Below are 56,229 nucleotides of genomic sequence, written 5' to 3' on the forward strand. Positions count from 1 at the left end.
GGGGGGCCTGGGCGTGACAGTCCGCACGGTCGCCGGGTTGCCTTCGCGCCGCAACGGCCGAGATCGATCCCGACCCGCCCGCCTGGGCACGGACCCGCCCGAGGTCACTTGACGGATCGCGGCACCCACCCTAGCCTGTGCCGATGACGACAGCCTTCGCAGCTCGCCCCGGCCCATGACCGCCCCCGACACCCTGGCACCGCGCGCCGCGCCGGTGCGGCTGGTGCTGCGCTGGAGCCTGTTCGGCGCGCTGCTGCTGGCCTTCATCCTGGTGCCCTTCCTGGTGCTGGAAGACCAGATGAATGCGCTGGTGCAGGACACCTTGAAGTCCGAGCACTCGCTGGCCCTGGTCACGCTGGCGGTCATCGCGTTCCTGCTCGCCGACATCGTGCTGCCGATCCCGTCGAGCTTCGTGCTGGCGACCACCGGCTTCCTGCTGGGCGCGGGCGCGGGCACGCTGGTGTGCTTCATCGGGCTCACCTGTGCCTCCGCCGCGGGCTACGCGATCGGCCGCTTTGCCGGCGAACCCGTGGCCGAGCGCATCGTCGGCCGCGCCGAACTCGATCGCTTCCGCGGGCTGTCCACGCGCTTCGGCGACGCGCTGCTGGTGGCCTTCCGGGCCATGCCGGTGCTGGCCGAGGCCACCACGCTGCTGGCCGGCATGGCGCGCATGCCCTTGCTGCGCTTCGGGGTGCTGGTGTCGATCGGCAATCTGGTGGTGGCGGCCTTGTACGCCGGCATCGGGGCCGCCTCGGCCGACCGCTCGTCGTTCCTGATGGTGTCGGTGGCGGGCATGGTGCTGCCGGTGCTCATCGTGCTGGTGATGCGCTGGGTGATGCGGCCCCGCGCCGCCGGGCCCACCGCCCCCTGAAGTCCATCGCCCGGCGTGGCGCGTCAGCGCGCCAGGCCGGTCAGCCGACGGCGCCAGCGGTGCCAGCCGGCGCGCAGGGCGGCGAGGTCGGGGCGCCAGCGATCGACCAGCACGCCGGCCAGCGAGAGCGCCAGCGCCAGTGCGACCAGCGTGCGATCGATCGGGCCGGTGCCGGGCCGTGCCCCATGCCGGACGGCCAGCGACGCCGGGTCCCAGGCCGCCACCAGACCGGCCGCGCGCCAGGCGTCCAGTGCCGGGCTGGTGCCCCAGGTCCGGTCTTCGGCGGCGTGGCGCCGCAGGTGCAGTTGCCGCTGCGTGCCGCCGGGCGTCGCCGACTGGAAGGTGTAGAGGCCCGGGCCGGCGTCGGGCAGCCGGGCCTGCCACCGGCCCGGAGCCGCCGGGTCCATGGGCAGCGTGCGGCCCTGGGCCGTCGGCGTGTCCACCGTGACGGACGGGGCGGCCTCGCCGGGCCCGTCGGCCTCGATGTGCAAAGCACCCGGCCCGTCCGACACCGCCAGGCGCAGCGCGCCGCCTGGCGGCGTGCCGCTGGCCCAGTGGGCCAGGCCGCCGGCCAGGCGCGGCCATTCGCGCCAGGCCGGCCAGGCCGGGGTCCAGGCGCCCATGCCGCTGGTCACGGCCACCACGCGGCCGAGCCCCGCCTGGTGGAAGGCCAGCAGCGGATCGCCTTGCGCGCTCTGCACGGCCACCACCGCGCCGGCCTGGGCGCGGGTGGCGGCATGGGCGGCCACCGGCGGCCAGTCGGCCAGGGTGCCGGGGGCGAAGGGCAGCGGCTGGCGCTGGGTGGCGGCGATGCGGCCGCGCTCGATGCGCGCGCGCCGCCGCTCCAGCCCCGAGCGCATCACTGCCGGCAGCTCGGCGGCCTCGGCCACGCGCAGCACCACGCCGGCCTCGGCGCCGACCAGGCGCTGCAGCGCGCCGACGTCGGCCTCCGGCCCGACGGCCAGCGCGATCAGTTCGACGCGCGTGCGTTCGAGCCGCGCGCGCAGCCCGTCCAGCGGCGCGCTGTCGACGAAGCCGTCGGTGACGACGACCAGCAACCGCCGCGCGGCGCCCGAGCGCTCGAGATCGCCGATCGCCAGGTCGAGCGCCGGCGCGAGCGTCGTGCCGCCGTTCGGGGTGACAGGCCAGTCGCGGTCGAGGGCCACGCGCCCGGCGGCGGCGGGGCCAAGCGGGATCAGCACCCGCGGCGCCACGTCGAAGACGACGAGGCCCAGCGCATCGCGGTCGCTCAGGCCTCGGGCCGTCTCCTGCACCGCGCGCTGGGCCAGCGCGAAGCGGTCGACGCCGCCGCTGCCCTGGCCCATGCTGCCCGACTTGTCCACCGCGAAGACGATGGCCGCCGGCGCGTCCAGCGCCGCCGGCTCCGACAGCACCGGCAGCACCGATTCGAGCGCCGAGCCGCGGTAGCCGCCGCGCGCGAACGAGCGTTCGCCGCCCAGCACCACCAACCCCAGCCCGCGCTGCCGCACGGCGGCCACCAGCGCGGCCCAGAACCGCGGCCCGGCATCGGCGATGGCCACGTCGTCCAGCACCACCGCCTGGTAGCCGTCCAGCCCGTCGGCGTGGGCGTCCAGCCGCGAGGCCGGCACCACCTGCAGCGACCAGCCACCGTCGCGCAGGCTGCGTGCCAGCGGCCCGGGCGATCCCTGGGCGTAGAGGATGGCGGCGCCCGGCGCCACGTCGACGACGGCGGCGTCGGGCAGGGCGTCGAGCGGCGTCGTCGCGTCGGGCGCGTGCAGCGCCACGTCGATGACCGCTGCGCCGCTGCGCAGGCCGTCGAACACGACCGTCGCGCGGCCCGCGCCATCGGCCTCGGCGCGGGCCGACTGCAGCTCGCCGCCGGCCAGTCGGGCGGTGGCGTCGACGCGCAGCGGGCCGTCCAGCCGACCGGCCAGTTGCACCGTCAGCCGCACCGGCTGGCCGACCTGCGCGCGGTCGGGCGCCAGCACCTCGGCGATGCGCGTGGCCGGCGGCGGGCGGCCGACCGCGATCCACTGCAACGGCATCCGCGCCTCGCGGGCCGCGCGCAAGGCCCGCGCCGCGTCGCCGGCGTTCTCGAGGCCGTCCGAGACCACGACGACGCGGTCGAACGGCGCCTCGGCATGGGCCGCCAGGGCGGCGTCCAGCGCCGCCTCGATGTGGGTGGCCAACGGGTCGAGCCCGGCGGCGTGCGAGCCGGGGGCGCTCGGTCGGCCGGCGAAGTCGATCTGCTGCAGCGTCGCGCCGCCTGCGGCCTGCGTGGCGCGCAGCACCTCGGCCACCGCCTGGTCGGCGGCGGCGCGCGGCACGCTCTGCGAGCGGTCCACCAGCACCAGCACGCGCGGCCGGTGGCGCGTGTCGAGCCAGGCCGTGCCCAGCAGCGCCAGCGCCAGCACGGCCAGCGCGGCCGCCTGCAGCGCCAGTGCCAACAGCGTTCTGGAGCGGCCATCGGTCATGGCCGCGGCGCCTCGGCGACGGGACGCAGGCGCCGCCACTGGCGGCCCAGCGCGGCGATCTCCCACAGCAGCACCAGCAGCGCCAGCCCCAGCAGGGGCCGCACGCCATCGGCCAGTGCGCGGGCGCGGTGCGCGTCGGACACCGCCGCGCCCTTCGGGTCGCCCGGTGGCGTCACCACTGCCGCCGCCGAGGCCGCCGGCGCCACGCGCGACGCCGCGGCCCCGCGGTCGGTGACGGCGATCTCGTCGAGCAGCCGCGCGTCGAGCACCTGCTCGGCCATCAGGTTCACCAGCAGCGGTGTGTCGGCCCCCGGCGCCAGGGCCATCGTCGCGAAGTCCAGCGACGTGTCCACCTGCGTGGGCGCGCCTGCACGGCCGACGATCACCGGCTCGCCGCCGATGGCCAGCAGCACCGTGTCGGCCGGACGCGGCTGCAGGCGTGCCGCGAGGGCCAGCCGGTCGGTGTCGAGGCGCACGCGCCGCGCGTCGGCCACTGCGGTCGACCACTGCACCGCGCCGGTGGCGCGCGCCGGGGCACGATCGGCCCGCGCGTGGATCGTCGGCACGCGGCGGGCAGCGTCCGCGGTGCCGCAGTGCAGGGCGGCGTCCGCGTCGGCGGCGCCGGCGGCCGCCACGGTGAGCGCCGGGTGCGCGGCCACGGCCGCGGCCAGGGCCGGCGGGCAGGCCGGGTCCACCGCCACCTTGCGACGGCGCAGCGGGGCCAGGTCGAGCGCGATCTCGTCGTCCTCGGCCAGGGCATCGCCCGGCTGCAGCGTGGCGCGTACGCGGGCCGAGGCCGGCACGGTGGCGGCCACCTGCACGCTGCGGCCCGGCTCGATCTGCCGGGTCGACCGCAGCGCCTCGCCCGCGTCGGTGCTGACGACGATCTCGCGGGTTTCGGCGCTGGCGCCGCCGTTGGCCACCGTCAGCAGCAGGTCGATGCGGTCGGCATCGTCCGGATGCCGCCGCGCCGACAGTCGCGCCAATCCGATGTTGCTGGCCACCCGACCCACCTGCACCACGCGGTCGGGCCGCCGGCCGCCGGGCCAGTCGAGCAGCGCCGCGTCGGCGCCATCGGTGAGCAGCCAGTGCAGGCGGTCGGAGCGCAGCAGCGGCGCCGGTGGCGCGCCAGGCTCCTGCCGGCCGGCGGCGGCGGCCGACACGGTGGCCACGGTCGACGGCGACAAGGCGCCGAGGTTGTGCCACGGGTCACCCAGCGCGCGCACCTCGACTTCTGCTCCGGCCACCTCGTCCAGCGCCGTGCGCGCACTGGCCAGGCCCTCGGCCAGCCGCGTGGCCGGGCCTTCGCGCGTGCGCATGCTCAGCGAATCGTCCACCCACAGCGTGATGCGGGTGGCCTGCAGCGGCCACTGCGGCTCGGCCAGGGCCAGCAGGCACAGCGTGGCCAGCAGCGCGCGGCGCCGCCAGGCGGGGTCGGGCGGCCGGCGCGTGCCCGCGGCCGGCGGGCTGACGGCCGAGCCGCGCCACAGGCCCAGGCGCGCGACCTGCACCACGCGGCGGTGCGCGCCGCCGCGGTGCAGCCAGCGGATCACCGGCAGCAGCCCCAGGCCGAGCAACCACCACGGAGCGGCCAGCGTCAGCAATTGGATCGCGCCTGGACCAGGTGCCGGATCAGCGTGTGCTGCCAGGGCTGGGCGATGTCCCAGTCGGTGAAGGCCGCGCCGCTGCGCAGGCAGAAGCCGCGCAGCCGCGCCGTCATCGCCCGGCGCTCGGCGGCGGCCAGTGCCTCGGCGGCGCCGCCGGCCTGCGCGGGCAGGTGCACGCCGGTTTCCACGTCGAGCAGTTCCACCTCGCCGTCCGTGCCCAGGTGCATGTCGGCGGGGTCGTTCACCTGCACCAGGTGCAGCGCGGTGCAGCGCTGCAGCAGCGCGGCCAGGTCGCGGCGCAACTCGTCGTCGGCCAGGCCGTCGGAGAGCACGAACACCGACGCCGCGCCGCGCAGGTGTCGTGCGCAGGCGCCGAGTTCGGAGCGCTCGCCGGTCGTCGACGGCTTCAGCGTGCCCAGCAGCCGCGCGAGGGCCGCGTAGTGGTGCTGCCCACGGCCCCCCGGGCACTCGGCCAGCACGCGCTCGCCGAAGGCCAGCAGGCCCACGCGGTGGCCCAACTGCAGCAGTGCATAGGCCATCGCAGCGGCCATCTGCAGCGCGCCGCGCCACTTGGCTGCGCCATGCGTGGCCATCGACGAGCTGGTGTCGAGCAGCAGGGTCCAGTCGGTGGCCGATTCGGCCTCGAAGCGGCGCAGGATCGGCCGCCGCTGCCGCGCCGTCTGCCGCCAGTCGATGTGGCGCACCTCGTCGCCGGGCGCGTAGTCGCGGTGGTCGAGGTGCTGCAGCCCGACGCCGGCCTGGCGCGACACCGCACGCGACCCGGCGGTGCGCGGCAGGCGCTCGACCAGCAACTGCGCGGCCGCGGACGCGAAGGCCTGCAGCTCCGGCTCGCTGGGCAGCGCGGCGCGGGTCAGAGTCGGCGTCGCCATCCGTCGATGATCGAGGCCAGCGTCGAATCGGTGTCGAGGCCGTCGAGCTCGCTCTCCAGCCGCAGCAGGATGCGGTGGCGCAGCACCGGCAGCGCCACCGCCGCCAGGTCGTCGACGTCCACGTGCGGGCGGCCGGCCATCAGCGCCCGCACCCGCGCGGCGCGCACCACCGCCTGCAGCGCGCGCGGGCTGGCGCCGTAGCGGATGTGGCGGCGCGCGCCGGTGTCGGCCGGGCCTTTGCCGTCGGCGCTGGCGGGCTCGGGCTGCGTGGCCATGATCAGCTCCACCGCCGCGTCCTTGCAGCGCTCGCCCAGCAGCACCGTGCGGCACAGCGCGGTGATGCGCAGCACGTCGGCCGGGCCGGCGATGGCCTTCAGCGTGTCGGAGGGCTCGGCGTCGAGCGACACGTCGAGCAGCGCCCGCAGTGATTCGCGCGCCGGGAACGGCACCGTCAGCTTGAACATGAAGCGGTCGAGCTGCGCCTCGGGCAGCGGGTAGGTGCCTTCGAGCTCGATCGGGTTCTGCGTGGCCAGCACGCAGAACGGGCTGGGCAGGCGGTGGGTGGTGCCGGCCTGCGTGACCTGGCGTTCCTGCATGGCCTCGAGCAGGGCCGCCTGCGTGCGCGGCGTGGCGCGGTTGATCTCGTCGACCAGCACCAGCTGCGCGAACACCGGCCCGGGCCGGAACTCGAAGCTCGACGCGCCGCCCGCCGCGGTGGCGTAGACCTCGGCGCCGGTGACGTCGGCGGGCATCAGGTCGGGCGTGCACTGCACGCGTGCCCAGTGCAGCCCCAGCGCGGCGGCCAGGGCCTTGGCGAGGTGGGTCTTGCCGAGGCCGGGCAGGCCCTCGACCAGCACGTGCCCGCCGGCGAACACCGCGGTGACGAGGTGGGTGACGAGTTCGCCCTGGCCGACGATGACGCGGCCCAGCAGCGCCTGCAGGTCCAGCAGGCAGCGGTGCGCGTCGGCGTAGTCCCGGTCGGTGGCCGGCGCGCCGGTCAGCGGGTTCGCGCGCTGGACTTCATCCATGCTTGTACATAGCTCGTTTCGGTTGCGGTCAGCCACGCGGCCTCGGTGGCTGTCGGGGGCGGGGACGCGGCCGCGGCGACCCCGGCCGGCGCCGCCGCGCCACCTGGCGTCGACGGCCCGTCGTCCATGGCCGCTCCACGCGCCATGTCGGCCTGTCGGTCGGCCGACGATCGACGGGCACCGGCCTCGGATCTTTGCACGGGAATCGCGCCGCGCAGCGCCCGCGAAACGCCAACATCGGCACGCTCGTCGCGGCTGTCGCCGGCCTCGCGCCCCGACCCGGCACCGGCCACCTGCGTGGCCCCGGTGGGGGGCGCAGCGTCCACCGGCGCACCGGCCGCGGCCATGTCGCGGGCGGCGGCGGCATCGCCCCTGGGCGTGGCCCCGGGCGGCGCGGTGGCGGCGGGCGGACGGTCGTCGGGCGTGCCGCCGCCAGCGGTCGGGGCGCCGCCGCCCGATCCCGGCGGTTCGGGCGTCTCGCGGGACGCCGCGGGCCGCAGGGCACGGGTGATCTCGGTGGCCAGGGCGGTCGGCGCCTCGGCGGCCGCCAGCGGGCGATCGCCCAGCCCGGCCGGTGCCGACGCGGTCACCGCGGCGGCCGGCGCCGCGGCCGGCGCGGGGTCCGGCAGCACCTGCACCAGGGCCGCCAGCGCCGTGCAGACCAGCATCGACAGCAGCGGCCGGGCCAGCCGCAGCGGCTCGTGGTGTTGTGCCAGGCGCTGGTGCGCGTCGGGCACCCGGGCCTGCGCCCACTGCACGAGCCATCGCACCGCGGCAGCGTCGCGGCCGGCCGTGCCGGGCCGGCCCGCCTCGATCAGCGTGCCGAAGGCCGAGGCGCCGCCCAGGTGGCGGTCGGCCCAGAGGGCGCAGGCCGACTCGGCGGGCCGGCGTCGGCCGGCCCAGGCCAGCGCCACCCCCCACGGCAGGGCCAGGGCGGCGAGCACCGCACCCGCGGCCACCGGCCGTGCGACGACGTGCACCGCTGCGGCCAGCAACATCAGCCCCGCCGAGGCCCACGCCGCCCGACGCCCCGCCACGATGAACTCGTCGCGCCACAGGCGACGCCGCACCGCGGCCAGCAGAGCCTGCACCGTTGGCGGTGTCCTGTCGGCACCGCCGCCCGGGCCGCCCGAAGGGACAGGCGCGCCCCTTGGGGGGCTGCGAACGGCGAGGCCCTCGGGGTCTGGCGTCATGGCGGCGGCGCGGCCCACCAGCCCCTTGCCAGCCACACCGCGGCCAGCAAGGCGACACTGGTCAAGGTGGCCACGGACTCGGCCAGCCCCGCGCGGCGCACCGTGCGCCGCAGCCCCTGGCCGACGAGCGGCAGCGCCGCGCCAGCGGCCAGCAGCAGGCCTTCGGCCAGCGCCAGCCGCGCCCAGGGCAGGCTGCTGGCCGATCCCGCCAGCAGCACCAGCGGCCACGCGGGGGCCACCCACGCGGCCGCGGCTGCGGCGCCCGGACCCCAGCCGTGCAGGCTGCCGGTGCGCAGGCCGACCAGCCCCAGTCCCATCGCGCGCACCAGCCACAGCGCCTGCAAGGCGTCGGCCGCGGCGCGGCTGGCGTCGGCACCGGTGCCCAGCGCGAGGCGGGTGCTGCCCAGCCACCACACGGCGATGGCGGCGGTCAGCGCCAGGCCGGAGAGCGCGGCCCCGCGCGGCAGGTGGGCGTCGCGTGGCGAGGTCATGGCGACGGCAGGGACACGAGCAGCCAGCCCGTCGACCCGCCCGGCAGGTCGGTGACGCCGGCGAGTTCCAGGGCCCACAGCGCGGCCACGCCGTCGGCCGGCATGCGCGACAAGGCCATGCGGCCGACGGCGTCGCGCAGCGGCTGGCCAGGGCGTTCGCCGATCACTGCCGTGGCCCCGGCCGCGAGCATCGGCAGGTCGTGCGACAGGCCGCCGGCCAGCAGCCGGCCGGCTGGCCAACCGGTGGTGCCGGCGTTGCGCAGCACGCGCAGGCCGTCGGCGCGGGCCTGCAACGACGGCGCCCGGGCCATCGGAAAGCTGCCCGAATAGCACAGTGCCACCTGCCGGAACAGCCGCGTGTCGAACTCGGCGAACGTGGGCCGGCCCTGGCGGGCATCGTGGTCCAGGCGCATCGGCTGGGTTGGGTGGCAGGGCTGGGCGCCGCTGGCGAGCTGGGGTGGCAAGGGCACGCGGACGCGCTCGCGCACCCGTCCCGGCACATGCTGCCAGGCCTGGTAGCGCGCCACCTGCGCCCCCGATTCGCCCTCGCTCCAGACGATCAAGGTCGACGGCGCGGGCATCGCATGCAGCCAGGCCAGCGAGGCCGCGGCGGCGACGGCGGGCGTCAGCAGCAGCGCCGGCAACGAGGCCGAGAAGATCAGCACCAGGGCCATCGCGGCGCCGTACACCGCCAGCGCCACGGCCACGCGGCCCCACACGCCATGGTCTGGCCGGGCCAGCGCCCCCACGGCACCCGGCGACACCGGCTGCGGCAGGCTGCTGGCCAGCGAGGCGTCCAGCATCGCCACGCCCTCCGCCAGCGAGGCGGCGCCCATCAGCGCGCGGCCACCGCACCCGCCGGCGCCATCCAGCACGCGGCGCATGCGGGCGTCGGCGTTCACCACCACGATGCGGGCGCAGCCCGCGGCGTGGGTCAGCAGCGCGCCGAGCTGCCGCGGGTCGAGCGCACCCAGCGTGGCGGCGTCGAGCAGCAACGCGTCCACGCTGGCGTAGGCCGACGCCTGGCGCGGCAGGTCGTCCGCGGTGAGCGCCACGGGGTGGAAGCCGTCGAGCCGCAGGGGCTCGTCGGCCGCCAGGGCCACGCCGAGCAACGGCGCCTCGGACCTCGACAGGGCCACCTCGCGCCGCTGGGGTGGCCCGTCGGGCGTGGCAATGCTCACCGACACCGCCTCGGCCGGTGGCAAGGGCAGGTGCAGGCGTTGCGCGCGGCCGGGCTGCAGGTCGATCTCGGTGCGCACCGATTGGCGGCCCGTGGCCACCTCCACCGACACGCGGGTGGCGCTGTCGGTGCTCAGGCGGATGTCGAGCTCACTGGCCCGGCCGGGCCGGGTCCAGCCCTTCCAGGCCGGCGACACCGTGAACTCGACGCTCGGCGGCGTGGCCGCATGCGCCGTGCCGCACAGCGCGAGTGCTAGCAGCAGGCGGCGCAGCACCGGGTCACTTGAGCACGTGCTCGAGGGCGATCACCGACCACGAGGTCACGAGCTGCGGCCGGTCTTCCCACCAGGCGTTCGATTCGGCGTTGGCCCAGCTGCCGTCCGCCGATTGCAGGCTGAGCAGCTTCTGTGCGAGCTCGTTGCGCCAGTTGCGCTTCTGGCCCTTGCCGTCGGTGAAGGTGTCTTCGCCGTAGGCCGCCATCACCTTCGAGAAGGCGTTGTAGAAGTAGAAGATGCCGTGCTTCTTGCTCGTGCCCGGGTTGGTGTCGAGCGTGTAGTTGGCCGTCATCCACTTGTAGGCGGCCTGCACGCGGGGGTCGGACTTGTCGACGCCCGCGAACAGCAGGCTCAGCAGACCGGCGGCCGTCATGCCGCCGTAGGACGCGGTGCCGTTTTCGTACTCGGGCGGGTTGGTGCCGGGCCGGTAGGCGAAGCCGCCGTCGTTGGCTGCCCACTTCTGGTCGTTGCTCTCGCTGCGGTTCTGCGAGCGGTTGACGAACATCAGCGCCTTCTGCCACACGGCGTCCTTCGGGTCGGTGGCTGCGGCCTTCAGGCCTTCCAGCGACACGTAGACGTTGGACAGGTCGGGCCGCTCGCCGCCACCGTACCCGATGCCGCCGTAGTAGACGTGGTCGGGCTTGTAGCCTTCCTCTTCGTCGATCTGGTGCTTGGACAGGAACTTGCGCCCGGCCTCGATGACGGCCGTGTGCTTCGGGTTCTTGGTGGCGGCCAGCGCGTTCAGGGCCACGGCCGTGTTGTAGGCGGTGGACTGCAGCGACGCGCTGATCGAGCCGTCGGGCTTGGCATGCGACAGCAGGAAATCGACCTGGCGCGTGACGAAGGCACCGTCGGCCTCGTTGTACTTCTCGGGGCTTTCGAGGAAGGCGCGCAGCGCCAGCGCGGTGATGCCGACCGACTTGAGCAGCGATCCATCGGGCGCCTGCTGCCCGCGCAGGTAGTGCAGGCCGCCGGCGATGGCGCGCACGACACGGCGGCGCAACTGCGGGTCCATCGCGTCCGCGGCGGCGTGGGCCGCCGGTGCCGCGAGCATGGCAAGGGCCGGGACGGCCAGCACGTGTCTTCTCTTCATGATGGGGTGTTCTCCGAGGTGGATGAGTGAGGGGCCGGGTCGATGGCCGTGTCGCGGGCCGTGCGGCGCCGCCGACCCAGCGCCAGCGAGGCCAGCACCAGCGCCAGGCCGATCGAGGCATAGGCCCAGGCCAGGTCGGCCGGGGCGGGGTCGTTGGCCTGCAGGCTGGCGAGGTTGGCGTGCTGGTACAGCCATTCGTTGCGCAGCAGGTCGTTCTCGCTGGCCACCGCCAGGTGGGTGAGCGGGCTCGCGCCGAGCACGGCATCGACGAGCCCGGGGTGGCGCTGCGACAGCAGTTCGGCCACGGGCCCCAGCCACAGCGGCAGGGCCCCCAGCAGCGCCAGCGTGAGGACCACCGCGCGGCCGGCCGCTTCTCGGGCCTCTTGTGGGGCGGTTCGTGGGGCTGCTTCGTGGGCAGCGTCGCCCTGCCGTCCGCCGGCCTGGCCGGCATCCGCCGAGCGGCCGCGCCACCAGCCTTCGAGCGCTGCGGCCGCGGCATGCGCCAGCAACAGCACGGCCATCAGCATGGCGCTGCTCGACAGCAGCCGCGGCAGCGTCTGCGCCGGGCCGCCGAGCAGGCGCGTCACGAGCGCCGCCAGGCCCGCCGCCGCGGCCGACCAGGCGACGATGCGCAGCGCCGTGCGTGCCGGCGTGGCGGCCAGCCCAGGCCAGAACAGCGGGGCCAGCAGGCCGACGATGGCCGCGACGGTGAGCCGCAGCGACGACGGCGACGTGTCCGGCGCCGTGGCGCCGAAGGCCGCGAGGACCAGCAGGGTCGACACGAGCAGCATCCCCCAGCGTGCGACGATCACTTGGCGCTGTTCACCGCTTCGACGATCAACTCGATGGCCGTGCCCACCGGGGGCAGCAGCGCATGGCCGCGCACCGACCCGTAGGCCCCGAGGCCGATGCCGGACGACGCCTCGATGATGCTGTTGGCGTCCTGCACGAAGCCGATCAGCGTGCCGGTTTCGTCGGCGACGAATCGGCCATGGTGGTCCGATGCGGGGGCTCCCGTGTAGACCCATTCCACTGTTTCGGGCTTCACGCCGGCTTCCGGATTGAGCAAGGCCTCTGCCGCAGGCACCTGGCGGCGCTTGCCGTTGTCCGTCCAGGCCACCGAGAGCCCCACCCGCGGGCCGATCAGCCGAGGGGCCGTCCGGAAGTGGGTCAGGGGCACCTGCTTCGGGTCGCGCTCGAGCCCGATCAGGATGCACGCCAGGTTGAACTCCGACCCGCTGGCGTCGAGTTCGAGCATCGACTCGTACTCCTTCATGCCGCGCGGACTGGTGGCCAGGTACTCGAGCGGCTTGCCGACCACATGCACGCGTCCGGGGACGATGAAGCTGCCTGCCCGCTTGTCGACGACGATGCGCCCGATCTGGAAGCGGTCCTGGCCCAGCGGCTTCATGTCGCCCAGGTTCGGCGCCTGTGCCGCGGCCAGCGGGCTGTGCATCACCGCCGACCAGCCGAGTGCGGCCAGCAGGCCGTCGCGCCGCCTCATGGCCTGACCCCCAGCACCACGCGGTGCGGCATCGGCGGCGGCAGCGGCACCATGCGCATGTCGCGGAAGCCGCAGTCGCCCATCCAGCGCATCACGTCGGCATCGGCGTGCACGCCGCCGTCGGGCGCGGTGAGCATCATGTTCAGGCCGAACATCGCGGCGAAGGTGGGCAGGGCGCCGCCCTGGTCGGTGAACACATCGCTGATCACCAGCAGGCCACCGGGCTCGAGGCAGGCCGAGGCGCGCTCGATCAGGCCGCGGCAGGTGGCCTCGCTCTCGCGGTGGAACATGCCGGACATCAGCACCACGTCCTTGCCGGTGCCGAAATCGCTGCTGTGGTAGTCGCCGTCGCGCAGCGTCACGCGGTCGCTGGCGCCGGCCGCGGCCACCAGCTCGCGCGCCACCGCGGCCACGCCGGGCAGCTCGAGCACCTCGGAGCGCAGGCCGGGGAAGCGTTCGGTGAGCAGCACCGAGTAGGTGCCCGGCCCGCCGCCGACGTCGAGCATGCTGCGGCGGCCCTGCAGGTCGAGCACATGGACCAGCACGCGGGCGATGCCCAGCGCGCGCTCGTGCATCGCCATCACGAAGCCGCGCGTGCGCGCGGGGTCGTCGCCCAGGTAGGTCTCGGCGGGCAGGGCCGGCTTGCCGGCGCGCAGCGACCCTTCGAGCTGACCCCAGGCGCCGTAGAGCTGGTCGCTGTACTTGATGACGTTGCCCATGAAGGCCGGGCTGCGCGACACCAGGAAGGTGGCCGCGACGGGCGTGTTCTGGAAGCGCCCCGCCACCTCTTCGAGGAAGCCCAGGCCGGCGCAGGCGCGCAGGAACAGCGCCGTGCCGCGCGGGTCGAGCTGCAGCACGGCGGCCACCTCGTCGGCCGTGCGGCCGCCGTCGGCCAGCGTGTCGAAGACGCGCAGGCGGTTGGCGGTGAGCAGCGTCTGGCTTTCCCAGTACGAGGTGCTCAGGCGGACGATCGACGACGGATCGGGCGGCCGGGTGCCGGCGGGGGCCATGGGCGCGGTCATGCCACCACCGCCTCGGTGCGGTCCATGTCGCATTCGAGCTGCATGTAGGCGCAGCGGTGGCACATGAAGCCTTCGGACACCGACAGGCCGTGGCGCTTGCGGATCTCGTGGTAGCCCGCGCTCAGCGTCTCGAAGTAGCTGCGGATGCGCGCGTGGAAGTCGGACCGCGTGCGCCCGCCCACCGGCCACACCAGCGAGTAGATCGGGATGATGCCGCGGCTGCACAGGTCTTCGGCGCCCTGCAGCGCGATGCGCGCGGCCTCTTCCCATTCGAGGCCGTGCTCGGGCTCGAGCTCGATGCCGGCCACCATGGCCGAGTAGACGTTGCCGCGGCCCCAGTAGCGCACCGCCGTCTCGAGCGATTCGATCCAGCGGGCATAGCCGACGAAGCGGTTCTTGCCGGGGCACACCTTGGCGAACAGCGGCTCCGACCACATCTCGAGGTTGAAGCAGACGTGCTGCACCAGGTCTTCGGCGTGGAACTGCGCGATCAGGTCGTCGGGGATCGAGCCGCAGCCCAGCGCCACCGGGATGCGGCGGGTGTTGATGGTCTTGACGTAACGCGCCAGTTGCAGGAAGCGCTCGCCTTCCTTGCGCGCGTCGGTGAGCGAGCCGCCCACGAGGTAGATGTGCCGGATCTCGGTCTGGTCGATCACGGCGTTCAGCGCCTCGCACATGCGGTCGAGCGTGGGCGGCGGGATCTCCACCTGGCCGGTCTTCTGGCCCAGGTGCATGGTGCGCTCGTCGGGCGCGCCATAGGCGCAGAAGCTGCAGCGCATCGACACGCCATCTTGCTTGTGCAGGAAGTACTCGCAGCCCGGGGCCACGTTGATCACCAGCATGTCGCCGTGCGTGGTGATGCCGGCCTGCGAGAACGGCATGCCGTCCGAGGTCTTCTGCGTCAGCCAGGGCCGCAGGGGCTCGAACTCGATCGGCACCGTCTGGCCGCTGCGGTCGTCGATCAGCACGTAGCCCTTGGCCAGGTCGCCCTCCACGTGCCACGGCGAATCGCCGTTGCCCAGGATGCGGATCTCGGTGCCGTCGGCCGTGTTGATCAGGTAGGGGATGGTCGTGATGCCCCGGCCGGTGGGGTCGTGCTCCCCTTCCTTGAAGCGGTAGGGGTAGTAGTTGGGCATCGAATGCTGGGTGGCCTGGCCGAGGGCCGCCGTGTAGCGGATGCCCTCGCACATCACCTGAACCTTCAGCGCCGGCGAGCCGGTGAGCATGACCATGTCGACTGTTCCTTTTGATGCGTGAACCGGAGGGCGCCACAACAGGGCGCCGCATGAGGCCGGCGCCTGTTCCTGGCCGCCCCGCAAAGCCTCGGCGATGATGCCACGCACGGCCCGGCGAGGCGCCGATTTCCGCCGTGGCGACGTGTGTTCCTTCACTACCTTTGACCCGCGTCCAAGAGCGGCGGCAAGGCCTGCCGCAGCAGCGTCGATCGGTGCCTGATCTGGTGCAAGATGGGCGCCCCAGACCGCCGAGGAGAACCCCGCCATGCTGTTCCTGCTGACCAACCGCACCCGAGCCGGCCTCACCGGCGCGCAATGGGGCGAACTCGCCGCGCTGGCCAAGGCCTTCTACGCCTCGATCCCGCCCGACGTGAAGATCCGCGGCGAGTGGGTGGCGGCCGACCAGTCGCACAACTACTCGCTGATCGAGGCCCCCGATCTCGACACCGTGCAGCGCATCCAGGCGCCGTTCGAGCCGTTCACTGAGTCGGTGATCGTGCCGGTGAACGAGATCACCGGCTGGACCGCCAGCTGACCCGCCGCGCGGCGGCGTCGCCATGAAAAAGGGCCGGCATTGCCGGCCCTTCGCATGGTGCAGGGCGACGCTGGATCAGGCGGCCGTGCGGGCGTTGCGGCGGCGCGTGCGACCGGCAAAGCCGGCAGCCAGCAGGGCCACGGCGGCCAGGCCGTAGCTGGCGGGTTCCGGCACGTCGCAGGAGCCGGTGCCCACGGAGATGCAGGCCGAGCCGACGTTGACATTGAGCGTGGCGAATTGCAGGCCGACGTGGTTGCGGTCGAAATCGGGATCGGCACCCAGCGTGAAGGTCGTGGCGCCGTTGGCCTTGCCATCCAGATGGAACCTGAACAACAGGAACGAGTTGGCCTGATTGGCTGCCAACGTAGCGTCGTCGTCGATCGAGATATCGTCCACGGCGAGGTTGCCATTGACCGACATGTCGTTCAAACCAAACGAGTTGCCCAGATTGGCGCCGAAGTACTCGGTCAGCGTCCAGTCCAGCACGGTCGAGTTGTACAAGAAGTTCAGGTCGAAGCCGGACAGCACCTCGGCGTCAAGGCCGGTGATCGACACTTCGATCGCCACCGAATCGCCCACATTGATGTGCGTGGAGGCTGGCGTGAAGATCAACGCGATGGCGGCGCTGGCCGGCGCCGATGCGCACAACGCCGCCGCGGCCAAGGCTGCTGCTGAGAGAAAAGATTTCATGGTGGTTACCTCTTGGATGCGGGGGGTACTGGCAGGGGCCGCCCGGAGGGGCTGCCCCTGCCGCCGATGCCTCAGTTCGTGGCGCAAAGGGCGCGGGTGCACTTCAGGGTGCAGGCCCGCACGTCGTTGACGGTGATCTTGCCGTCGCCGGTGGCGTCGCGCTTGTCGCCAGCCACAGGCACCTGGCCGATGCCGGCACGCACCGCGTTCACGTCGATCGAGTCGACATCGCGGTCGCCGTCGATGTCGCACGAGACGATCGGACGCGGCTCGCAGGCATCACCGCGGGCGTCGCCGTAGGTGTTCTCCTGGCCCGGGTTGGGCACGGCCGGGCAGTTGTCTTCGGTGTCGCAGACGCCGTCACCGTCGGTGTCGACACAGCCACCACCCGTAGAGCGCTGCAGCACGAGCAGGGCGTACGAGTTGTGCGAGGTGTTGAAGCTGTCGCCCCACGAGCCCGGGAAGCCGGTGCAGGTGAACGAGCCGTTGGCGCACTGCATGGAGATCAGCTGGTGTGCATAGTCGAAGTACTGGCCCTTGGGCTCGCCGGCGTAGAAGCCGACCGCGCCCGCGCCGAACACGGCGGGCCGTGCGAAGGTGGCAGGTTCCTTGTTCACCTGGCGCACGTCGCACGCAGGGGCGTTCGCGGCCGGCAGGGTGCCGAAGTCGTTCGGGCCGATGTTGCCGGCGGACGGCGGCACGCCGGCCTGACGCAGCAGTTCCATCGCCTTGAACGAACTCCACATGTAGTAGCCCATGGACTGGCCGGGCCAGAAGTTGCCGAGGTTGGACAGATCCTGCCAGCGGTAGCGGTTCTTCACCCACTGCATGTAGTTCTGGACCATCGGCGTGTTGATGTTGGCGCCGCCGAACAGCTGGATGTAGATGCCCGAGGCCGTCTGCTGCAGCGACGGAAGGTAGCCCGTCGAGGCGAACGAGTTGTAGCCGTGGCCGCGCTCGGCGCCGGTCAGGTTGAAGCAACCGGCGCGGTCCGAACCCACCGCCGCGTTCAGCTCATAGGCCGTGCGGGAGCGAGCCAGTGCCGCGTCGATGGCGGTCACGCGGGCGGCATCGGCGAACGGGTTGTCCGCGCTCTTGTTCGAGGCGTAGAACGCCTTGGCCGCGGCCAGGCCGGCCACCGCGAACTGCGTCGTGGACGAGTCTTCGCAGAACTGGTTGGTGTAGCACCAGTAGCCCTGGTTGATGGGGTTCGGGAAGCCGTTGGTGGCCTTGCGCTGGTTGGTGATCGTGCGGTCGACCAGCGCGTCCATCGCCTCCTTGATGGTCTGGTAGTTCACGTTGCCCGGGGCCAGCACGCTCTTGTCGGGGCCGCCGGTGAGCGCATAGGTCGACAGCGCGAACATCCACTGGCCGTCGCGGTAGGCGTAGAACGAGGTGTTGTTGACCCGGTCGAGGATGAAGGCGGCGGCGGTGCGCAGACGGCCCTGATCGGTGGCGTTGGCGCCGGTGTAGCCCTGCGGCGGATCGGTGGCGACACCGCTGGCGCGCTTCTCGAGCAGCGCTTCCATCGCCAGACCGTTGGCTCCGTCGGTACCCAAGGAACTGGGGTTGTTGTAGACGCCTTGCGTCGCCAGGAACTCGATGCCGCGGTTGATGGCCGTGGACACGTCCACTTCGAACGGCGTGGCGGCTTGCGCCAGCCCTGCCGTCAAGGTCAGCGCTGCACCGACAGCCGCACCGAGCAGCGATTTCTTCATGTGATTCCGGATATTCAACATAACGGTCCCTCCGTTGACTGGACTGAACTGGACTCTGCGGCCCCGCCCGGGTACCGCCCGACAACATTTCTGCAATGTGTGTCGGCCTGTAGGCACTGTGCCCCCGACCCCCTGCGATGACAAGTGACCGCCGGGCTGAACCGGGCACTTTCACCCCCTTGTCCGTGGGGGAGATGCCGCGGTACACCGATCCACCCCCTTGGATCGGGGGTCAGGAGGTCTGGACAGAACTTCGGGACAGGTCGATTTGGGCGGGGCCGTGCTGGCATGTCCCGGCCCCGGTCGACGTCCCGGGTCGACCGGGCCGCCGCGGTGTCATGGAGGCCTTGTGTTTCTTGACCAGAATCAAGCCCCGGGGCCCGGTCGGAGCGCAGACTTCGCCCCACCACCTGCCAATGCCCCAATATGGGGCGGCTTTCAGTCCATGGACACCCGCCAATTCGACCTGCCGCGCTACCTGTCGGTGCTGCCGCTGTTCAACGAGCTGAGCCCGACCGAGCTCGAGCGGCTGGCCCATGGCTGCCAGCTGCGCCGGCTGGCGCGCGGCGACATGGTGTTCCACGTCGGACAGCCCTGCGAGGAGTTCCACGTCGTGGTCATCGGCCAGGTCAAGCTGTTTGCCATCTCACCGGCCGGGCAGGAAAAGGTGATCGAGCTGGTCGGCCCGGGCAACAGCTTCGCCGAAGCGCTGATGTTCACCGGCCGGCCCTACATCGTGAACGCCCAGGCGCTGACCGATTCGCTGCTGCTGTCGGTGCGCAAGCAGGCGGTGCTCGACGAGATCGAGCGCGAGCCCAAGTTCGCGCTGCGCATGCTGGCGGGCATCTCGCGCCGCCTGCACGGGCTGGTGCACGACGTGGAGGCCTATGCGCTGCACAGCGGCATGCAGCGGGTCATCGGCTACCTGCTGCGCGAGCAGGAGATGGAGGACGGCAGCGCCGTCGAATCGGTGACCGTGTCGCTGCCGGTCAGCAAGGCCACCGTCGCCTCGCGCCTGTCGCTCACGCCCGAGTACTTCTCGCGCGTGCTGCACGAACTGGAAGCGGCCGGCCTGATCGAGATCGACAAGCGCGACATCCGCATCCTCGACGTGCGCCGGCTGGCGAAGTACCAGCCCCAGTGAGCAACCATCGACGGCGCCGCCGGGCGCCGTGGCCGGGTCACCGCGAGGCGGCGGCCTGGGCTGCCACGGCGCTGGATGCGGCCGGCGCGGCGGTGTGCGGCGCCGTGGCCAAGGGCTCGGGCGCGGCGCCTGCCGCCGGATTCGGCTCCGCGGCGCCGACCTTCGGCGCGCCGATGTGCTGCTCGATCGGCGGCAGGGTGTGGGCGATGCCCTTGTGGCAGTCGATGCAGGTCTGCCCTTCGTTGAAGGCCACCTGGTGCCGCGTGGCGGCGCGCCGGTTCTGCTCGGCGTAGTCCATGTAGGTGTAGTTGTGGCAGTTGCGGCATTCCTGGCTGTCGTTGGCCTTCATGCGGTCCCACTCGTGCTGGGCCAGCACCGCGCGCTTGGCATTGAACTTCTCCGGCGTGTCGATCGAGCCCAGCAGCTTGTGCCAGACCTCGTTGCTCGCCTGGATCTTGCGGACCATCTTGGGGCCCCACTCGCGCGGCACGTGGCAGTCGGGGCAGGTGGCGCGCACGCCGGTGCGGTTCTGGTAGTGGATGGTGTTGCGGTACTCGACGAAGACGTTCTCCTGCATCTCGTGGCACGAGATGCAGAAGGCCTCGCGGTTGGTCCATTCCATCGCGGTGTGGAAGCCGCCCCAGAACAGGATGCCCAGCACGAAGAACAGGCCCGCGGTGCCCGAGGCCAGGCCCCAGGCCCAGGCCACCAGGCTGCGCTTGCGGCCCGCGGCGGCGCGGGGGGTGTCGATCTTGTCGTCGGCCATGTCGCGGTCCCTCACTGCAGCCCGCGGGCGCGCTGGAAGGTGTTCTCCACCAGCGGCTTGGCATCGGTCTGCGCCACGTGGCACTGGGTGCAGAAGTAGCGTCGTGGGCTGATGTTGTCGAGTTCCTGGCCCTCGCGGGTGCGGAAGTGCGTGACGCTCACCTTGGTGGCCCCGCTGGCGCGGGTCTTCTGCCAGGCGTGGCAGTCCATGCACTTGTTGAAGTTGAGGGTGATCTGGTAGTTGGCCACGGCGTGCGGCACCAGCGGCGGCTGCTGCACGAAATCTCGGTCGGACACCGCGTGGTCGCGCTCCTGGTGCGAGGCCGAGGGCAGGTTGTCCTGCGTCAGCGGCGTGCCGCCGCGCAGGCCCTGCAGCTTGACCGGCGCGTCGGCCGCCTGTGCCATCTGGGCGCCGAGCAGCACGAGGCCGCCGGCGAGCACGAGCTTGAGAAGGGTCTGGAATCTCATGGTCAATCCCTCAGCGTCTCGAAACGGTGGGTGGTGGTGAAGACATCGGTGGCGCAGACGTCGATGCAGCGGCCACAGTTGGTGCAGTTGCGGTCGGTGATCACCGGCCCGGCGCCGCCCTTGCCCTTGAGCGGCCCCACGATGACCTGGGGCTCGGGGCACACGGCGTAGCAATCGGCGCAGTCGTTGCAGCGGCTGCTGTGCCGGGCCGATACGCGCAGCAGGCTCTTGTGGCCGACCAGCGCGTAGGCCGCGCCCACCGGGCAGACATGGCCGCACCAGCCGCGCGGGGCGATCAGCAGGTCGAACAGGAACACCGCCGCCGCGGCGCCCCAGGCCACGGTGCCGCCGAAGATCAGCGCGCGCTGGGTCATCGACACCGGGTTGACGAGTTCCCAGGCGGCCTGGCCGCTGAGCGCCGAGGCCAGCAGCACCGCGCCGAGCAGCCAGTAGCGCAAAGCGCCGTGCGGCGCGCGGCCGCCGCCCAGGCGCAGCCGACGGCGCAGCCAGGCCGCGCCGTCGGTGACCACGTTGACCGGGCACACCCAGCTGCAGAACACCCGCCCGCCCACCACGGCATAGAAGGCCACCACGATCGCCGCGCCGAGCAGCGCGCTGGTTTCGGGCCAGTGGCGCGTGGCCAGCACCTGGGCCAGCGCGAAGGGGTCGGTCAGCGGCAGCACACCCAGCGTCAGGCTCGACGACAGGTTGCCCTTCACCACCCACACGCCGGCCAGCGGCCCGAGCAGGAACAGGCCCATGATGGCCAGTTGCGACAGCCGCCGCAGCACCAGCCAGCGGTGGGCGCCCCACCAGCCCTTGGCCAGCCGGGCCGCCTGGCCCGGGGCCGGCGCGGCGTTTGCGCGGGCCACGGCCGGCGATGGGCTGGCGGTGCCGAGGCCGGCGGTCGTCGGGCCGGGCGTCATTTCGCGGCCCTCGCGGCATTGGCCGACGCGGCGCCCGCCGGGTCATAGGCCGGGCGGCCCGAGCGCAGCGGTGCCAGGTCCCCCGGCACCGGTTGCGCCGGCAGGTTCTGCACCGGCAGGTCGAAGCTGGGCCGCCCGGCGCGGCTGGCCTTGTCCCAGCCCTTGCGGTAGTGGTGGCCGAGTTCGCCGCGGGCCAGGGCCATCGGCAGCACCTTGATCGCGGCCTTCTCGAGCACGCAGCTCTTCTCGCACTTGCCGCAGCCGGTGCAGGCGTCGGCGTGCACCACGGGCAGGAACATCGCGTGGCGGTCGCTGCGCGGGTTGTTGATCTTGTCGAGCGAGATGGCTTTGTCGATCAGCGGGCAGACGCGGTAGCACACGTCGCAGCGCAGGCCGAGGAAGTTCAGGCAGTTGTCCTGGTCGGCCAGCACGGCCACGCCCATGCGCGCGTCATTGATGTCGGTGAGCGCGTGGTCCAGCGCGCCGGTGGGGCAGGCCTTCACGCACGGGATGTCCTCGCACATCTCGCACGGGATGTCGCGGGCCTCGAACCACGGCGTGCCGATGGCCACGTCGCGGGCGATGCCCTCGCCCCAGGTGCTGAGCTTCAGGTTCTTCGGCGGGCAGTCGCGCACGCACAGGCCGCAGCGGATGCAGGCGCCCAGGAAGCGCTCCTCGGCGATCGCGCCCGGCGGCCGAAGTGCCTGCGCCGGCCGCGCCGTGGCCGCGCGCCCCAGCAGCACCGCCCCGCCGGCGATGAGCCCGGCGGTGGTGGCACTGGCGGCACCTTGCAGCACCGTGCGGCGGGAGAGGTCCACGTGGCGCTCCGGCGGGATCAGGTGCGCGTGACCTTGACCGCGCACTTCTTGAAGTCGGTTTCCTTCGAGATCGGGCAGGTGGCGTCGAGCGTCAGCCGGTTGATCAGCCGGCCTTCGTCGAAGAAGGGCACGAAGATCAGCCCGCGCGGCACCTTGTTGCGGCCCTTGGTCTCGACCTGCGCGAGGATCTCGCCTCGGCGCGAGGCCACCTTGATCTGCATGCCGCGCTGGATGCCGCGCGCCTTGGCGTCGTCGGGGTGCATGAAGACCACGGCCTCGGGCACGGCACGGTGCAGTTCGGGCACGCGGCGCGTCATCGAGCCGGTGTGCCAGTGCTCGAGCACGCGCCCGGTGCACAGCCACAGGTCGTAGTCCTTGTCCGGCGCCTCTGCAGCGGGCTGGTAGGGCAGCGCGAAGATGTTGGCCTTGCCGTCCTTGTGGCCGTAGAAGCGCACGCCCTCGCCCTTCTTCACGTAGGGGTCGTAGCCTTCGCGGAAGCGCCACAGCGTCTCCTTGCCGTCCACCACGGGCCAGCGCAGGCCGCGCACCTCGTGGTAGACGTCGAAGGCGGCCAGGTCGTGGCCATGGCCGCGGCCGAACTCGGCATATTCCTCGAACAGGCCCTTGTGCACGTAGAAGCCGAAGGCCTTCGATTCGTCGTTGCTGTAGCCCGGGATGTACTTGGCGTTCACCTTGGTCAGGTCGGCCAACGGGTACTTGTCGACCTTGCCGTTCTTGTAGAGCACGTCGAACAGCGTCTTGCCCTTGAGCTCGGGCTTCTTGGCCACCAGCTCGGCGGGCCACACCTCGTCCACCTTGAAGCGCCGGGCGAACTCCATGAACTGCCACAGGTCGGACCGGGACTGGCCCGGCGCGCTGACCTGCTGGCGCCAGAACTGCGTGCGGCGCTCGGCGTTGCCGAAGGCACCTTCCTTCTCGACCCACATCGCCGACGGCAGGATCAGGTCGGCCGCCATCGCACTGACGGTGGGGTAGGCGTCGCTGACCACGATGAAGGTGGCCGGGTTGCGCCAGCCGGGCCAGATCTCGCCATTGACGTTGGGCCCGGCCTGCATGTTGTTGGTGGTGCTGGTCCAGTAGCACTTGAGCTTGCCGTCCTTCAGCGCGCGGCTCTGGGCCACCGCGTGCAGGCCGATCTTGTCGGGGATGGTGCCGTCGGGCAGGCCCCAGATGGCTTCGGTGAGCTTGCGGTGCTCGGGGTTGGTCACCACCATGTCGGCCGGCAGGCGGTGGGCGAAGGTGCCCACCTCGCGCGCGGTGCCGCAGGCGCTGGGCTGCCCGGTCAGCGAGAACGGGCTGTTGCCCGGCTGGCTGATCTTGCCGGTGAGCAGGTGGATGTTGTAGACCATGTTGTTGGCCCAGGTGCCGCGCGTGTGCTGGTTGAAGCCCATCGTCCACAGCGACATCACCTTGACCTTCGGGTCGGCGTACAGCTTGGCCAGTTCTTCCAGTTGCTTGACCGGCACGCCGGAGAGCTTGCTCACCTTCTCGGCGGTGTAGTCGGCGACGAACTTGGCGTACTCGTCGAAAGTGATCGGCGTGGAGTCGTTCGGGTTGCCCTTCGGTCTACCGTCGGGCCCCGCGTAGCCATTGCTCTTGGCGTCCTTCTCGAGCGCATGCGCAGGGCGCAGGCCGTAGCCGATGTCGTCGGCGCCCTTCTTGAAGTTGATGTTCTTCTTGACGAACTCGGTGTCGACCTTCTTGTTCGCAATGATGTAGTGCGCGATGTAGTTCAGGATCGCCAGGTCGGTCTGCGGCGAGAAGATCATGCCGCTGTCGGCGAGGTCGAAGCTGCGGTGCTCGAAGGTCGACAGCACCATCACCTTGACGTGCGGGTTCGACAGCTTGCGATCGGTGATGCGGCTCCACAGCACCGGGTGCATCTCGGCCATGTTGCTGCCCCACAGCACGAAGCAGTCGGCCTGCTCGATGTCGTCGTAGCAGCCCATCGGCTCGTCGATGCCGAAGGTGCGCATGAAGCCGGTCACCGCGCTGGCCATGCAGTGGCGCGCGTTGGGGTCGAGGTTGTTCGAGCGGAAGCCCGCCTTCCACAGCTTGGCGGCGGCATAGCCCTCGAACACCGTCCACTGGCCCGAGCCGAACATGCCCACGCCGGCCGGGCCGTCGGTCTTCAGCGCCTCTTTCCACTTGCTGGCCATCAGGTCGAAGGCCTCGTCCCAGCCCACCGGCACGAACTCGCCGTTCTTGTCGTACTTGCCGTCCTTCTGGCGCATCAGCGGCGTCGTCAGGCGGTCCTTGCCGTACATGATCTTGGACAGGAAGTAGCCCTTGATGCAGTTCAGCCCGCGGTTCACCGGCGCGTCGGGGTCGCCCTGCGTGGCGACGACCTTGCCGTCCTGCACGCCGACCATCACGGCGCAGCCCGTGCCGCAGAAGCGGCAGGGTGCCTTGTCCCAGCGCACGCCCACATCGGCGGCGGTCTTGGCCGCGCTGCCGGCTGGTGCAGCAGGGGCGGCCTGCACGACGATCGGGATGCCGGCGGCGGCCGCGGTGGCGGCCAGGGCTTGGGACTTGATGAAATCGCGGCGGTTGGCGGTCATGGTGGGTTCCGTGTCCGTGGGAGGCGTTCAGGGCTGTTGCGACGATGGTGCCGGCCCGGCCCAGCGATGTCCTTGAACTGCTTCAATTCGCCGAGCGATGGGGCACCCGGGGGGCGGGCATCTCGACGGGGTCGCGTCGGTGGGCGGTCGATGCCGACCAGGTGTCGGGCCCGTGGCGGGCGCGGGCCCGGCCCGCCTTCAGCGCTTGGGGGCGGTGTCGTGCCGCCGGGCCAGGTCGGCCAGGCTGGAGCGCCAGTCGGTGTACTGCTCCACCGGCGTGGTCTGCGACGGCGCGTCGGGGCCGGAGTACTCGTAGACCAGCGAGGTGTTGAGCACCTGCGGCCACAGCGCCATCTCGGCCATCGAGGCGGCCGCCGCGCGGTCGGGCGTGTCCTCGATGACGATGACGAAGCGGCCATCGGCCTGCCCCGTCGGGCGTTCGGCGATGTCCACACCGGGCAGGCGGCGCAGGGCTTGTTCAACCGTGGCCAGGTCGGCCATCCGGCAGCGCACGATCACGCCGAGGATGCTCATGTCTGCCTCGTGCGCGAACGGCCTGTGCTGTCGCGCAGGGCGGCCGTCATTGGCGCGCCTGCGAGCCGGCGTGGGTGACGTAGATGTCGGTGTCGGGCATCAGGCGGCGCAGCGTCTGGAAGGCTGCGTCGGCGAGCGTGGCGCCGCTGCAACTGGGCCCGACGGCGAGGTTCAGCACCACCTCGCCCGGCATCAGCTTCAGCGAGCTCACCAGGGTGCCGTCGAGTTGCCCGTCGGCCATGCCCAGGCTGTCGGCCAGGGCCACCACCAGGCGCTGCAGGTCGTCGGGCGGGCCCATCAGCTGAGGCGCCGCGCATGAATGGCCGCCAGCGGAGCGGCACACCGGCCCAGACGGGGTGTTCAGACAGGCGCCACAGCCAAGGGCGCGACCGTCGTCCGCAACGGCCTTGATTCGAATCGGCATGGTGGCGTGGTTCATGACGCAATGGTCGGCGGGGCACCGGCGCGACCCCTTGATGGGTGTCAATTCAAAATTCATTGTCGTGTGAAATGACCCAAAAACAACGGGGCATGTCCCCCATTGATTTGGGCGACCTTTTTTCACCCGTTCGCGCAATGTAACGAAAAATCCAATGCTGGCAATGCCTTGAACGGGGTGTGGTGAATCTGGCCCGCTATGTGCTTTGGTGCACTTGCGCTGGGGGATCTGCCCCGCGCCGTGGTGCGGCGCAAGGCCAGTCGTCCCGCGCGGCTCAGCCCTTGGCGGCGCTGCGTGCTGCCAGCGCCTGGGCCTGGGTCGACAGCGTGGCGTGCAGCGACACCACCCCGCCGATGATGATCAACGCGGGCGGCTTCACGCCGTGCAGCCGCGCCAGCGAGGGCAGGGTGGCCAGCGTGCCGACGACGGTGCGCTGGTCGGGCCGCGTCGCCCGTTCGATGGTCGCCGCCGGCGTGTCGGCCGGCAGGCCGTGCTCGACGAGCCTGGCGCACACCGTCGGCAGGGTGCCCACGCCCATGTAGACCACCACCGTCTGGCGCGGCCGCGCCAGCAGCTCCCAGTCGAGGTCGGCGCCGCGGGCATCGCCCTCGCCTCGCAGGTGGCCGGTGGTCAGCACCAGCGAGCAGGCGTGGTCGCGGTGCGTCAGCGGCATGCCGGCCATCGCGGCGGCGCCCTGTGCGGCGCTGATGCCCGGCACCACCTCGAAGGGGATGCCGGCCTCGGCCAGGGCCTGCGCCTCTTCGCCGCCGCGGCCGAAGATGTAGGGGTCGCCGCCCTTCAGGCGCAGCACCGGCCGGCCCGACTTCGCGAGCCGCAGCATCAGGTCGATGATCGCGTCCTGCGGCATCGAATGGTGGCCCGCCTCCTTGCCGACGTAGACGCGGTCTGCGCTGGCCGGCACCAGTGCCAGCACCTCCGGCCCCACCAGCTGGTCGTACAGCACCAGCGAGGCCGACTGTAGCGCGCGCGCGGCCTTCACCGTCAGCAGGTCGGGGTCACCAGGCCCTGCGCCCACCAGCGTCACCTTGGCCGGGCGGTGCACCGCCTGCAGCGTCGTGGCGTCGAAGCGCAGCGGTTCGTTGAGCAGGCTCATGGTGCAGACCTCGTCGTTGTGAGGTGCCCATTCTTTCGAGGCCCCTCGTCGCGGTCCTTGAACCAGTTCAAGGACGCACCCGCCGGCCCGGGCGGACCATGCCGACGCTCGCACACAGACCATCCTCAACGACGAAGGAGCTACACACCATGAGCCAACCTCACCTGTCCCTGCTCGCCGGCCTGCTGCTGGCCGGGCTGGCCCTCACGGCCACCGCGCAGGACAAGAAAGCCGTCACTCCGGCCGAGATGAACTACCAGGCCGGCGGCTCGCCGCTGGGCAACGAGGCGATGTACCAGAGCACGAACCCCAAGGCCCCGCCGATGACGCAGGCCGAGTTCGACCTGGCCCGCAAGACCTATTTCGAACGTTGCGCGGGCTGCCACGGCGTGCTGCGCAAGGGCGCCACCGGCAAGCCGCTGACGCCCGACATCACGCTGGGCAAGGGCACCGACTACCTCAAGGTCTTCATCGCCTACGGCTCGCCGGCCGGCATGCCCAACTGGCTGACCTCGGGCGAGATGGACGAGAAGACCGTCGACGTCATGGCCCGCTACATCCAGCACGACGCCCCGGTGCCGCCCGAGTTCGGCATGGCGCAGATCAAGCAGACCTGGAAGGTCATCGTCCCGCCGGCGCAGCGGCCGACGAAGAAGATGAACAACTACAACATCGAGAACATCTTCTCGACCACGCTGCGCGACACCGGCGAGGTGGCACTGATCGACGGCGACACCAAGAAGATCATCAACATCGTCAAGACCGGCTACGCGGTGCACATCTCGCGCACCTCGGCCTCGGGTCGCTATCTTTTCGTGATAGGCCGTGACGCCAAGATCAACATGATCGACCTGTGGATGCCCACGCCAGACAACGTGGCCGAGGTGCGCATCGGCCTCGAGGCGCGCTCGGTGGACACCAGCAAGTACAAGGGCAAGGAAGGTGATTTCACCGACAAGCTGGCCATCGCCGGCGCCTACTGGCCGCCCCAGTACGTGATCATGGACGGCGACACGCTGGAGCCGAAGAAGATCGTCAGCACGCGCGGCATGGTCGTCGGCACGCAGGAATACCACCCCGAGCCGCGCGTGGCGTCCATCGTGGCCAGCCACTTCAAGCCCGAGTTCGTGGTCAACGTCAAGGAGACCGGCAAGACGCTGATGGTGGACTACTCCAACCTCGACGCGCTGAAGGTCACCGAGATCGGCTCGGCCCCCTTCCTGCACGACGGCGGCTGGGACTCGACCAAGCGCTACTTCATGGTCGCCGCCAACAACAGCAACAAGATCTCGGTCATCGACGCCAAGGAAGGCAAGCTGGCGGCGCTGGTGGACGTGGGCAAGATCCCGCACCCGGGCCGCGGCGCCAACTTCATCCACCCGACCTTCGGCCCCGTCTGGGCCACCGGGCACCTGGGCGACGAGACCATCTCGCTGATCGGCACCGACCCGAAGGGCCACAAGGCGCAAGCCTTCAAGCAGGTCGCCGTGCTCAAGGGCCCCGGCGGCGGCGCGCTGTTCATCAAGAGCCACCCGAAGAGCACGCACCTGTACTCCGATTCGCCGCTGAACCCCGACCCGAAGGTGTCGCAGAGCGTGGTCGTGTTCGACATCAAGAACCTCGACAAGGGCTACGTCACGCTGCCGATCGCCGAATGGGCCGACCTGAAGGACGACGGCGCCAAGCGTGTCGTGCAGCCCGAGTACAACAAGGCCGGCGACGAGGTGTGGTTCTCGGTGTGGAGCGCCAAGAACAAGCAGAGCGCGCTGGTCGTCGTCGACGACAAGACGCTGAAGCTCAAGGCCGTGATCAAGGACCCGAAGCTGATCACGCCCACCGGGCACTTCAACGTCTACAACACCCAGCACGACGTCTACTGACCGGGGTGACACGGCCATGACGACGATGGGTGCAGCACGGGCCGTGCTGGCACGCACGTGGCGCGTCCTCGCGCTGGTGCTGCCGACAGCGGCAGGTGCCGCGGGCCAGGGCGAACCGGACGCCGAGCGGCAGCGCGCCCTGGTGCGGGTCGTCCGGCAGGACTGCGGTGCCTGCCACGGCATGCGCCTGACCGGCGGCCTGGGGCCGGCGCTCACGCCGCAGGCCCTGGCCGACAAGCCCTTCGAGGGCCTGGTGGCCACCATCGTCCACGGCCGGCCCGGCACACCGATGCCGGGCTGGCGTTCCATGCTCAGCGAGGCCGATGCGGTGTGGATCACGCAGCTGCTGCAGCAGGGCTTCCCTGAAGAATCGCCAAAGGACCGTCCATGAACCGCCGCGACCTGCTGTCGCTGCTGGCCGCCGCGCCCGCGGCGGCGTGGCTGCCGGGCTGTGCCACCGCGCCGGCCCCGGTGGGCACCGGCGACCTGGGTGTCGTCATCGAGCGGGCCCGCGGCACGCTGGCGCTGGTCAACACCAGTGCGCGCACGCTGCTGGGCGAGATCGGTGGCCTCGGCGACCTGTCGCACGCCTCGGTGGTGTTCTCGCGCGACGGTGCCTTCGCCTATGTCTTCGGCCGCGACGGGGGCCTGAGCAAGGTGAACCTGCTCACGCGACGCATCGACGCCCGGGTGATGCAGGCCGGCAACTCGATCGGCGGCGCCATCTCGGCCGACGGCACCCTGGTGGCGGCGCAGAACTACACGCCCGGCGGCGTCAAGGTGTTCGACGCGCGCACGCTGGCGCTGGTGGCCGACATCCCGGCGGAATACGCGCCGGGCCAACTCTCACGCGTCGTCGGCCTGGTCGACCTGACGGGCCGGCGCTTCGCCTTCAGCCTGTTCGACGGCCACGCGATCTGGATCGCCGACCTGTCCGAGCCGGCGTCTCCCAAGCTCACCAAGCTGCCCGACATCGGCCGGCACCCTTACGACGCGTTGGTCACGCCCGATGGCCGGCACTACATCGCCGGCCTGTTCGGCGAGGATGGCCTGGCGATGGTCGACCTGTGGGCCGAGCGGCCGCAGGCGCGCCGCATCCTCGGCGGCTACGGCCGCGGCGAGCAGCCGCTGCCGGTCTTCAAGATGCCGCACCTGCGCGGCTGGGCGGTGGCCGGGCGCCACGCCTATCTGCCGGCCATCGGCCGGCACGAGGTGTTGGTGGTCGACACGGCCACCTGGGCCGAGGTGGCGCGCATCCCCGTCGCCGGCCAGCCGGTGTTCGTGATCGCGCGGCCCGACGGCCGCCAGGTGTGGGTCAACTTCGCGGTGCCCGACTACCACCGCGTGCAGGTCATCGACACGCCCACGCGCCAGATCGTGCGCACGCTGGAGCCCGGCAAGGCCGTGCTGCACATGGAGTTCACGCCACGCGGCGAGGCCGTGTGGATCAGCTCGCGCGATGCCAACCGGGTGTCGGTGATCGACACGCAGAACTTCGCCACGCTGGCCGCGCTGGACATCGACGCGCCCAGCGGCATCTTCTTCACCTCGCGAGCCGCTCGCATCGGCTTTTAGGATGTCCATGGCCGACGATCTCTCGCTCGCGCTGCTGAACGACTGGCAGCACCACTTTCCGCTGCAGCGCGATCCATTCGCGCGCATCGGCGCGGCGCTGGCGGTGTCGCCCGCGCGGGTCATCGACGCCTACTGCGGCTTGCGGGCCTCGGGCGCGCTCAGCCGCATCGGCGGCGTGTTCGCTGCCGGTGCTGGTGGCGCCGCGCTGCTGTCGGCGATGGCCGTGCCGGCCGATCGGCTGGAGGCGGTGGCCGCCATCGTCTCGGCGCACCCCGGCGTCAACCACAACTACGAGCGCGAGCACGATCTCAACCTGTGGTTCGTGATGACCGGCCGCGACGCCGCGGCGGTGGAGCACGCGATGCAGGGCCTGGAGGCCGCCACCGGCCTGCCCGCCCTGCGGCTGCGCATGCGGCGCGCCTACCGCATCGACCTGGGCTTCGACCTGCGCGGCGCGGTGGCGCCGGCGCCGCGCGCCTCGGCGGCGCCGCGGCTGCACGCCCCCGAGGTGGCCGAGGCCGACCGCGCGCTGGCCGCGCTGGTCGAGGCCGGCCTGCCGCTGGTCGAGCGCCCCTTCGACGCCTGGGCCGACGCGCTGGCCACGCCGCCCGACGCCGTCATCGCCACCCTGGGCCGCTGGCTCGAGGTGGGCACGCTGCGCCGCTTCGGTGCGGTGGTGCGGCACCACGAACTCGGCTTCGCGGCCAACGCGATGACGGTGTTCGACGTGCCCGACGATCAGGTCGACGCCTGCGGCGCCGCGCTGGCCGGCGAGCCCGGCGTCACCCTGGCCTATCGCCGGGAGAGAGCGTCCGGCTGGCCGTTCAACCTGTACTGCATGGTGCACGGCCGCGACCGCGGCAGCGTGGTCCAGGCGCTGGACGCGGCCATCCCGCGCTGCGGCCTGGCCGAGCGCCCGCGCACCGTGCTCTTCTCCCGCCGCCGCTTCAAGCAGGTCGGCGCGCGGCGTTTCCGCGAGTTGCCGGTGGCCTGGTCACCGGCCCAGGAGGTGTGCGATGCCCTCGTCTGACGACACGGTGGCGATGGACCCGGGGGCGTGCTGCGCGGCGCGCCCGCCGATCAGCGACGCCCAGTTGATCGACCGCCTGCACGGCGGCCTGCCGCTGGTCGACCACCCGTTCGCCGCGCTGGCGCCCACGCTCGGCATCAGCGAAGACGAGCTGATCGAGCGCCTGCACGGCCTGCTGGCTTCGGGTGTGCTGTCGCGCTTCGGGCCGCTGTACCAGATCGAGCGAGCCGGCGGCCTGTTCGTGCTGGCCGCGATGGCCGTGCCCGAGGCGCGCTTCGACGAGGTGGCTGCGCGGGTCAACGCCCGGCCCGAGGTGGCGCACAACTACCGCCGCGAGCACCGCTTGAACATGTGGTTCGTCGTCGCCACCGAGAAGGCCGACGAGGCCGGCGCCGTGCTCGCCGCCATCGAGGCCGAGACGGGGAACCCGGTGCTGGCCTTCCCCAAGGAGCGCGAGTACTTCGTCGAACTGCGCCTGCAGTTCGCCGGACCCGCGGGCCGGCCCGATGCGCCGGCCGCCCCCAGAGGGGGTGAGAAAGCACGGGAGCGGCCCGTCGTTTTCTCGAGAAGCACGATGTCGCTCAGTGACTTCGACCGCGCCCTGATCGCCGCCACCCAGGGAGGCCTGCCGCTCGTCGAGCGGCCCTATGAGGCCGTCGGTGCGGTGCTGGGCGTGTCGTGCACGCAGGTGCGCGAGCGCCTGGCGCAGATGCTCGAGGAGGGCCTGGTGCGCCGCATCGGCGCCGTGCCCAACCATTACCGCCTGGGCTTCACCGCCAACGGCATGACGGTGTGGGACGTGGACGACGACCGCGTCGACGACCTGGGCGCCGTCGTCGGCGCGCTGCCCGGCGTCAGCCACTGCTACCGCCGTCCGCGCCGCCTGCCCGGGTGGCGCTACAACCTGTTCGCGATGGTTCATGGCCGCGGCCGCGAGGCCGTGCAGGCCCAGACCGAGGAGATCGCGGCGCTGCTGGGCGAGGCCTGCCATGCGCACGAGATCCTGTACTCGAGCGCCATCCTGAAGAAGACCGGCCTGCGCCTCCGAGGAGATTGACTGATGTTCCGCGTTTCCCAATACATGCAACTCCTGGCGCGCGCCGAGCGCGACGGCGACATGCCGCCGGCACGCGACGCGCAGCCCCCCGGCCCGGTGGTCATCTGGAACCTCATCCGCCGCTGCAACCTCACCTGTGCGCACTGCTACGCGCTGTCGGCCGACCACGACTACGAGGGCGAGCTCGCCACCGGCGAGGTCTTCACGGTGATGGACGACCTGAAGGCGTTCCGCGTGCCGGTGCTCATCCTGTCGGGCGGCGAGCCGCTGATGCGCGCCGACCTGTTCGACATCGCCGCGCGGGCCAAGGCCCTGCGCTTCTACGTGGGCCTGTCGACCAACGGCACGTTGATCGATGCGCCGATGGCCGACCGCGTGGCCGCCGCCGGCTTCGACTACGTGGGCATCAGCCTGGACGGCCTGCGCGCCACGCACGACCGCTTCCGTCGGCTGGACGGCGCCTTCGACGCCAGCCTGGCGGCGGTTCGCCTGCTGCGCGAGCGCGGCGTCAAGACCGGCCTGCGCTTCACGATGACCGCGATGAACGCGCACGACCTGCCCGCGCTGCTGCAGCTGATGCGCGACGAGCAGGTCGACAAGTTCTACTTCAGCCACCTCAACTACGCCGGCCGAGGCAACATCCACCGCGCCCGCGACGCGCAGTTCGCCGCCACGCGCGACGCGCTGGACATGCTGTTCGACCGCGCCTGGGCCGCCGCCCGCGAAGGCCGCGACGAGACCTACGTCACCGGCAACAACGATGCCGACGGCCCCTGGCTGCTGCATTGGCTGGCGCGTCGCGAGCCGGCGCTGGCCGCTCGCTTCGCCGGCCGGCTGCGCGAGCACCTGGTGGCCTGGGGCGGCAATGCCTCGGGTGTGCACGTGGCCAACATCGACAACCTGGGCCACGTGCACCCCGACACCATGTGGTGGCACCACACGCTGGGCAATGTGCGCGAGCGGCCGTTCTCGGTGCTGTGGTCCGACCTGTCCGACCCGCTGCTGGCGGGGCTGAAGCGCCGGCCGCGGCCGGTGCAGGGCCGCTGCGCCGCATGCCGGCACCTGGCGCTGTGCGGCGGCAACACCCGTGTGCGCGCCGAGCAGGTCACCGGCAACCCCTGGGCCGAAGACCCCGGCTGCTACCTCGACGACGACGAGATCGGCGTCAGCGGCAGCGGCCCGCGCGTGGCGCTGACGCCGTTCGCCGGCAGGCGCCGCATCGCCATCGTGCCGGCCGACGAGGTGGCGTCATGACCATCGCCACAGTCTGCCGTGCCGCGGCACGGGCGCTGGCGCTCGGCGCCGCGTTGCTGATGTCGCTGACGGGCGCCGTGTTCGCGCAGGCGCCCGCCGCGGCAGCCCATGTCCCCGCCGCGTCGGCCCCGGCCACTGCCGCCGCGCCCGACGGCGCCGGGCTGTACCGCCAGCACTGCGCCGCCTGCCACGGCCCGCAGCGCACCGGCCTGATGGGGCCGGCGCTGCTGCCCGAGAGCCTGGAACGCCTGCGCCGCCCCGACGCCGCCAGGACCATCGCCGCCGGCCGCACCGCCACGCAGATGCCCGGCTTCAAGGACGCGTTGTCGGCCGACGAGATCGCCGCGCTGGTGCAGCACATCTACACGCCGGTGCAGCCGGCGCCGCGCTGGACGGACGACGACATCCGCGCCTCGCGCACCGCCCGCGCCGATGCGGCGTCCTTGCCGGCCAAGCCGCTTTGGTCGGCCGACCCGATGAACCTGTTCGTCGTCGTCGAGGGCGGCGACCACCATGTCTCGCTGGTCGACGGCGACCGCTTCGAGCGCATCCACCGCTTCGCCAGCCGCTATGCGCTGCACGGCGGGCCGAAGTTCACGCCGGATGGGCGCTATGTTTTCTTCGGTTCGCGCGACGGCTGGATCACCAAGGTCGACCTCTGGAACCTCACCGTGGTGGCCGAGGTGCGCGCCGGCCTGAACATGCGCAACGTGGCCGTCAGCGGCGACGGCCGCTGGGTGATGGCGGCCAACTACCTGCCGCACACGGTGGCGCTGTTCGACGCCGAGCTTTCGCTGGTCAAGACCATCGCCGCGGCCACGCTCGACGGCAAGGCCACGTCGCGCGTGTCGGCCGTCTACGACGCCGCGCCGCGCAAGAGCTTCGTCGTCGCGCTGAAGGACATCCCCGAACTGTGGGAGATCTCGTACGACCCCAAGGCGGAGCCCATCTTCGACGGCCTCGTGCACGACTACCGCATGGGCGAGGCCATCGCCAAGCCCGGCACCTTCGGCGTGCGCCGCACCGTGCTCAACGAGCCGCTGGATGACTTCTTCTTCGACCAGTCGTACCGCCATGTGCTGGGGGCGACGCGGCCAAAGCCTGCTGCCGAAGCCGGACCGAAGGGTGCCTCGGCGCCAGCCGCCGCCGTGCCCACCGCCCAGGTGGTCAACCTCGACATCCGCCGCAAGATCGCCGAACTGCCGATCGCCGGCATGCCGCACCTGGGCTCGGGCATCACCTTCGCGTGGAACGGCACCACCGTGCTGGCCTCGCCCAACCTCAAGGGCGGCGCCATCGACGTCATCGACATGCGCACCTGGAAGCCGCTGCGCAGCGTGCCGGTGCCCGGCCCCGGCTTCTTCCTGCGCAGCCACGAGGCCACGCCCTATGCGTGGACCGATTCGATGATGAGCCCCACGGCCAAGGACACGCTCACCATCATCGACAAGCGCACGCTGCAGGTGGTGGCCCAGGTGCGCGAGCCCGGCAAGACGCTGGCCCACATCGAGTTCACCAAGGACGGCCGCTACGCGCTGGCCAGCCTGTGGGAGATGGACGGCGCGCTGATCGTCTACGACGCCGCCACCTTCAAGGAGGTGAAGCGCCTGCCGATGAGCAAGCCGGTGGGCAAGTACAACGTCTGGAACAAGATCACGCGGTCGGAAGGCACGTCGCACTGAGTGATCGGGCCGGGGCCGGTGGTCCGGCTGCCGCGGCGCGCCGGGTGCCCCGGCACCCCTGCCGCGCCTGCGTCAGGCCACGGCCTTGAGCAGCGCGCCGGTGGTGGCGTCGCTGGCGCGGAACACTGCCAGGTTGGCGAGGAACGCGTTCTTGCCCTGCAACAGTCCGACCATGTCGGTCTCGAGCGATGGCCCGGTGATGTCGGCCTGGGCCAGCGACGTGGTCACGCCGCCGCCGGGCGCGGCGCTCTGCACCACCTGCTGGCGGCGAAAGCCGTCGGTGGCCAGGTTGGCCACGTTGTGCGCCGACGACTGCATCTGGTGCTGCGCAGCAGACAGGCCGGACAGGGCGATCGAGGCGGTGGCGTTCATGGTCGGTCGGGGCGGGTGACGCGCCAGCTTAGCCCGCGCCGCGCGCCTGCGCACGCCTGGCCGGTGCGCGGCCTGCCACCTTCGCGCGAGGATTTCACGGCACAGGGCCGACAGCGCGATGTCCCCCTGCCGCCGGCACGGTGATCCGCCGCCGCCAAGGCTCGGTTGCGCGGTGTCGTCCGGATTCTTGAACCGGTTCAAGGAACAAGTCCGACTGAATCCGTAGGCTTCCCCCCTGGCAATCAAGCACAAGGAGGCCGGCAATGAGCGCAGGCGTTTCGAGCGGGTTCACCAAGCAGGCGGCCCGCAACATCTTCTACGGTGGCACGTTGTTCTTCGTGCTGGTCTTCATCGCGCTGGTCACCCACAGCAGCGGGCAGATCCCCAAGCGGTCCAACCAGGCCGCGTTGACGCCGGCCGTCGAGCGCGGCAAGACGATCTGGGAGACGCGCAACTGCATCGGCTGCCACACCATCCTGGGCGAGGGCGCTTACTTTGCGCCCGAGCTGGGCAACGTGTACCAGCGCCGCGGCCCCGACTTCATCAAGGCCTGGATCAAGGCGCAGCCCACCAACACCCCGGGTCGCCGCCAGATGCCGCAATTCAACCTGACCGAGCAGCAGCTCGACGACATGGTCGAGTTCCTCAAGTGGACCAACGGCATCAACACTGAAAAGTGGCCGCCGAACATCGAGGGCTGAGGAGAAAGCCATGCAAGCATTCACCCTGAAGTACAAGTCGCAGTCGGTCGCGAAGCTCTATTTCATCGCCGCCCTCGCGCTCTTCGTCGGACAGATCACCTTCGGCCTCGTGCTGGGGCTGCAGTACGTGATCGGCGACTTCCTGTTCCCGTACATCCCGTTCAACCAGGCGCGGATGGTGCACAGCAACCTGCTGATCGTGTGGCTGCTGTTCGGCTTCATGGGCTCGGCCTACTACCTGGTGCCCGAAGAGGCCGAGACCGAGCTGTGGAGCCCCAAGCTGGCCATCGCGCTGTTCTGGATCTTCCTGGTGGCCGGCGCGCTGACGATCGTCGGCTACCTGGTGGTGCCCTACGCCAAGCTGGCCGAGCTCACCGGCAATGAACTGCTGCAGACGATGGGACGAGAGTTCCTCGAGCAGCCGCTGCCCACCAAGGTGGGCATCGTGATCGTCGCGCTGGGCTTCCTGCTCAACATCGTGATGACAGTGCTGAAGGGCCGCAAGACCAGCATCACGCTGGTGCTGCTGATGGGCCTCACCGGGCTGGCGCTGCTGTTCCTGTTCGCGTTCTACAACCCCAGCAACCTGGTCAAGGACAAGATGGCCTGGTGGTGGGTGGTGCACCTGTGGGTCGAAGGCGTGTGGGAGCTGATCCTCGCGTCGCTGCTGGCCTTCGTGCTGATCAAGACCACCGGAGTGGACCGTGAAGTGATCGACAAGTGGATGTACGTGATCGTCGCCATGGCGCTCATCACCGGCATCCTGGGCACCGGCCACCACTACTACTTCATCGGTCTGCCCGGCTACTGGCTGTGGATCGGCAGCATCTTCTCGGCGCTGGAACCCATCCCCTTCTTCATGCTGACGGTGTTCGCCTTCAACATGGTGCAGCGTCGCAAGCGCGAGCACCCCAACCAGGCGGCGGTGCTGTGGGCGGTTGGCACCTCGGTGCTGGGCTTCCTGGGCGCGGGCCTGTGGGGCTTCGCCCACACGCTGAGCGCCGTCAACTACTACACCCACGGCACGCAGGTCACCGCCGCGCACGGCCACCTGGCCTTCTACGGCGCCTACGTGCTGGTGGTCATCACGATGATCAGCTACAGCATGCCCATGCTGCGCGGCCGCGAGGCGAACTCCAAGCGCGCGCAGGCGGTGGAGATGTGGAGCTTCTGGATCATGAGCATCGGCATGGCGGTGATGGTGCTGGCGCTCACCGGGGCCGGCGTGCTGCAGGTGTGGCTGCAACGCCTGCCCACCACCGGTGCGATGGGCTTCATGGCCACGCAGGACCAGCTGATGTTCTTCTACTGGGTGCGGCTGGCCGGTGGCGTGATGTTCCTGGCCGGCCTGGTTACCTACCTGGCGAGCTTCTTCATCGGCGAAGGCGCCGAGGAGCGTGTCGCCGCCGCCGGCGGCACCATCGGCCGGCCGGCCACGCAGGGCTGAGGCGGGGCGCCCCATGGAAATGACCAGCGCCCGGCAGCTCAGCGAGCTGCCCTTCTATGCCGCGCAGGGCGACGAATGCGTGCTGTTCGAGCATGCCGCCGCCCAGCACCTGCCGCTGCTCATCAAGGGGCCCACCGGCTGCGGCAAGACGCGCTTCGTCGAGCACATGGCCGCACGCCTGGGCCGGCCGCTCGTCACCGTGAGCTGCCACGACGACCTGAGCGCGGCCGACCTGGTGGGCCGCCACCTCATCCGCGATGGCGACACCGCCTGGTGCGACGGCCCGCTCACACGTGCCGTGCGCACCGGCGCCATCTGCTACCTGGACGAGGTGGTGGAGGCGCGCAAGGACACCATCGTCGTGCTGCACCCGCTGGCCGACGACCGGCGCGTGCTGCCGATCGAGCGCACCGGCGAGCTGCTGCACGCCGCGCCCGGATTCATGCTGGTGATCTCGTACAACCCCGGCTACCAGAACCTGCTGAAGGGCCTGAAGCCCAGCACGCGCCAGCGCTTCGTGGCGCTGAACTTCGGCTACCCCACGGCCGCGGTGGAGCGCGAGATCCTCGTCGCCGAGGCCGGCGCCACCCCTGCGCTGGCGGCGCAGCTGGTGCAGCTGGCGCAGGCCCTGCGCCGGCTCACCGAGCAGGATCTGGAAGAGACCGCCAGCACCCGCCTGCTGGTGATGGCCGCCCGCCTGGTGGCGGCCGGCTGCTCCCCGCGCAGCGCCTGCCGCGCGGCCATCGTCGATGCGCTCACCGACGATGCCGACACCGCCGCCGCGCTCGACGAGGTCGTGCGCGCCGTGTTCGGCGATGGCCACTGACACCTCCACCGGCTGCGCGCCGCGCCCGGTGATCGTGCCGGCACCGGCCTGTGCCGCGCCGCCCCCGCCGCCGCGGGCGGCCTGGGCGACGTCGTCCGCCACACCCTCGGCCCCACCACCGGCCGCGGTGGCGATGACCGACACCGACCGCCTTCAGCGCCGCCGGCGCTGGTTCCAGGCGGCGTTCTTCCTGTTCTTTTTGGTCGCGCCGGCGATGGACTTGTTGCGCTTCGACCTGCATGAGGCCCAGCTGTGGGTGGCCGGCCAGCGCTGGACGCTGGGCATCGACGCCTTCCGCGCCGGCCAGGCCACCGCGGCCGAGACGGCGCTGGCCATGGTGCTGCGCGGCCTGTTGCCGGCGCTGGTGCTGGTCGTCGGCTTCCTGGCCGTGGCCTGGCGCTGGGGGCGGCTGTACTGCGGCTGGCTGTGCCCGCACTTTTCGGCGGTGGAGCTGCTCAATGGCCTGCTGCACCGGGCCATCGGCAAGCTGAGCCTGTGGGACCGCAGCCCCACGCGCCTGCCCGGCATCACGCCGCAAAAGCGCTGGTGGCCGGTGTTCGCGCTGTCGTGCCTGATCCTGGGCTTTGCCTGGAGCATCACGCTGGTCACCTACCTGCTGCCCCCGCGAGAGATCTGGGGCGGCCTGGTCACCGGCACGATGACGCCCAACCAGACGCGCTTCCTGCTCATCGCCTGGGCCGTCTTCACGCTGGAATTCGCCTTCGCGCGGCACCTGTTCTGCCGCTTTGGTTGCGCGGTAGGACTGTTCCAGAGCCTGGCCTGGATGGCCAACCCCAAGGGCATGGTCGTGTCGTTCTCGCGCGACCGCGCCAAAGAGTGCAAAACATGTGGAACCGAGCCCCTTGACCGCCTTCGGCGGTCGTCCCCCGAGGGGAGCGCCGGGCTTGGGGCGGCCCTGCGCCCGGCCCCACGCGGCTCCGCCTGCGACCACGCCTGCCCCATGCGCCTGAACCCGCGCAACATCAAGCGCATGATGTTCTCGTGCGTGCAGTGCGGCCAGTGCCTGCAGGCCTGCGATGCGTCGCAGGGCGCGCAGCAGCGCACTCCGGTGCTCGAATGGAAGGTGGGCCTGGACGCGGTGCGCGAGACGCTGCGCCAGAAGCGCGAGGAGCACCGCTGATGGAAGAGTGGGTGGGCCACTGGTGGCACCGCGCCGTCACGCGCGCGGCCGATCGGTCGCACGCCGATGCGGCGGTGGAACTGCCCGAGGTGCAGCGCGCCATCGGCCTGCTGTTCCGCGCCGCCGGTGGCGCGCCGGCCGTGCGCGTGGCGGCGGTGGGCGACAGCGCCGCCGGCGGCCCGCGCGGCTGGCTGCAGAAGCTGGCCGGAAGCGGCCAGCGCGAGGCCCGCGGCCGCCTCGAGCCCGAGGTGCTGTCGCTGCCGCCGCGGCTGGCGGTGTTCGCGCAGCGCGAACTCAACCGCGACCTGTACCTGTGGCTGGCCGCGCTGGCTGCCAGCCACTCGGGCCAGGCCGACTGGATCGCCGGCAACCATGCCGCCACCGCACGCGCGCTGCAGCGCTTTGCCGGCCTGCGCAGCCGCCACGCCGCGCTGGTGCAGGCGCACCTGGCTCAGCGGCCCGCGCCCACGTCGCTGCGCGGCGAGGCCGCGCACGCCGAAGCCGCGGTGCAGGCCGCGCTGCGCGGCGAGGCGCCCACAGGCCTGGCCGTGCTGCCGGCGCAGGTGGCCCCGGTGTGGCTGTGGCTGGAAGCCTCACCGGCCATGGTGGCCGCGGCCGAAGCCGCGCGCGTGCTGCGCGGGGCCCGCGACGCCAGCCGGCAGCCGTCGGTCAGCGACGCCACCCGCCGCAAGGCGCAGCGCAGCACCCACGAGATCGAGCGTGCGCCGCTGATGATGTTCTTCCGCGCCGAATCGCTGCAGACCTGGTCGGAGCTGGTGCGCGTGAACCGCGCCACCGACGACAGCGACGACGGCCATGCGCTCACCGCCGCCAACGACATGGAGCACCTGGCCATCACGCCCGACGGCGAGACCTGTGCGTCGCGCGTGCGCTTCGACCTGGACCTGCCCAGCGCCGCCGCCGACGACCTGCCGCTGGGCCCGTCGGCCCAGTTGCCCGAGTGGGACTGGCGCATCCAGGCCCTGCGGCCCGCGCACTGCCGTGTGCAGCCGATGGTGGCCCGACCCGGCCCCGCCTGGCAACCCGACGCCGCGCTGCGCCGCACCGCGCGCCAGGTGCGCCGCCGGCTGGAGGTGCTGCGCGCCGAGCCGCGCTGGGCCCACGCGCAGGACGAGGGCGAGGCGTTGGACCTGGACGCCTGGGTGCGCCACGCCAGCGACAGCGTGGGCGGCGTGCCGCGCAGCGCGTCGCCCGCGGTGCATGCCCGCCGCGTGCGGCAGGACCGCAGCCTGGCCACGCTGCTGCTGGCCGACCTGTCGCTGTCCACCGACGCGCACGTGGACAACGAGTGCCGCGTCATCGACGTCATCCGCGATGCGATGCACGTCTTCGGCGAGGCCCTGTCCGCCAGCGGCGACGCGTTCGAGATGCTGGGCTTCAGCTCGGTGCGGCGCGAGCAGGTGCGCATCCAGCACCTGAAGGGCTTCGACGAGCCCTGGGGCGCCATCGCCCGCCAGCGCGTCGGCGCCATCCGCCCGGGCTACTACACGCGCATGGGCGCGGCCATCCGCTGGGCCACCGCGCGCCTGTCCGCCCGGCCCGAGCGCCAGCGCCTGCTGCTGCTGCTGACCGACGGCAAGCCCAACGACCTGGATGTGTACGAAGGCCGTTACGGACTGGAAGACACCCGCCACGCCGTCGCCGAAGCCCGCTCCGCCGGGCTGGTGCCCTTCTGCGTGACCATCGACGAGCACGCACAGGACTACCTGCCCTGGCTCTTCGGCACCCAGGGCCATGCGCGGGTGCAGCGGCCGCGGGAACTGCCGTTGAGGTTGGCGCGGATCCACGCGACCTTGGCGCGGGGGTGAGCGGCCGGCTCTGGCCAGGGCGGGCACGCCGGCCGGTACGGTGCGCGGCAGCGGGCACGCTCGGATCTGCCCGAGGCTGCGGCAAGCCGAGGCGCCCGCCCGTTGCCGGGACGTGACCGCCGCGCGGGACCCCGCTATGCTGCCGTGGCCGGCGGCGCTCCGCATCGGCTTGGCGCCGTCGGTGGCGCAGGGCCCCCGCGCTGAGCACCGGCGTGCACCGCCGATGCGGCAGGCGAGACCAAGGCCGCGGGGCCACTGCGCTCCACGGTCTCGAGAGCGTCCCCTGGCCGACGGCATGCACCGTCCGCCACGGGCCTGCCGGCCCTCGGCCCCCGAGGGGTGAGTCGGCTCGGGATCGCCCCTTCGTCGACTCGAGAGGATGAACCCATGAATGGACATTGCCTGTGCGGCGCCGTCACCCTCGCGTCGCCCGACGCCCGCGAGATCGGCGCCTGTCATTGCGGCTTCTGCCGCCGATGGGGCGGCGGGCCGCTGCTGGCGGTCCACTGCGGTCCCGAGGTCCAGTTCCAGGGCCGCGAGCACATCACCGTCTATGCGTCGTCGCAGTGGGCGGAGCGCGCCTTCTGCCGCACCTGCGGAACCCACCTGTACTACAAGCTCCTGGCCACCGGCGAGTACTTCGTTCCAGCGGGCCTGTTCGACTCGACCGATTTCGCACTCGCGTCGCAGATCTACATCGACAACAAGCCCGACTACTACGCGTTCGCCAACGAGACCCCCATGCTCACCGAGCAGCAGGTGGTCGAGCAGTTCTCATCGCCTGGCAGCGGAACCGTGGCCTGACCAGGCGTTGGGCGCGCGCCTCGACCGGCGGGGCCCGCGGCGCGCGTCCAGCCCCTGCGCCGTATGGCGGGGCACGCCGGCGTCGGCTGGCCCGGTGAGCGCCAGGCCTCCGAAATGCCGGGCGCGACACGCCGGGAGCGAAAATGCACGATGCCCATCGACTATGGCCGCCGCCTGACCGGCAAAGACCGCACCCGCGGGGGCAACCGACACCTCGGCTGGGCGCTGGCCTTCATCGCCGGGGCGACCAACGCCGGTGCCTTCCTGGCCGTCAAGCAGTACACCTCGCACATGACCGGCATGGTGTCGTCGATGGCCGACTCGCTGGTGCTCGGCGACTTCCCGCTGGCGGCCAGCGCCCTCGGCGGCGTGATCTCCTTCGTCGCCGGGGCCGCCACGTCGGCGGTGCTGGTCAACTATGCCCGCCGACGCCAGCTCAAGAGCCAGTTTGCGCTGCCGCTGCTGCTCGAAGCGGCACTGTTGCTGCTCTTTGGCGTCATCGGGGCCCGGCTCGCCACGATGCACGGCCTGTTCGTCCCGGGCACGGTGGTGCTCCTGTGCTTCATCATGGGGCTGCAGAACGCGGTCATCACCAAGGTGTCCCGCTCGGAGATCCGCACCACGCACATCACCGGCCTGGTGACCGACATCGGCATCGAACTGGGCAAGCTGGTGTACTGGAACCGGATCCAGGAAGACCCGTCCCTGCGTGTCATGGCCGACAGGGACCGACTGCTGGTGTTGTCCCTGCTGGTGTTCGCCTTCGCGCTGGGGGGCGTGCTCGGCGCGATCGGATTCCAGCGCATCGGCTATGCGACGACCATCCCGCTGGCGGTAATCCTGGTGCTCATGGCCGGTGTGCCGGCCGCGGACGATGTCAAGGACTACCTCGGGCGCAACGACCACTGACCCGTCTGCCGGGCCTGGCTGCCCACCGGCCGCCCCGGGGCAGACCAGCGGCCTGACACAATTTGCGCATGCACATCGCCATCCTCACCTTCCAGGGCTTCAACGAGCTCGACTCCCTCGTGGCCCTGGGGGTGCTCCACCGCATCAAGCGGCCGGGTTGGCGCGTCAGCTTGTGCTGCCCCGACGACACGGTCACCTCGATGAACGGGGTGGTGGTGCACGCGCAGTCCCGCCTCGCGGAAGTGGCCTCGGCCGATGCGGTCATCGTGGGCAGCGGCATCAAGACGCGCGAGGTGGTCGAGGATCCGCAGTTGATGGGGGCCCTGCGGCTCGATCCGGCGCGCCAGCTCATCGGCGCCCAATGTTCCGGCGCGCTGGTGCTGGCGAGGCTCGGCCTGCTCGGGGCCGTGCCCGCCTGCACCGACCTCACGACCAAGCCCTGGGTGCAGGCGGCCGGCATCCAGGTGCTGGATCAGCCGTTCTTTGCCGCCGGCAACATCGCGACCGCCGGGGGCTGTTTCGCCGCCCCGTACCTGGCCGCCTGGATCATCGCCCGCTCGGAAGGCGAGGACGCGGCCCGCGCGGCGCTGCACTACGTGGCGCCCGTCGGCGAGAAGGACGAGTACGTGGCCCGCGCGATGAAGCACATCGCGCCCTGCATGCCGCGGTGAGCTTGCTGCAGGCGCGCCTGCACAGCGCCGGGACGCGCATTGGCTAGCGCCCTATCAACGCGGCCGCCCCCATCGCCGCCACGCCCAGCCCCAGCATCAGTGCTGTGGCCCGGGCGATGTGCCCGCGCACCGGCCCATCGCCCTGCAGCCACACGATGGCGCACTTGACGAGGGTGTTGGACAGCATGGCCAGCGTGATCGCGTGGCCGGCCTGTGCCAGTGCCGCGGGCGTGTCGGCCTGGCGGGCCACCGACAGGGTGATCGCGTCCACGTCCACCAGCCCCGCCAGCGCCGCGACCACGTAGACGCCGAAGCCCGGCGCATGCTGCTGCGCCAGCGCCACGCCCAGCAGCACCACGGCAAAGAGCACGCCGAAGCGGATGGCCGAGGTCAGGCTGAAGGGGTTGCTCACCCGCACCTGCGTGGCCTCGCCGGCGGCGGTCGGGGCAGCAGCGGACGTCGGCGTGCCCTGCGGCAGGCTGAGGCGGCCGTGTCGGGCCGCCAGCACCAGGGTGGCGGCGATCATCGCCGCGCAGGGCACGGCCAGGGCCGGCAGCAGCGCACGGTTCACCAGCAGCACCAGCACCACCACGCGGGCGAACATCACCCCCCACGACAGCAGGATGCCGGCCGCCAGCGCGTGGGCCTGCGCGGCGTCGGTGCCGGTCTGGCTGGTGCGCGCGAAGCTCACCGTGGTGGCCGTGGACGACACCAGACCGCCGGCCAGCCCAGTGATCGCGGTGCCGTAGGTGGTGCCCAGCACCCGCACCGCCACGTAGCCCAGCAGCGACAGCGCCGAGATGAAGATCACCAGCAGCCACAGCGTGTAGGGGTTCAGCGCATCCCAGGGGTCGACCGTCGCGTTGGGCAGCAGCGGCAGCACGATGAACGAGGCGATGGCCAGCTTGATGCCGGCGAACAGATCGTCGGTGTCGATGCGCCGAACCAGGCTGTGCAGCGGTTGCTTGAAGGCCAGCAGGGCCGAGGTGACCACCGCCAGCGCCACCGCCAGGCCGGGGTCGCCCACCACCACCATCGCGCCCAGCAGGCACACGGCAATGGCCGCCACCTCGCTGGTCAGGCCCAGCGGGGAGTCGGGTTCGCGCGCCTGCAGCACGTGGCTGGCCACCACCGCCGCGCCCACCACCGCCAGCGTCACCGCCAGCAGCCAGGGTGAGTCGAGCGTGCGCGACAGCCACGCCGACGTGGCGCCCACCAGCGCCAGCAGCGTGTAGGTGCGGATGCCGCCGAAGGTGGGGCCTGGCTCGGTGGCCTTGCGCTTCTCGCGCTCCAGGCCCACCAGCGCGCCGATCAGCAGCGCGATGAGGAAGTTGCGGGCGGTGGCCAGGTCCATGCGCCGAGGCTACTGCATGCGCTGCCGCCCGGTCGCCACCGCGTGGGGGCCGGATTGATGCGCGACAAGCTGCACGCCCCCCGCCCGTTGCGGGGGTGTCACCCCGCCCAGGCCGGGGGTGTCGGCGGGTTGGAGGCGGGGCCCTGGGATACGATCGTTCGATGGGCGACCCGTCCGATTCCGACATCCAGGCGAGGCGCGAGGCGCTCTCGTTCGGGCTGTCGCAGGCGCGCCTGACGGTGGCCACCATGCTGTTGGTGGTGGGCGTCGTGTCGTGGATGGGCTGGCGCGCCGGGCTGGCGCCATGGTCGGCGGCGTTCGTCGGCATGGGGCTGCTGAGCGCCGTGTGGCGCTTCTGGGTCATCCGCGCCAGTGGCGATGCGCTGCAGCTCGACCCCGCCGCGCTGCGGCGCGCCGAGCGGCGCGTCGAGGCCAACATGCTGTATTCCGGCGCGATGTGGACGTTTGCCAACGTCACCATCTACCCCGGCCTCGCCGGCGAGGCGGCGGCGCTGTACGTGATCATCCTGGTGGCCAACGTCAGCTTCGCGGCCTTCTTCATGTCGGCCGTCGGTCACGGCTTTGCGCTGATGGTGGTGCCGACGATGGGCTCGGCCTTCCTGGTGTGCCTGTCCATCGGCACCTTCGAGTCGCGGCTGATGGCGGGGCTGATCCTGGTCTTCGTGGTGGTGATGGTGCGGGCCACCAACCGCTTTCGCAAGATCACGCTGCTGGCCTCGCGCCGCGGCCACGAGATGCGGCAGACCAACGAGGCACTGCGCCATGCCATGGCCGACGCCGAGGTTGCGGCACAGGCCAAGACGCGCTTCCTGGCGACGATGAGCCACGAGCTGCGCACGCCGATGAACGGCCTGCTCGGCGCACTCGAACTGCTCGGGCGGGCCTCGCTGCCGCCGCCGCAGCGCCGGCTGCTCGACATCGCGCGCTCGTCCGGCGGGGGCCTGCTGGCGGTGCTGAACGACGTGCTGGATTACGCCAAGATCGAGGCCGACGCACTGTCGCTGCATGCCGCGCCGACGTCGCTGCGGGCGGTGGTCGATTCGGTGGTCGGTCTGTTCATGGCGCCGGCCCATGCCAAGGGGCTGGTGCTGCGCGCCGAGATGGCCCCCGAGGTGCCGGCCTGGGTGATGGCCGACGGCCAGCGCCTGCGGCAGGTGCTGCTCAACATCGTCGGCAACGCCATCAAGTTCACCGAACAGGGCGAGGTGGTGGTGCGCATCGACGCGCAGGCGCAGGGGCTGCGCTTCGAGGTGCGCGACACCGGCATCGGCATCGCGCCGCAGGCGCAGGCCGAGCTGTTCCAGCCCTTCCGGCAGGTGGACGAGCGCAGCAGCCGCAGCCACGGCGGCACCGGGCTGGGCCTGGCCATCAGCCAGCGGCTGGTGCAGGCCATGGGCGGCCACATCGACGTCCACAGCGCGGCGGGCCAGGGCGCCCGCTTCGCCTTCACGCTGGCCCTGCCCGCCACGCACGACCCCCAGCCGGTGGCGCCCGCCCCGGCGGCGGCCGCGCCCTCGCTGTCGGGCCGGGTGCTGCTGGTCGACGACAACCCCGTGAACCGCTGCCTGGTGGTCGAGTTGCTGGGCGTGCTGGGCGTGGACGTGGTCGAGGCCGAGGACGGCGCGCAGGCCCTGGTGCGCCTGCGCACGCAGCCCTTCGACCTGGTGCTGATGGACTGCCAGATGCCGGTGCTCGACGGTTGCGATGCCACCCGCCAGTGGCGCGCGCTGGAAGCGGCCCAGGGCCGTGCCCGTCTGCCGGTGGTGGCGGTGACGGCCAACGTGATGGCCGACGATGCCGAGCGCGCGCGCGCCAGCGGCATGGACGACCTGCTGGCCAAGCCCTTCACCTTCGAGCAACTGCAGGCCACGGTGGCGCGGTGGTTGCCGCGCCCGGTGGCGCAGACCGCAGGGCAGGCCGGCGACTGACCGCGCACGCTGCGGCGCGACCGGGCGCGCGAGGTCAGGCCCGCGCGTCCAGCTGGTCGGCCAGGTCGACCAGGCTGGTGGCCGTGAAGTCGAACTCGTGGCCTTCGGTGGATTCCATCCAGCCGCCGGGGCCATGTTCGTCGGGCCGCGGCACATAGGCCGTCAGCAGACCGGCGCGGCGCGCCGCGGCCAGGTCGGACGGGTGCGCCGCCACCATCAGCACGCGTTCGGGCGCATGGCCCAGCAGCCGCGCGGCGGCCCGGTACACCTCGAGGTCGGGCTTGTATCGGCCGATCAGCTCGGCCGACAGCACGGCGTCCCAGGGCAGGCCGGCGCGCCTGGCCATGTTCACCAGCAGCGCCACGTTGCCGTTGGACAGCGTGGCGATCACGTGCCGGCGGCGCAGCCGCGTCAGGCCCGGCACGCTGTCGGGCCAGGGGTCGAGGCGGTGCCAGGCGCGGTTGAAGGCCTCGCGTTCGGCCTCGGGCAGGGCCTCGAGGCCGAAGCGCGGCAGCAGTTCGTCGAGGATCTGGCGGTGCAGGCCGTCGATGTTCGTCCACGGCAGCTCGCCGCGGGCCACCCGCTGCATCGCCGGCTGGTAGCCGGCGCGCCAGGCGTCGGCCAGCGCCGGCCAGTCGGCCGCCAGGCCCAGGCGCTGGCCCAGCGCCCGGCCCTCCCGGGTGATCGACGAGCGCCAGTCGACCACGGTGCCGAAGATGTCGAAGACGAGGGCCGAGGGTGCGGCGGCGTTGGAGGTCATGCGCGGGCTGGGTGGGGCATTCAGTCCGAGTATCGCGTCCGCAGGGCGCGCAGGGCCGCCAGCGCGCCGTCGAAATCGAAGCGGCGCAGCCGGGCGCCGATCTCGGCTGCCTCGGGGCCGGCGAACTTGCGCAGGCCGTCGGCCAGGTCGCGGTGCAGCGCGACAGACTGGTAGTCGCCAACGGCCAGCAGCCGCTCGAGCTCGTCGAGCGAGGCCACCAGGGCGTCGGCGTCGGCCGGGGCGGTGGCCACCGGCGCTTCGGGCGCCAGGTTGTCCTCGATGGCCGACACCGTGGCCCGCAGCGCCTGTGCCAGCACTCGGCCGGCCGGGCGCAGGTCGTCGTCGCTGCCGGCGTCGGCCAGCGCGGTTTCCAGGTTGCCGGCCAGCGCCGCCAGCGCCTGGGCGCCGATCGACGCGGCCGCGCCGCGGATGGAATGCGCCATGGCGCGCGCGTGGGCCGAGTCGCCGGATTCGAGGCCCTGGCTCACCTCGTCGATGGATTCGCCGTAGTGCTGGGCAAACTGGCGCAGCACGCGCTGGTAGACGTCGGTGCGGCCGCCCAGGTACTGCAGCGCCTGGACCATGTCGAGTCCGGGGATCGAGGCGCCGGCCTGCCGCGCCTCTGCGGTGGGCGCCGCGGCGCTGGGGGCCGGTGCGGGGGTGAGGCCACGGGTGGGCAGCCAGCGCCGCAGCGCTTCGTACAACAGCGCCGGGTCGACCGGCTTGGACACATGGCCGTTCATGCCGGCGGCCAGGCAGGCCTGGCGGCTTTCGCCGAAGGCGTCTGCCGTCATGGCGACGATGGGCACATCCGCCGTCTCGGGCAGGGTGCGCAGCGCCTGTGCCGCCTGCAGGCCGTCCATCACCGGCATCTGCACGTCCATCAGCACCAGGTCGTAGTGGCCCTGGCGGGCCCGGGCGATGGCCTCGGCACCGTTGTCGGCCACGTCCACCACCATGCCCACCGACTGCAGCAGCTCGACCGCCACCTCCTGGTTCACCGGGTTGTCCTCGGCCACCAGGATGCGGGCACCGGCATGGAACTGCCGCAGCATGGCCTCGGTGTCGGGCGCGATGCTCGCGGCCGCCGCAGCGGCCTCGTCGTGGCCGGTGCCGAGCTGCAGGCGGGCGGTGAACCAGAACTCGCTGCCCTGGCCGGGCACGCTGCGCACGCCGACCTCGCCGTCCATCAGCTCGGCCAGCCGCCGGGTGATCGCCAGACCCAGGCCGGTGCCACCGAAACGGCGCGTGGTGGACGGGTCGGCCTGCACGAAGGTGTCGAACAGCGTGCCCACCTTGTCGGCCGGGATGCCCACGCCGGTGTCGCGCACGGTGAAGCGGGCCAGCAGTGCGTCGCCATCGGACTGCAGCGCCTCGCAGTGCAGCAGGATGCTGCCCTGGTCGGTGAACTTCACCGCGTTGGTCAGCAGGTTCAGCAGGGCCTGCGACAGGCGGGTGGGGTCGCCCTGCAGCGCATCGGGCAGGCCGACGACGTCCGCGGTCAGGGCCAGGCCCTTGGCCTGCGCGCGTTCGGCGACCAGGCTCAGCGCGCGGCTGACGAGCTGCGACAGCGAGAAGTCGACCTGCTCCAGTTCGAGCCGGCCGGACTCGATCTTGGACAGGTCGAGCACGTCGCTGATGACCTCGAGCAGGTGCGTGGCCGCATCGGTGACCTTGCCCAGGCGCTCGGATTCGCGCTGGTCGTGCGAATCGCGGCGCAGCAGGTGGGTGAGCCCGAGGATGGCGTTCAGCGGCGTGCGGATCTCGTGGCTCATGTTGGCCAGGAACGCACTCTTGGCGCGGTTGGCGGCCTCGGCCCGGTCGCGAGAGAGGGTCAGCTCGTCGTTGAGGCGCTGCAGCTCGAGCTCGCCCTGCTTGACCTCGGTGATGTCGGAGATCAGCACCAGGCCGCCGACCACCTGACCGTCGACCATGTCGGGCACCAGCGTGGCCAGGCCGTGCATCACGCGGCCATCCATGGCCCGCTGCACCGACTGGTAGTGCTGCCGCTCGCCGCGCATCATGGCCTCGACGAGGCGCTTGTTGTAGGCCAGGCGCTCGCCGCTGAGCAGTTCGTCCAGCGCGATGCCGTCCATCTCGGCCTCGCTGCGGCCGAACCACTCGCGGTAGGCGCGGTTGGCGAAACGGCAACGCAAGTCCACGCCCCAGTAGGCCAGCATGCCGGGCTGGTTGTCGGCCACCGTGCGCACGAAGCGTTCGCGTTCGACCAGCGCGGCGTTCAGCGCCTGCAGTTGCTGCGTGCGCTCGTCCACCAGCTGCTGCAGGTGGTTGCGGTGCCGTTCGATCTCGGCTTCGGCGCCGCGGCGCTGCGTGACGTTGGAGTGCACCACCACCGCACCGCCCGACGCGGTGCGCAGCGGCGTCACATTCATCTGGTACCAGCGCGCCTCGGCCGGCGAATCGCAGCGGTACTCCAGCGAGAACAGCTCGCTGCGCCTGTCGAGCACGCGGCTCAGGCCGTCGAACACCTCCTTGGCCGTGGCGTCGCCGTGGTCGCGCGCAGACCGGCAGACCTCCAGGTAGTTGACGCCGATGTCGGTGCCGGCCTGCGGTTCCACCCCGGGGGGCGAGTTGTCGCGGGCGAACTGGCGCCAGGCGGCATTGACGTCGATGATCCTGCCGCTGGCGTCGAGCACGGCCATCTGGTCGAGCACCGAATCCTCGACCGCCTGCACCTGCATCGTCAGCTCGCGGGCCACTACCTCGGCCTGCTTGCGGTCGGTGATGTCGCGAGCGACGCCGAAGCTGCCGATGACCTGGCCATCCGGGTCGCGCAGCGGGCCCTTGACGGTGAGCAGTGTCTTGCGGCCGTCCGGCGTGACCAGCTCTTCCTCGACGGTGAGGAAGCGGTTCTCGGCCATCGCCAGCAGCTCGTCGCGGCGGTCGTTCGGGCGCCGTTCGGCCAGGCCCAGCGACTGGTCGTCGCGGCCCAGCACGGCCGCCATGGGCAGCCCGATCAGGTGGCAGGCCTGCTCGTTGCACAGCAGGTAGCGGCCGTCGCGGTCCTTGGCCACGATGGCGTCGGGCGACGAATCGGCGATGGCCTGCATCATCGACAGGCCGCGCAGTTGCTCGCGCTGGCGGTCCTGGTCGTCGAGCAGCCGCTTCACCGCGGCCTGCTCGGTGCGCAGGTAGACGCTGACGCCCGAGCCGAACAGCGCCAGCAGGCCGGCGGCCAGGATCCAGGCCATGTCGCCCAGCGCGTCCTCGAGGATCTCGCGGCGGTCGATGCGGGCGACCACATGCCAGTCGGTGCCGGGCACGGCGTGGACCACGCCGACCGAGGGCACGCCCCGGTAGTCGACGCCGTCGATGGGCTGCTCCATCGGCGCCTCGCCGCGCAGGGCCCGCGCGGCCAGCAGGTTCGGCGACGACAGCGGCAGCGGATTGCGTCGCTGCATGCCCATGATCATGTCGCCCTCGCGCAGCACCAGCCCGGCGGAGGCACTGCGCGTGGGCACCGGCCAGGCGGACAGCGTCGACGGGCTGAAGAAGTTCGGGTCGACGCGCAGGGCGACGGCCGCCCGCGCCGGGCGGCCGGTGTGGACCAGGGGCGCGATGACCTCGAAGGCCACCTCATGGGCCTCGCCGGGCAGGGTGTACAGGCTGGTGTGCTGCACCGTGCCGGTGGCCATGGCGCGCAGCGCGGCCTCTTTCAGCGGCGCCGGGGTCGGCTGGCCGCGGCGGCCCTCGGTTTCGTCGGCGACCACATTGCCGTGCTCGTCCAGGATGCGGCCACTGTGGTCGCCGAAGGCGGTGCGCATGTCGGTCAGGCGGGCCATCATCTGCACCATCGTGGCCGCGTCGCCCTGGTCGCGCCAGCGCAGGTAGTAGCCGGCCCACAGCGTGCTGGTGCTGGCGAAGCGCGCATGCGACAGCCGCTCCTGCACCCAATCGCCGATCTCGCGGGCCCGCAGGTCGGACACCGCCACCAGCCGGGCCTCGTGCTGGACCCGTTGCGCCTGCAGGCTGTAGGCCAGCGCCACCACGGTCAGGGTGCTGATGAGGGCGGCCCAGGGCCACCAGGCGCGCCACATCAGGCGGGCGTCCGGCGGCTGCAAGGTGCGGTCGGGTCGGGACGCTGCCGGGGCGCGCGCGTTCAGGCGCCGGATCACGGCGTACAGGGCCGCGGCCGTCAAGCCGACGTAGGCCCAGCCCTTGACGGCGCCCAGCCGAACCAACCAGCCCGGGTCGGTGACCAGCCGCCCGAGCAGCCAGTCCGATCCCAGGATCCACAAGGCACCCAGCGCGGCATAGGCCAGCGCGATGCGCAGCGCCACACCGTGCCCCACCGGCGGCACGGTCGCGGTGGAGGCTGAGGGGGGCGGGCTCACTGGGCGGGGTCGTCGGTGGCCGAGGGCTGCTCGTCGCTGTGCCGCCGCGCCACGGCGCAGAACTCGTCGAAGCGAGCGACGAAGGCGTCGGTCACGTCGGGGTCGAAATGGGTGCCCCGCTCGGAGACGATCACGTCGCGCGCGGCTTCGAAGCTCATCGGCGGCTTGTACACACGGCGCGAGATCAGCGCGTCGAAGACGTCGGCCAGCGCCATCAGCCGGGCTGGCACCGGGATGTCGTCGCCGGCCAGGCCGTCGGGGTAGCCCTTGCCGTCCCAGCGCTCGTGGTGGTGCGCCGCGATGTCCTTGGCATAGGCCAGGAACTGCACCTGCTGCTCGGCATCGCTTTCGGCGCGGGCGATGGCGTCGGCGCCCATCTGCGCGTGGGTCTTCATCACCTCCCACTCGTCGGGCGTCAGCTTGCCGGGCTTGAGCAGCACGTGGTCGGGGATGCCAACCTTGCCGATGTCGTGCAGCGGTGCCGACTTGGCGATCAGGTCGATCGTGCGGTCGTCCAGGTCGGCGCAGAAGCGCGCGTGGTTCTTCAGCTGCTGGCCCAGCACGCGCACATAGGCCTGGGTGCGCAGCAGGTGGTTGCCGGTTTCGTTGTCGCGGGTCTCGGCCAGGCGCGCGAGCGCGCGGATGCTCACCTCCTGGATGAGCTGGTTCTCGCGCATGCGGTGCTGCACCTCGGCCTCGAGCGCTGCGTTGTGGTGGCGCAGCGTGGCCCGGGCCCGGGCCAGCTCGAGGTGGTTGTGCACGCGCGCCAGCACGATGGCCGGGCGCAGCGGCTTGGTGATGTAGTCCACGGCGCCCAGCACCAGCCCGTGCTGCTCGTCCTCGGTGGCCGACAGGGCGGTGGTGAAGATCACCGGGATGTCGCAGGTCTCGGGCCCGGCGCGCAGGGTCTCGAGCACCTCGTAGCCACTCATCCCCGGCATCATCACGTCGAGCAGGATGAGGTTGGGGTGGGGCGACTGTGCGGCCAGTTGCAGCGCCCGCGGGCCCGAGTTGGCCGCGCGCACGCTGTACTGGTCGTGCAACAACTCGCAGAGCACTGTGAGGTTCTCCGGGTTGTCGTCGACGACAAGGATCAAGGCTGGGGTCATGGCGCCTGGCTCTCGGGGACTCCGCAGGTTATCGGCCAAACCGCGCCGCGGCTGAATCATCGTTGCTGGCGGCCCACGTCGCCAGCGGGAGCAGTCGACAGAAGGCTGGCGGGGCACTGGATCTTGCGCTGGCTCAATGTGATTCGCGGCGCCTGTGCCACAGGTCGCGGCGGCGACACCGGCCCGCCAGAGCATCCGCCCAGAATCGTCGGCAATGGACTTTGCCCCTTCCGCCCGCTCCCAGGCGCTGCTGGGCGCGCTGCAGCGCTTCATGGACGATCTGGTCGTGCCGTCGATGCCCGACTGGCACCGCTGGGCCGATGCCGGCGCCTACCCGCTCGACGTGGTCGAGCCGCTGAAGGCGCGCGCCCGGGCGCTGGGCCTGTGGAACCTGTGCCTGCCCGGCCTGCGCGACGACCAGCCCGGCACCCGCCTGTCCAACCTCGACTACGCGCCGCTGGCCGAGGCCATGGGCGCCGTGCCCTGGTCGGCCGAGGTCTTCAACTGCAGCGCCCCCGACAGCGGCACGATGGAGCTGCTGCAGCGCAGCGCCACGCCGGCGCAGGCCGAGCGCTGGCTCGATCCGTTGTTGCGCGGCGAGATCCGCTCGTGCTTCGCGATGAGCGAGCCCGACACCGCCTCGTCCGATCCCACCCAGTTGCAGACGCGCATCGCCCGCGACGGCGACCACTGGGTGGTGCACGGCCGCAAGTGGTTCATCACCGGCGCCGCCCATCCGCTGTGCCGGCTGATGGTGGTGATGGGCATCAGCGACCCCGACCCGCAGGCGCCGAAGCATGCCAGGCACTCGATGTTGCTGGTGCCGATGGACACGCCCGGCGTCACCATCGAACGCAACATCCCGGTGATGGACCACCAGGCGCTGGAAGGCCACTGCGAGATCGTGTTGCGCGACGTGCGCGTGCCGGCCGACCAGCTGCTGGGCGAGCCCGGCGCCGGCTTCGCACTGGCCCAGGCGCGGCTTGGCCCCGGCCGCGTGCACCACGCCATGCGCAGCATCGGCCAATGTGAGCTGGCGCTGGCGCTGATGTGCGAGCGCGCGCTCGAGCGCCGGGCCTTTGGCGGCCGCCTGGGCGACCTTGCCAACGTACAGGACTGGATCGCCCACAGCCGCGTCGAGATCGACCAGGCCCGCCTGCTGGTGCTGCGCGCCGCGTGGCGGCTGGACGTGGAGGGTGCCGACGCCGCGCGCACCGACGTGGCCGCCATCAAGCTGGTGGCCGCGCAACTGCAGACCCGGGTGCTCGACCGCGCGATGCAGGTCTTCGGTGCCATGGGCCTGTCGCCCGACACGCCATTGGCCCGCCTGTGGGCCTGGGGCCGCGCGATGCGCTTCCTCGACGGCCCCGACGAGGTGCACCTGCGCACCGTGGCTCGCGCCGAGCTGCGCCGCAGCCGCGGCCGTGCAGGTGCCCATGCCGCGCACTTGAGGCGTTGGATGCCGGTGGGCTGATGCGGCGTTCGGCCGAGCGCAGTGCCGGCCGATGGTGCCTCTGGGCTCGTTGCCGCGGTTCGTTCCGTCCGACGATCGGTGCGGCGCGGCGCGACAGGCGGCAGCCGACGGTGGCGCTGACTGTGGCGGTCGGCTGCGCCGACTGCGCTGCGATGCTCGTCTCGGGGTCGCGCCGCAGAACTCGCTGCGCGCCCTTGCGGGCGCTGCGCTTGTATGTTCTGAGTGCTGGGGTGGAGGGACTCGCTTCGCTATCGGCCGCAGTAGCGGACCGACCGTCTTGAGAACTCCCCCATCCCGCCTTCCAACGTCCATGAGGAACTGAGCGGCGCTTGCGGACCATGCGGCGACCGCCGATCTGAAGGCAAGCGAACGTGGCAGGCAGGCATTCCACCCCAGCGACTTCATTGTCTGACTGGAGGATTTCCGTATGCAAGCACACGATGTGTTCATCGGCGTGGATGTCGCCAAGGCGAGCCTGTCCATCTGCCGGCACGGCGAGCCGGGTGGCCATGAGCTGAGCAACGACGAGGCGTCCATTCGCCGCTGGCTTTGTACCCTGCCCAGGCAGGCAGTCATCGCCGTGGAGTCGACGGGCCGATACCACCAGCTCCTGGTGCGCCTGGCGTACGCTATGGGGCACCGCACCTTCGTGCTCAATGCCCGCGACGTCTATTTCTACGCCAAGGCGCTGGGTGTTCGGGGCAAGACCGATCGCACCGACGCACGGCTCATTGCGCGCTACTTGGCCGAACACCACGACGCGCTCAAGCCCTGGGCCCCGGGCACGGCTGCACAGGATCGGCTGCACGAACTGCTGCGGTGCCGCGCTGGCGTGACGTGCAAGCGGATGTCGCTGCGGCAAGTGCTGCGCGATGTCCCGGACCTGAGTGCAGCTGTCGAGGGCCTGGAGCGGCAGTTCGACGAGTTGCTCGATCACATCGATCGCCAAGTCGCCACCCTGGTCGCCGCAGACGTCCGCCTCAGCCAGGGCTGCGCGGCCTTGCGCACCATCACCGGCTTCGGGCCGCAAGGCTCGGCGATGCTGGCCGCCTTGCTCAGCCGTGTGGATTTCGCCAACGCCGACGCCCTGGTGGCTTACAGCGGCCTGGATCCTCGGCCCAACGACTCCGGGGCCAAGACCGGAAGACGCCACATCTCCAAGCGTGGCAGTCCCGACTTGCGCAGGCAGTTGTACCTGGCCGCCTTCGCCGCCTCGCACAGCAAGGCCTTGGGCCCTCTGTACCGGTCGATCAAGGCCAAGGGGTTCAAACCTACTCAGGCTCTGGTCATCCTCGCGCGAAAGCTCTTGCGTATCGCCTGGGCCGTCTGGAAGTCAGCCAAGCCGTTCGATCCCAGCCTGGTGACCTCACCTGAAGCTTGCGCAAAAACATAGAACCTCAGACAGCTGCGGCGAGCATGTCCACGAAGCGCGCTGCGCGCGCCGCCCCCGAGCCTGCGCTTCTCGCCGCCACA

Annotated in this window: 48 protein-coding genes and 1 pseudogene; 22 read left to right on the plus strand and 27 right to left on the minus strand. The window is 71.7% G+C overall.

Features of this window, described 5'->3' with window-relative positions:
- Window positions 1-175: 175 nt before the first annotated feature.
- Window positions 176-871: a TVP38/TMEM64 family protein gene (locus EOINJALH_RS13055; protein ID WP_088280801.1), complete on the plus strand. Its 696-nt coding sequence runs from the start codon at window positions 176-178 to the stop codon at window positions 869-871.
- Window positions 872-894: 23 nt separating this feature from the next.
- Here the strand turns inward: EOINJALH_RS13055 and EOINJALH_RS13060 are convergent, their stop codons facing one another.
- The 12 genes from EOINJALH_RS13060 to EOINJALH_RS31815 all read right to left on the minus strand — a co-directional run bounded on the left by EOINJALH_RS13060 (window position 895) and on the right by EOINJALH_RS31815 (window position 14,841).
- The gene (locus tag EOINJALH_RS13060) at window positions 895-3,327 is read right to left on the minus strand and encodes a VWA domain-containing protein (protein WP_144290020.1); all 2,433 of its coding nucleotides are present in this window, start codon (window positions 3,325-3,327) and stop codon (window positions 895-897) included.
- Window positions 3,324-4,931 (minus strand): hypothetical protein, encoded by a 1,608-nt coding sequence (locus EOINJALH_RS13065; RefSeq protein WP_144290021.1) that lies wholly within the window; start codon window positions 4,929-4,931, stop codon window positions 3,324-3,326. Before EOINJALH_RS13065 ends, EOINJALH_RS13060 begins: the two co-directional genes overlap by 4 nt.
- Complete coding sequence (locus tag EOINJALH_RS13070) at window positions 4,925-5,824, minus strand: DUF58 domain-containing protein (protein ID WP_088280804.1); 900 nt, start codon at window positions 5,822-5,824, stop codon at window positions 4,925-4,927. The genes EOINJALH_RS13065 and EOINJALH_RS13070 overlap by 7 nt, the downstream gene beginning before the upstream one ends.
- Window positions 5,806-6,852 (minus strand): MoxR family ATPase, encoded by a 1,047-nt coding sequence (locus EOINJALH_RS13075; RefSeq protein WP_088280805.1) that lies wholly within the window; start codon window positions 6,850-6,852, stop codon window positions 5,806-5,808. The genes EOINJALH_RS13070 and EOINJALH_RS13075 overlap by 19 nt, the downstream gene beginning before the upstream one ends.
- Window positions 6,822-7,943, minus strand: coding sequence for a hypothetical protein (locus tag EOINJALH_RS13080; protein WP_088280806.1), 1,122 nt, complete (start codon window positions 7,941-7,943; stop codon window positions 6,822-6,824). Before EOINJALH_RS13080 ends, EOINJALH_RS13075 begins: the two co-directional genes overlap by 31 nt.
- A gap of 98 nt (window positions 7,944-8,041) precedes the next feature.
- Window positions 8,042-8,536 (minus strand): hypothetical protein, encoded by a 495-nt coding sequence (locus EOINJALH_RS13085; RefSeq protein ID WP_088280807.1) that lies wholly within the window; start codon window positions 8,534-8,536, stop codon window positions 8,042-8,044.
- The gene (locus EOINJALH_RS13090) at window positions 8,533-9,990 is read right to left on the minus strand and encodes a hypothetical protein (protein ID WP_088280808.1); all 1,458 of its coding nucleotides are present in this window, start codon (window positions 9,988-9,990) and stop codon (window positions 8,533-8,535) included. The genes EOINJALH_RS13085 and EOINJALH_RS13090 overlap by 4 nt, the downstream gene beginning before the upstream one ends.
- A gap of 4 nt (window positions 9,991-9,994) precedes the next feature.
- A complete protein-coding gene (locus EOINJALH_RS13095; RefSeq protein WP_158219749.1) occupies window positions 9,995-11,083 on the minus strand; it encodes a prenyltransferase/squalene oxidase repeat-containing protein in 1,089 nt (362 codons plus the stop codon).
- Entirely contained in the window at window positions 11,080-11,895 is an 816-nt protein-coding gene (locus EOINJALH_RS31810) for a hypothetical protein (protein ID WP_158219750.1), read from the minus strand. Before EOINJALH_RS31810 ends, EOINJALH_RS13095 begins: the two co-directional genes overlap by 4 nt.
- Window positions 11,892-12,587, minus strand: a complete 696-nt coding sequence (locus EOINJALH_RS13105) for a YdjY domain-containing protein (RefSeq protein ID WP_088280811.1) — start codon at window positions 12,585-12,587, stop codon at window positions 11,892-11,894. The genes EOINJALH_RS31810 and EOINJALH_RS13105 overlap by 4 nt, the downstream gene beginning before the upstream one ends.
- Window positions 12,584-13,609, minus strand: coding sequence for a methyltransferase (locus EOINJALH_RS13110; RefSeq protein WP_158219751.1), 1,026 nt, complete (start codon window positions 13,607-13,609; stop codon window positions 12,584-12,586). Before EOINJALH_RS13110 ends, EOINJALH_RS13105 begins: the two co-directional genes overlap by 4 nt.
- Window positions 13,606-14,841 (minus strand): radical SAM protein, encoded by a 1,236-nt coding sequence (locus tag EOINJALH_RS31815; RefSeq protein ID WP_158219752.1) that lies wholly within the window; start codon window positions 14,839-14,841, stop codon window positions 13,606-13,608. The genes EOINJALH_RS13110 and EOINJALH_RS31815 overlap by 4 nt, the downstream gene beginning before the upstream one ends.
- A 268-nt stretch (window positions 14,842-15,109) precedes the next feature.
- Here EOINJALH_RS31815 and EOINJALH_RS31820 point away from each other — a divergent pair, with 268 nt between their 5' ends.
- Window positions 15,110-15,379, plus strand: coding sequence for a DUF3303 domain-containing protein (locus EOINJALH_RS31820; protein WP_158219753.1), 270 nt, complete (start codon window positions 15,110-15,112; stop codon window positions 15,377-15,379).
- 75 nt (window positions 15,380-15,454) lie between these two features.
- On the opposite strand, the gene EOINJALH_RS13120 is transcribed toward EOINJALH_RS31820, so the two are convergent.
- Together EOINJALH_RS13120 and EOINJALH_RS13125 are read right to left on the minus strand one after the other, a co-directional pair.
- Window positions 15,455-16,156 (minus strand): PEP-CTERM sorting domain-containing protein, encoded by a 702-nt coding sequence (locus EOINJALH_RS13120; protein ID WP_144290023.1) that lies wholly within the window; start codon window positions 16,154-16,156, stop codon window positions 15,455-15,457.
- Window positions 16,141-17,787 (minus strand): hypothetical protein, encoded by a 1,647-nt coding sequence (locus tag EOINJALH_RS13125; RefSeq protein WP_088280813.1) that lies wholly within the window; start codon window positions 17,785-17,787, stop codon window positions 16,141-16,143. The genes EOINJALH_RS13120 and EOINJALH_RS13125 overlap by 16 nt, the downstream gene beginning before the upstream one ends.
- Before the next feature lie 445 nt (window positions 17,788-18,232).
- Here EOINJALH_RS13125 and EOINJALH_RS13130 point away from each other — a divergent pair, with 445 nt between their 5' ends.
- Window positions 18,233-18,931 (plus strand): Crp/Fnr family transcriptional regulator, encoded by a 699-nt coding sequence (locus EOINJALH_RS13130; RefSeq protein ID WP_088280814.1) that lies wholly within the window; start codon window positions 18,233-18,235, stop codon window positions 18,929-18,931.
- A 37-nt stretch (window positions 18,932-18,968) separates the two neighbouring features.
- Here the strand turns inward: EOINJALH_RS13130 and EOINJALH_RS13135 are convergent, their stop codons facing one another.
- The 8 genes from EOINJALH_RS13135 to cobA form a co-directional block, all read right to left on the minus strand.
- A complete protein-coding gene (locus tag EOINJALH_RS13135; RefSeq protein WP_310732305.1) occupies window positions 18,969-19,697 on the minus strand; it encodes a NapC/NirT family cytochrome c in 729 nt (242 codons plus the stop codon).
- 11 nt (window positions 19,698-19,708) lie between these two features.
- Entirely contained in the window at window positions 19,709-20,164 is a 456-nt protein-coding gene (locus EOINJALH_RS13140; protein ID WP_088280815.1) for a nitrate reductase cytochrome c-type subunit, read from the minus strand.
- Window positions 20,165-20,166: 2 nt separating this feature from the next.
- Window positions 20,167-21,090, minus strand: a complete 924-nt coding sequence (napH, locus tag EOINJALH_RS13145) for a quinol dehydrogenase ferredoxin subunit NapH (protein ID WP_088280816.1) — start codon at window positions 21,088-21,090, stop codon at window positions 20,167-20,169.
- The gene (napG, locus tag EOINJALH_RS13150; RefSeq protein ID WP_199873364.1) at window positions 21,087-21,908 is read right to left on the minus strand and encodes a ferredoxin-type protein NapG; all 822 of its coding nucleotides are present in this window, start codon (window positions 21,906-21,908) and stop codon (window positions 21,087-21,089) included. Before napG ends, napH begins: the two co-directional genes overlap by 4 nt.
- 17 nt (window positions 21,909-21,925) lie before the next feature.
- Window positions 21,926-24,490: a nitrate reductase catalytic subunit NapA gene (gene napA, locus EOINJALH_RS13155; protein ID WP_088280818.1), complete on the minus strand. Its 2,565-nt coding sequence runs from the start codon at window positions 24,488-24,490 to the stop codon at window positions 21,926-21,928.
- 198 nt (window positions 24,491-24,688) lie between these two features.
- Complete coding sequence (locus tag EOINJALH_RS13160) at window positions 24,689-25,024, minus strand: chaperone NapD (RefSeq protein ID WP_088280819.1); 336 nt, start codon at window positions 25,022-25,024, stop codon at window positions 24,689-24,691.
- A 46-nt stretch (window positions 25,025-25,070) separates the two neighbouring features.
- The gene (locus EOINJALH_RS13165) at window positions 25,071-25,322 is read right to left on the minus strand and encodes a hypothetical protein (RefSeq protein ID WP_088280820.1); all 252 of its coding nucleotides are present in this window, start codon (window positions 25,320-25,322) and stop codon (window positions 25,071-25,073) included.
- A 415-nt stretch (window positions 25,323-25,737) separates the two neighbouring features.
- Complete coding sequence (gene cobA, locus EOINJALH_RS13170; protein WP_088280821.1) at window positions 25,738-26,577, minus strand: uroporphyrinogen-III C-methyltransferase; 840 nt, start codon at window positions 26,575-26,577, stop codon at window positions 25,738-25,740.
- Between the two features lie 149 nt (window positions 26,578-26,726).
- Between cobA and EOINJALH_RS13175 the strand changes: the two genes are divergently transcribed.
- From EOINJALH_RS13175 to EOINJALH_RS13205, 8 genes and pseudogenes are all read left to right on the plus strand, one after another.
- Window positions 26,727-28,457 (plus strand): nitrite reductase, encoded by a 1,731-nt coding sequence (locus EOINJALH_RS13175; protein WP_088280822.1) that lies wholly within the window; start codon window positions 26,727-26,729, stop codon window positions 28,455-28,457.
- 25 nt (window positions 28,458-28,482) lie between these two features.
- On the plus strand, window positions 28,483-28,848 hold the full coding sequence (locus EOINJALH_RS13180) for a cytochrome c (RefSeq protein WP_088280842.1): 366 nt from the start codon (window positions 28,483-28,485) through the stop codon (window positions 28,846-28,848).
- Window positions 28,845-30,032, plus strand: coding sequence for a cytochrome D1 domain-containing protein (locus tag EOINJALH_RS13185; RefSeq protein ID WP_088280823.1), 1,188 nt, complete (start codon window positions 28,845-28,847; stop codon window positions 30,030-30,032). The genes EOINJALH_RS13180 and EOINJALH_RS13185 overlap by 4 nt, the downstream gene beginning before the upstream one ends.
- Before the next feature lie 7 nt (window positions 30,033-30,039).
- Entirely contained in the window at window positions 30,040-31,062 is a 1,023-nt protein-coding gene (locus tag EOINJALH_RS13190; RefSeq protein ID WP_310732306.1) for an Lrp/AsnC family transcriptional regulator, read from the plus strand.
- Window positions 31,063-31,075: 13 nt separating this feature from the next.
- Window positions 31,076-31,462, plus strand: a pseudogene (locus EOINJALH_RS33495) (Lrp/AsnC family transcriptional regulator); the annotation flags it as partial.
- Between the two features lie 174 nt (window positions 31,463-31,636).
- Window positions 31,637-32,119, plus strand: coding sequence for an Lrp/AsnC family transcriptional regulator (locus EOINJALH_RS32180; protein ID WP_199873368.1), 483 nt, complete (start codon window positions 31,637-31,639; stop codon window positions 32,117-32,119).
- Between the two features lie 3 nt (window positions 32,120-32,122).
- A complete protein-coding gene (gene nirJ / locus EOINJALH_RS13200) occupies window positions 32,123-33,373 on the plus strand; it encodes a heme d1 biosynthesis radical SAM protein NirJ (RefSeq protein ID WP_088280825.1) in 1,251 nt (416 codons plus the stop codon).
- A gap of 59 nt (window positions 33,374-33,432) precedes the next feature.
- Window positions 33,433-35,055 (plus strand): cytochrome D1 domain-containing protein, encoded by a 1,623-nt coding sequence (locus tag EOINJALH_RS13205; protein ID WP_088280844.1) that lies wholly within the window; start codon window positions 33,433-33,435, stop codon window positions 35,053-35,055.
- 72 nt (window positions 35,056-35,127) lie between these two features.
- Here the strand turns inward: EOINJALH_RS13205 and EOINJALH_RS13210 are convergent, their stop codons facing one another.
- On the minus strand, window positions 35,128-35,427 hold the full coding sequence (locus EOINJALH_RS13210; protein ID WP_088280826.1) for a flagellar basal body protein: 300 nt from the start codon (window positions 35,425-35,427) through the stop codon (window positions 35,128-35,130).
- Window positions 35,428-35,690: 263 nt separating this feature from the next.
- On the opposite strand from EOINJALH_RS13210, the gene EOINJALH_RS13215 reads away from it, so the two are divergent.
- From EOINJALH_RS13215 to EOINJALH_RS13250, 8 genes are all read left to right on the plus strand, one after another.
- The gene (locus tag EOINJALH_RS13215) at window positions 35,691-36,128 is read left to right on the plus strand and encodes a cytochrome c (protein ID WP_088280827.1); all 438 of its coding nucleotides are present in this window, start codon (window positions 35,691-35,693) and stop codon (window positions 36,126-36,128) included.
- Between the two features lie 10 nt (window positions 36,129-36,138).
- A complete protein-coding gene (locus tag EOINJALH_RS13220) occupies window positions 36,139-37,575 on the plus strand; it encodes a cbb3-type cytochrome c oxidase subunit I (RefSeq protein WP_088280828.1) in 1,437 nt (478 codons plus the stop codon).
- Between the two features lie 13 nt (window positions 37,576-37,588).
- Window positions 37,589-38,401: a CbbQ/NirQ/NorQ/GpvN family protein gene (locus EOINJALH_RS13225; protein WP_088280829.1), complete on the plus strand. Its 813-nt coding sequence runs from the start codon at window positions 37,589-37,591 to the stop codon at window positions 38,399-38,401.
- A 133-nt stretch (window positions 38,402-38,534) separates the two neighbouring features.
- Window positions 38,535-39,542, plus strand: a complete 1,008-nt coding sequence (locus tag EOINJALH_RS13230; protein ID WP_088280845.1) for a 4Fe-4S binding protein — start codon at window positions 38,535-38,537, stop codon at window positions 39,540-39,542.
- Window positions 39,542-41,371, plus strand: a complete 1,830-nt coding sequence (locus tag EOINJALH_RS13235) for a nitric oxide reductase activation protein NorD (RefSeq protein ID WP_088280830.1) — start codon at window positions 39,542-39,544, stop codon at window positions 41,369-41,371. The genes EOINJALH_RS13230 and EOINJALH_RS13235 overlap by 1 nt, the downstream gene beginning before the upstream one ends.
- 387 nt (window positions 41,372-41,758) lie before the next feature.
- Window positions 41,759-42,175 (plus strand): GFA family protein, encoded by a 417-nt coding sequence (locus EOINJALH_RS13240; RefSeq protein WP_088280831.1) that lies wholly within the window; start codon window positions 41,759-41,761, stop codon window positions 42,173-42,175.
- Window positions 42,176-42,325: 150 nt separating this feature from the next.
- Entirely contained in the window at window positions 42,326-43,084 is a 759-nt protein-coding gene (locus EOINJALH_RS13245; protein ID WP_088280832.1) for a YoaK family protein, read from the plus strand.
- A 68-nt stretch (window positions 43,085-43,152) separates the two neighbouring features.
- The gene (locus EOINJALH_RS13250) at window positions 43,153-43,755 is read left to right on the plus strand and encodes a DJ-1/PfpI family protein (protein ID WP_088280833.1); all 603 of its coding nucleotides are present in this window, start codon (window positions 43,153-43,155) and stop codon (window positions 43,753-43,755) included.
- A gap of 43 nt (window positions 43,756-43,798) precedes the next feature.
- Here EOINJALH_RS13250 and EOINJALH_RS13255 read toward each other — a convergent pair whose 3' ends face one another.
- Window positions 43,799-45,109 carry a DUF4010 domain-containing protein gene (locus tag EOINJALH_RS13255; protein ID WP_088280834.1) on the minus strand — a complete coding sequence of 437 codons (1,311 nt, stop codon included), beginning with the start codon at window positions 45,107-45,109 and terminating at the stop codon, window positions 43,799-43,801.
- Between the two features lie 161 nt (window positions 45,110-45,270).
- Between EOINJALH_RS13255 and EOINJALH_RS13260 the strand changes: the two genes are divergently transcribed.
- Window positions 45,271-47,058, plus strand: a complete 1,788-nt coding sequence (locus tag EOINJALH_RS13260; protein ID WP_088280835.1) for an ATP-binding protein — start codon at window positions 45,271-45,273, stop codon at window positions 47,056-47,058.
- A 34-nt stretch (window positions 47,059-47,092) separates the two neighbouring features.
- Here the strand turns inward: EOINJALH_RS13260 and EOINJALH_RS13265 are convergent, their stop codons facing one another.
- The 3 genes from EOINJALH_RS13265 to EOINJALH_RS13275 are packed head-to-tail and all read right to left on the minus strand — an operon-like array spanning window position 47,093 to window position 53,282.
- Window positions 47,093-47,818, minus strand: a complete 726-nt coding sequence (locus EOINJALH_RS13265) for a haloacid dehalogenase type II (RefSeq protein WP_088280836.1) — start codon at window positions 47,816-47,818, stop codon at window positions 47,093-47,095.
- A 20-nt stretch (window positions 47,819-47,838) separates the two neighbouring features.
- The gene (locus EOINJALH_RS13270; protein WP_144290024.1) at window positions 47,839-52,173 is read right to left on the minus strand and encodes a PAS domain-containing protein; all 4,335 of its coding nucleotides are present in this window, start codon (window positions 52,171-52,173) and stop codon (window positions 47,839-47,841) included.
- The gene (locus EOINJALH_RS13275; protein ID WP_088280838.1) at window positions 52,170-53,282 is read right to left on the minus strand and encodes a two-component system response regulator; all 1,113 of its coding nucleotides are present in this window, start codon (window positions 53,280-53,282) and stop codon (window positions 52,170-52,172) included. The genes EOINJALH_RS13270 and EOINJALH_RS13275 overlap by 4 nt, the downstream gene beginning before the upstream one ends.
- 214 nt (window positions 53,283-53,496) lie before the next feature.
- Between EOINJALH_RS13275 and EOINJALH_RS13280 the strand changes: the two genes are divergently transcribed.
- On the plus strand, window positions 53,497-54,756 hold the full coding sequence (locus tag EOINJALH_RS13280; protein ID WP_088280839.1) for an acyl-CoA dehydrogenase family protein: 1,260 nt from the start codon (window positions 53,497-53,499) through the stop codon (window positions 54,754-54,756).
- Between the two features lie 427 nt (window positions 54,757-55,183).
- Complete coding sequence (locus EOINJALH_RS13285) at window positions 55,184-56,149, plus strand: IS110 family transposase (RefSeq protein WP_088280840.1); 966 nt, start codon at window positions 55,184-55,186, stop codon at window positions 56,147-56,149.
- The last annotated feature ends 80 nt before the right edge of the window (window positions 56,150-56,229 follow it).

This window comes from Ideonella sp. A 288 (genome assembly GCF_002198735.1).
Taxonomy (GTDB): domain Bacteria; phylum Pseudomonadota; class Gammaproteobacteria; order Burkholderiales; family Burkholderiaceae_C; genus Pseudaquabacterium.

Coding starts and splice junctions, on each gene's coding strand:
- EOINJALH_RS13055 (WP_088280801.1), top strand. CDS start 176: ATGACCGCCCCCGACACCCTGGCACCGCGCGCCGCGCCGGTGCGGCTG.
- EOINJALH_RS13060 (WP_144290020.1), bottom strand. CDS start 3,327: ATGACCGATGGCCGCTCCAGAACGCTGTTGGCACTGGCGCTGCAGGCG.
- EOINJALH_RS13070 (WP_088280804.1), bottom strand. CDS start 5,824: ATGGCGACGCCGACTCTGACCCGCGCCGCGCTGCCCAGCGAGCCGGAG.
- EOINJALH_RS13075 (WP_088280805.1), bottom strand. CDS start 6,852: ATGGATGAAGTCCAGCGCGCGAACCCGCTGACCGGCGCGCCGGCCACC.
- EOINJALH_RS13085 (WP_088280807.1), bottom strand. CDS start 8,536: ATGACCTCGCCACGCGACGCCCACCTGCCGCGCGGGGCCGCGCTCTCC.
- EOINJALH_RS13095 (WP_158219749.1), bottom strand. CDS start 11,083: ATGAAGAGAAGACACGTGCTGGCCGTCCCGGCCCTTGCCATGCTCGCG.
- EOINJALH_RS13105 (WP_088280811.1), bottom strand. CDS start 12,587: ATGAGGCGGCGCGACGGCCTGCTGGCCGCACTCGGCTGGTCGGCGGTG.
- EOINJALH_RS13110 (WP_158219751.1), bottom strand. CDS start 13,609: ATGACCGCGCCCATGGCCCCCGCCGGCACCCGGCCGCCCGATCCGTCG.
- EOINJALH_RS31815 (WP_158219752.1), bottom strand. CDS start 14,841: ATGGTCATGCTCACCGGCTCGCCGGCGCTGAAGGTTCAGGTGATGTGC.
- EOINJALH_RS31820 (WP_158219753.1), top strand. CDS start 15,110: ATGCTGTTCCTGCTGACCAACCGCACCCGAGCCGGCCTCACCGGCGCG.
- EOINJALH_RS13125 (WP_088280813.1), bottom strand. CDS start 17,787: ATGAAGAAATCGCTGCTCGGTGCGGCTGTCGGTGCAGCGCTGACCTTG.
- EOINJALH_RS13130 (WP_088280814.1), top strand. CDS start 18,233: ATGGACACCCGCCAATTCGACCTGCCGCGCTACCTGTCGGTGCTGCCG.
- EOINJALH_RS13135 (WP_310732305.1), bottom strand. CDS start 19,697: ATGGCCGACGACAAGATCGACACCCCCCGCGCCGCCGCGGGCCGCAAG.
- EOINJALH_RS13140 (WP_088280815.1), bottom strand. CDS start 20,164: ATGAGATTCCAGACCCTTCTCAAGCTCGTGCTCGCCGGCGGCCTCGTG.
- napH (WP_088280816.1), bottom strand. CDS start 21,090: ATGACGCCCGGCCCGACGACCGCCGGCCTCGGCACCGCCAGCCCATCG.
- napA (WP_088280818.1), bottom strand. CDS start 24,490: ATGACCGCCAACCGCCGCGATTTCATCAAGTCCCAAGCCCTGGCCGCC.
- EOINJALH_RS13160 (WP_088280819.1), bottom strand. CDS start 25,024: ATGAGCATCCTCGGCGTGATCGTGCGCTGCCGGATGGCCGACCTGGCC.
- EOINJALH_RS13165 (WP_088280820.1), bottom strand. CDS start 25,322: ATGGGCCCGCCCGACGACCTGCAGCGCCTGGTGGTGGCCCTGGCCGAC.
- cobA (WP_088280821.1), bottom strand. CDS start 26,577: ATGAGCCTGCTCAACGAACCGCTGCGCTTCGACGCCACGACGCTGCAG.
- EOINJALH_RS13175 (WP_088280822.1), top strand. CDS start 26,727: ATGAGCCAACCTCACCTGTCCCTGCTCGCCGGCCTGCTGCTGGCCGGG.
- EOINJALH_RS13180 (WP_088280842.1), top strand. CDS start 28,483: ATGGGTGCAGCACGGGCCGTGCTGGCACGCACGTGGCGCGTCCTCGCG.
- EOINJALH_RS13185 (WP_088280823.1), top strand. CDS start 28,845: ATGAACCGCCGCGACCTGCTGTCGCTGCTGGCCGCCGCGCCCGCGGCG.
- EOINJALH_RS13190 (WP_310732306.1), top strand. CDS start 30,040: ATGGCCGACGATCTCTCGCTCGCGCTGCTGAACGACTGGCAGCACCAC.
- EOINJALH_RS32180 (WP_199873368.1), top strand. CDS start 31,637: ATGTCGCTCAGTGACTTCGACCGCGCCCTGATCGCCGCCACCCAGGGA.
- nirJ (WP_088280825.1), top strand. CDS start 32,123: ATGTTCCGCGTTTCCCAATACATGCAACTCCTGGCGCGCGCCGAGCGC.
- EOINJALH_RS13205 (WP_088280844.1), top strand. CDS start 33,433: ATGTCGCTGACGGGCGCCGTGTTCGCGCAGGCGCCCGCCGCGGCAGCC.
- EOINJALH_RS13210 (WP_088280826.1), bottom strand. CDS start 35,427: ATGAACGCCACCGCCTCGATCGCCCTGTCCGGCCTGTCTGCTGCGCAG.
- EOINJALH_RS13215 (WP_088280827.1), top strand. CDS start 35,691: ATGAGCGCAGGCGTTTCGAGCGGGTTCACCAAGCAGGCGGCCCGCAAC.
- EOINJALH_RS13220 (WP_088280828.1), top strand. CDS start 36,139: ATGCAAGCATTCACCCTGAAGTACAAGTCGCAGTCGGTCGCGAAGCTC.
- EOINJALH_RS13225 (WP_088280829.1), top strand. CDS start 37,589: ATGGAAATGACCAGCGCCCGGCAGCTCAGCGAGCTGCCCTTCTATGCC.
- EOINJALH_RS13230 (WP_088280845.1), top strand. CDS start 38,535: ATGACCGACACCGACCGCCTTCAGCGCCGCCGGCGCTGGTTCCAGGCG.
- EOINJALH_RS13235 (WP_088280830.1), top strand. CDS start 39,542: ATGGAAGAGTGGGTGGGCCACTGGTGGCACCGCGCCGTCACGCGCGCG.
- EOINJALH_RS13240 (WP_088280831.1), top strand. CDS start 41,759: ATGAATGGACATTGCCTGTGCGGCGCCGTCACCCTCGCGTCGCCCGAC.
- EOINJALH_RS13245 (WP_088280832.1), top strand. CDS start 42,326: ATGCCCATCGACTATGGCCGCCGCCTGACCGGCAAAGACCGCACCCGC.
- EOINJALH_RS13250 (WP_088280833.1), top strand. CDS start 43,153: ATGCACATCGCCATCCTCACCTTCCAGGGCTTCAACGAGCTCGACTCC.
- EOINJALH_RS13255 (WP_088280834.1), bottom strand. CDS start 45,109: ATGGACCTGGCCACCGCCCGCAACTTCCTCATCGCGCTGCTGATCGGC.
- EOINJALH_RS13260 (WP_088280835.1), top strand. CDS start 45,271: ATGGGCGACCCGTCCGATTCCGACATCCAGGCGAGGCGCGAGGCGCTC.
- EOINJALH_RS13265 (WP_088280836.1), bottom strand. CDS start 47,818: ATGACCTCCAACGCCGCCGCACCCTCGGCCCTCGTCTTCGACATCTTC.
- EOINJALH_RS13275 (WP_088280838.1), bottom strand. CDS start 53,282: ATGACCCCAGCCTTGATCCTTGTCGTCGACGACAACCCGGAGAACCTC.
- EOINJALH_RS13280 (WP_088280839.1), top strand. CDS start 53,497: ATGGACTTTGCCCCTTCCGCCCGCTCCCAGGCGCTGCTGGGCGCGCTG.
- EOINJALH_RS13285 (WP_088280840.1), top strand. CDS start 55,184: ATGCAAGCACACGATGTGTTCATCGGCGTGGATGTCGCCAAGGCGAGC.